Annotated in this window: 41 protein-coding genes (1 of these 41 running past the window's edge); 30 read left to right on the top strand and 11 right to left on the bottom strand. The window is 72.3% G+C overall.

Annotated elements, in window-relative coordinates:
• The first annotated feature begins 641 nt into the window (after positions 1–641).
• From BF93_RS08120 to BF93_RS08165, 10 genes are all read left to right on the top strand, one after another.
• Positions 642–914 (top strand): GlsB/YeaQ/YmgE family stress response membrane protein, encoded by a 273-nt coding sequence (locus BF93_RS08120; RefSeq protein WP_038371953.1) that lies wholly within the window; start codon positions 642–644, stop codon positions 912–914.
• Between the two features lie 183 nt (positions 915–1,097).
• On the top strand, positions 1,098–1,613 hold the full coding sequence (locus BF93_RS08125) for an Asp23/Gls24 family envelope stress response protein (RefSeq protein WP_038371954.1): 516 nt from the start codon (positions 1,098–1,100) through the stop codon (positions 1,611–1,613).
• A gap of 29 nt (positions 1,614–1,642) precedes the next feature.
• Entirely contained in the window at positions 1,643–1,819 is a 177-nt protein-coding gene (locus BF93_RS19760) for a hypothetical protein (protein WP_038371955.1), read from the top strand.
• A gap of 2 nt (positions 1,820–1,821) precedes the next feature.
• Positions 1,822–2,166: an Asp23/Gls24 family envelope stress response protein gene (locus BF93_RS08135; RefSeq protein ID WP_198025385.1), complete on the top strand. Its 345-nt coding sequence runs from the start codon at positions 1,822–1,824 to the stop codon at positions 2,164–2,166.
• The gene (locus BF93_RS08140) at positions 2,163–2,711 is read left to right on the top strand and encodes a DUF6286 domain-containing protein (RefSeq protein ID WP_038371957.1); all 549 of its coding nucleotides are present in this window, start codon (positions 2,163–2,165) and stop codon (positions 2,709–2,711) included. Before BF93_RS08135 ends, BF93_RS08140 begins: the two co-directional genes overlap by 4 nt.
• 13 nt (positions 2,712–2,724) lie before the next feature.
• On the top strand, positions 2,725–3,432 hold the full coding sequence (locus BF93_RS19555; protein ID WP_051486707.1) for a hypothetical protein: 708 nt from the start codon (positions 2,725–2,727) through the stop codon (positions 3,430–3,432).
• The gene (locus tag BF93_RS08150; RefSeq protein WP_038371959.1) at positions 3,429–4,040 is read left to right on the top strand and encodes an RNA polymerase sigma factor; all 612 of its coding nucleotides are present in this window, start codon (positions 3,429–3,431) and stop codon (positions 4,038–4,040) included. Before BF93_RS19555 ends, BF93_RS08150 begins: the two co-directional genes overlap by 4 nt.
• A complete protein-coding gene (locus BF93_RS08155; RefSeq protein ID WP_051486739.1) occupies positions 4,037–4,594 on the top strand; it encodes a hypothetical protein in 558 nt (185 codons plus the stop codon). Before BF93_RS08150 ends, BF93_RS08155 begins: the two co-directional genes overlap by 4 nt.
• A complete protein-coding gene (locus BF93_RS08160; protein ID WP_038371961.1) occupies positions 4,578–4,901 on the top strand; it encodes a hypothetical protein in 324 nt (107 codons plus the stop codon). The genes BF93_RS08155 and BF93_RS08160 overlap by 17 nt, the downstream gene beginning before the upstream one ends.
• A 9-nt stretch (positions 4,902–4,910) precedes the next feature.
• Positions 4,911–5,405: a 4'-phosphopantetheinyl transferase family protein gene (locus tag BF93_RS08165; RefSeq protein WP_051486708.1), complete on the top strand. Its 495-nt coding sequence runs from the start codon at positions 4,911–4,913 to the stop codon at positions 5,403–5,405.
• On the opposite strand, the gene BF93_RS08170 is transcribed toward BF93_RS08165, so the two are convergent.
• The 4 genes from BF93_RS08170 to BF93_RS08195 all read right to left on the bottom strand — a co-directional run bounded on the left by BF93_RS08170 (position 5,378) and on the right by BF93_RS08195 (position 13,840).
• Positions 5,378–6,751, bottom strand: coding sequence for a M1 family metallopeptidase (locus tag BF93_RS08170; protein WP_051486709.1), 1,374 nt, complete (start codon positions 6,749–6,751; stop codon positions 5,378–5,380). The genes BF93_RS08165 and BF93_RS08170 overlap by 28 nt on opposite strands.
• Positions 6,748–10,704, bottom strand: coding sequence for a Pls/PosA family non-ribosomal peptide synthetase (locus BF93_RS08175; RefSeq protein WP_038371963.1), 3,957 nt, complete (start codon positions 10,702–10,704; stop codon positions 6,748–6,750). Before BF93_RS08175 ends, BF93_RS08170 begins: the two co-directional genes overlap by 4 nt.
• 528 nt (positions 10,705–11,232) lie before the next feature.
• Positions 11,233–12,210, bottom strand: a complete 978-nt coding sequence (locus BF93_RS08185) for an endonuclease domain-containing protein (protein WP_156954096.1) — start codon at positions 12,208–12,210, stop codon at positions 11,233–11,235.
• A 307-nt stretch (positions 12,211–12,517) separates the two neighbouring features.
• Complete coding sequence (locus tag BF93_RS08195) at positions 12,518–13,840, bottom strand: UDP-glucose dehydrogenase family protein (RefSeq protein ID WP_038372067.1); 1,323 nt, start codon at positions 13,838–13,840, stop codon at positions 12,518–12,520.
• A gap of 262 nt (positions 13,841–14,102) precedes the next feature.
• Between BF93_RS08195 and rfbB the strand changes: the two genes are divergently transcribed.
• From rfbB to BF93_RS08220, 5 genes are all read left to right on the top strand, one after another.
• Positions 14,103–15,104, top strand: a complete 1,002-nt coding sequence (rfbB, locus tag BF93_RS08200; protein ID WP_038371966.1) for a dTDP-glucose 4,6-dehydratase — start codon at positions 14,103–14,105, stop codon at positions 15,102–15,104.
• Positions 15,105–15,135: 31 nt separating this feature from the next.
• Positions 15,136–16,560 (top strand): sugar nucleotide-binding protein, encoded by a 1,425-nt coding sequence (locus BF93_RS08205; protein WP_038371967.1) that lies wholly within the window; start codon positions 15,136–15,138, stop codon positions 16,558–16,560.
• Positions 16,561–16,764: 204 nt separating this feature from the next.
• Positions 16,765–17,991, top strand: coding sequence for a S1 family peptidase (locus BF93_RS08210; RefSeq protein WP_038371969.1), 1,227 nt, complete (start codon positions 16,765–16,767; stop codon positions 17,989–17,991).
• Positions 17,992–18,254: 263 nt separating this feature from the next.
• A complete protein-coding gene (locus BF93_RS08215) occupies positions 18,255–19,805 on the top strand; it encodes an alkaline phosphatase D family protein (protein ID WP_038371970.1) in 1,551 nt (516 codons plus the stop codon).
• 11 nt (positions 19,806–19,816) lie between these two features.
• Positions 19,817–20,662, top strand: coding sequence for a polysaccharide lyase family protein (locus BF93_RS08220; RefSeq protein WP_051486711.1), 846 nt, complete (start codon positions 19,817–19,819; stop codon positions 20,660–20,662).
• A gap of 51 nt (positions 20,663–20,713) precedes the next feature.
• On the opposite strand, the gene BF93_RS08225 is transcribed toward BF93_RS08220, so the two are convergent.
• A complete protein-coding gene (locus BF93_RS08225) occupies positions 20,714–22,411 on the bottom strand; it encodes an amidohydrolase (RefSeq protein ID WP_038371972.1) in 1,698 nt (565 codons plus the stop codon).
• 71 nt (positions 22,412–22,482) lie between these two features.
• Positions 22,483–23,955 carry a sodium/glutamate symporter gene (locus BF93_RS08230; protein WP_051486712.1) on the bottom strand — a complete coding sequence of 491 codons (1,473 nt, stop codon included), beginning with the start codon at positions 23,953–23,955 and terminating at the stop codon, positions 22,483–22,485.
• Positions 23,956–24,107: 152 nt separating this feature from the next.
• Between BF93_RS08230 and BF93_RS08235 the strand changes: the two genes are divergently transcribed.
• The 15 genes from BF93_RS08235 (at position 24,108) to BF93_RS19565 (ending at position 48,572) form a co-directional block, all read left to right on the top strand.
• Positions 24,108–24,983: an ABC transporter permease gene (locus BF93_RS08235; RefSeq protein WP_038371974.1), complete on the top strand. Its 876-nt coding sequence runs from the start codon at positions 24,108–24,110 to the stop codon at positions 24,981–24,983.
• A 2-nt stretch (positions 24,984–24,985) separates the two neighbouring features.
• A complete protein-coding gene (locus BF93_RS08240; protein ID WP_038371975.1) occupies positions 24,986–26,071 on the top strand; it encodes a taurine ABC transporter substrate-binding protein in 1,086 nt (361 codons plus the stop codon).
• Positions 26,068–26,859, top strand: coding sequence for an ABC transporter ATP-binding protein (locus BF93_RS08245; protein ID WP_038371977.1), 792 nt, complete (start codon positions 26,068–26,070; stop codon positions 26,857–26,859). The genes BF93_RS08240 and BF93_RS08245 overlap by 4 nt, the downstream gene beginning before the upstream one ends.
• A gap of 91 nt (positions 26,860–26,950) precedes the next feature.
• On the top strand, positions 26,951–28,702 hold the full coding sequence (locus BF93_RS08250) for an asparagine synthetase B family protein (protein WP_038371978.1): 1,752 nt from the start codon (positions 26,951–26,953) through the stop codon (positions 28,700–28,702).
• Positions 28,703–28,773: 71 nt separating this feature from the next.
• On the top strand, positions 28,774–30,636 hold the full coding sequence (locus BF93_RS08255) for a glycosyltransferase (protein WP_232226272.1): 1,863 nt from the start codon (positions 28,774–28,776) through the stop codon (positions 30,634–30,636).
• Positions 30,636–31,538 carry an ABC transporter permease gene (locus BF93_RS08260; RefSeq protein ID WP_051486713.1) on the top strand — a complete coding sequence of 301 codons (903 nt, stop codon included), beginning with the start codon at positions 30,636–30,638 and terminating at the stop codon, positions 31,536–31,538. Before BF93_RS08255 ends, BF93_RS08260 begins: the two co-directional genes overlap by 1 nt.
• Positions 31,522–32,571, top strand: coding sequence for an ABC transporter ATP-binding protein (locus tag BF93_RS08265; protein ID WP_038371981.1), 1,050 nt, complete (start codon positions 31,522–31,524; stop codon positions 32,569–32,571). The genes BF93_RS08260 and BF93_RS08265 overlap by 17 nt, the downstream gene beginning before the upstream one ends.
• A 53-nt stretch (positions 32,572–32,624) precedes the next feature.
• Positions 32,625–33,797, top strand: a complete 1,173-nt coding sequence (gene wecB / locus BF93_RS08270) for a non-hydrolyzing UDP-N-acetylglucosamine 2-epimerase (RefSeq protein ID WP_038371983.1) — start codon at positions 32,625–32,627, stop codon at positions 33,795–33,797.
• A 56-nt stretch (positions 33,798–33,853) separates the two neighbouring features.
• The gene (locus tag BF93_RS18940) at positions 33,854–37,939 is read left to right on the top strand and encodes a heparinase II/III domain-containing protein (protein WP_051486714.1); all 4,086 of its coding nucleotides are present in this window, start codon (positions 33,854–33,856) and stop codon (positions 37,937–37,939) included.
• A gap of 95 nt (positions 37,940–38,034) precedes the next feature.
• Positions 38,035–39,852 carry a heparinase II/III domain-containing protein gene (locus tag BF93_RS08280; RefSeq protein WP_038371984.1) on the top strand — a complete coding sequence of 606 codons (1,818 nt, stop codon included), beginning with the start codon at positions 38,035–38,037 and terminating at the stop codon, positions 39,850–39,852.
• Positions 39,853–39,894: 42 nt separating this feature from the next.
• Positions 39,895–41,628, top strand: coding sequence for an asparagine synthetase B family protein (locus BF93_RS08285; RefSeq protein WP_038371985.1), 1,734 nt, complete (start codon positions 39,895–39,897; stop codon positions 41,626–41,628).
• Complete coding sequence (locus BF93_RS19560; protein WP_038371987.1) at positions 41,625–44,423, top strand: heparinase II/III family protein; 2,799 nt, start codon at positions 41,625–41,627, stop codon at positions 44,421–44,423. The genes BF93_RS08285 and BF93_RS19560 overlap by 4 nt, the downstream gene beginning before the upstream one ends.
• A complete protein-coding gene (locus tag BF93_RS08295) occupies positions 44,420–45,268 on the top strand; it encodes a polysaccharide deacetylase family protein (protein ID WP_038371988.1) in 849 nt (282 codons plus the stop codon). The genes BF93_RS19560 and BF93_RS08295 overlap by 4 nt, the downstream gene beginning before the upstream one ends.
• 744 nt (positions 45,269–46,012) lie before the next feature.
• Positions 46,013–47,038, top strand: a complete 1,026-nt coding sequence (locus BF93_RS08305; RefSeq protein WP_038371990.1) for a hypothetical protein — start codon at positions 46,013–46,015, stop codon at positions 47,036–47,038.
• Between the two features lie 130 nt (positions 47,039–47,168).
• Positions 47,169–48,572: a hypothetical protein gene (locus BF93_RS19565; RefSeq protein ID WP_156954097.1), complete on the top strand. Its 1,404-nt coding sequence runs from the start codon at positions 47,169–47,171 to the stop codon at positions 48,570–48,572.
• Positions 48,573–48,605: 33 nt separating this feature from the next.
• Here BF93_RS19565 and BF93_RS19310 read toward each other — a convergent pair whose 3' ends face one another.
• The 5 genes from BF93_RS19310 to BF93_RS08335 form a co-directional block, all read right to left on the bottom strand.
• Positions 48,606–51,476 carry a heparinase II/III domain-containing protein gene (locus BF93_RS19310; RefSeq protein ID WP_198025387.1) on the bottom strand — a complete coding sequence of 957 codons (2,871 nt, stop codon included), beginning with the start codon at positions 51,474–51,476 and terminating at the stop codon, positions 48,606–48,608.
• Between the two features lie 157 nt (positions 51,477–51,633).
• Entirely contained in the window at positions 51,634–53,784 is a 2,151-nt protein-coding gene (locus tag BF93_RS18950; protein WP_156954098.1) for a glycosyltransferase, read from the bottom strand.
• Positions 53,781–55,034 (bottom strand): UDP-N-acetyl-D-mannosamine dehydrogenase, encoded by a 1,254-nt coding sequence (gene wecC / locus BF93_RS08325; protein ID WP_038371994.1) that lies wholly within the window; start codon positions 55,032–55,034, stop codon positions 53,781–53,783. Before wecC ends, BF93_RS18950 begins: the two co-directional genes overlap by 4 nt.
• A gap of 273 nt (positions 55,035–55,307) precedes the next feature.
• A complete protein-coding gene (locus BF93_RS08330) occupies positions 55,308–57,020 on the bottom strand; it encodes a hypothetical protein (RefSeq protein WP_084148388.1) in 1,713 nt (570 codons plus the stop codon).
• A gap of 2 nt (positions 57,021–57,022) precedes the next feature.
• On the bottom strand, positions 57,023–57,671 hold the end of the coding sequence (locus BF93_RS08335) for a glycosyltransferase (RefSeq protein ID WP_038371995.1). Its footprint extends 1,295 nt past the window's final position; only the last 649 of its 1,944 coding nucleotides appear in the window; its start codon lies beyond the right edge, outside the window — the gene reads right to left on this strand; it ends in the stop codon at positions 57,023–57,025.

The following is a 57,671-nucleotide window of genomic DNA, read 5'->3' on the forward strand; positions in this document are numbered from 1 at the left end:
CCCCGCCGCCCGGCCGGCGGTCCGACGGGGATAGCGCCCCCGAGGGCGGCCGCGCTCAGGGCGGTCTCCCGGCGACCGCGGTCGCCGCAGCAGGGCCGCTGCGGCGACGATGCGCTGCGCGGGCGCGCCGTCGCCGGGCCCCGGGCCCGCCCACCGGCTGCGCCGCCCCGAGCGGTCGCGTGCTGACCTGGGGTGACGCGAGGGTTCCGGGTGGTCCGCACCGGCCGCGGGCCGCTGCGCCGCGTCGTCCCGACGGGCTCCGGGCCGCCGCCGCAGCGGGCGCCGGCGGACGGGGCGGCGCGGCCCCGCGACGGGCGGGGAGGACGATGGTCCCGAGGCCGGGGATCGGGCCGCCGCATCCCGGAGCCCGGTGCGGATCCCGGTCGCCGCGGCCCGCGCCGGGAGGACCGGATGCGCGGGGGCGGCGGCGCGCCCGGCGGCCCCGTTCCGACCGTGCGGTCGACCGATCGTCCTGGTCGCAGCACTGCGCGAGGCCCTGGCGTCCTGGCGCAGAAGGCGTACCGTAGAGCGTGAGCTGCGTCCCGTCAGGGGCGTGACAGGGGTGCTCCCGCCGCACGGCGGAGCCCTCGCCGCGACCCGGCATCGCGCCGGGCGCTGAGGAAGTAGAAGGAGGAGAACCCATGGTCATCATCGGTTGGATCATCGTCGGTCTCATCGCCGGAGCACTCGCCCGGCTCATCCTCCCCGGGAAGCAGGCCGGGGGCTGGATCAGCACCATCCTGCTGGGTGTCATCGGCGCCTTCGTCGGAGGCCTCCTGTTCGGCATCTTCGGCGGCAAGGGGGTCGGGGCCGTGCTCTCGGATCCCTGGTCCTGGGGCTCCCTGTTCATCGCCGTCATCGGCGCGATCGTCTTCTCGTTCGTGTGGGGCCTGATCACCAAGGACCGCGCCTGAGGCGCACCCCGCCCGATCCCGGAGCCCCGGGTCGCCGCCAGCCGGCGGCGGCCCGGGGCTCCTCCGTTCCCGGGACGTGTGCGGCGCCACATCGCGGCGCGTGACATCCGGGGCGGTCGTGACGTCCTGGAGGTGTCCGCGAAGGGCAGCCGGCGAACGACCGGCCCGAACACAGGAGGAACCATGGCGAGCACCCCCGACCCGCAGGCAGGTCAGCAGCAGGACGCCCGGCCCGGCAGCCGCGCGGCCGCGGCGGGAGCGCGGCAGGAGGACGCGGCGCAGACGCCGCGCGGACCGCTGCAGACCAGCCGCGGCATCACCACCCTCGACGAGACCGTGGTCGCGAAGATCGCGGGCATGGCCGCCCGCGAGGTTCCCGGCGTGCACGACATGGGCAACGCCGCCCGGCGCATGTTCAGCGCCGTCACCGACCGGATCCCCAACGCGCAGACCAACGTCGCCGGGGGGATCAGCGTCGAGAAGGGCGACACGCAGACCGCGATCGACGTGACCATCGTCGTCGAGTACGGCGCCTCCATCGTCGAGGTGGGCGATGCGATCCGCCGCAGCATCATCGAGCAGATCGAGACCACCACCGGCCTCGAGGTGCTCGAGGTCAACGTCAACGTCGTGGACGTCCACCTGCCCGAGGACGACGCCGCCCGCGACGAGGGCGCCCGCGGCACCGAGCTGCAGTGACCCGCCCGCCCCGACCCGAAGGAGCTGTCATGAAGACATCGCACCTGAGCCTGCTGGTGGGCCTGCTGCTGGGGGCGGTCCTCGCCTTCGGCACGTTCTCGCAGTTCTTCCTCGTCCTGGTGTTCGCGATGGTGGGCCTGGCCGTGGGCCTGGTCATCGACGGCCGGATCGACATCCAGGGCATCTCCGAGCGCCGGAGGGGATGACCGTGACCGGCCTCGACACCCTCGTCCGGGGCAGCACGACGGTCCCGCGGCAGGTCGTCGCCCGCATCGCCGAGCAGGCCGCCGCGGAGACCGCCGCGTCGGCCGCGGGCCGCGGCGCCCGCCCCGCGGCCCGCCCCGACGCCGACTGCGAGCTGTACGGCCGCACGGCCGTGCTCCGCCTCGAGGTCGACCTCGCCCACCCCGTCCCGCTCGCCGCGACCCTCCGGTCGCTGCGCGCGCACGTCGTCCGGCGCGTCGAGGCGCTCGCCGGCGTCTCGGTGGGGCGCCTCGACGTCGAGATCCGGGCGCTGCGCCCCCAGGACCCCGCGCGAGGAGGCCCGCGATGAGCACGAGCCCCCGCCCCCTGGTGGCGCGCCCCACCCGCACCGTCCCGGCGACCCTGCTGGCGCTCGCCCTGCTGACCGCCGGCGGCCTGGCCCTGTGGGCCCTCGGCGCGCTGCTCCTCACCGGGAGCTGGCCCGCGCCGCTGCAGGAGCCGATGGCCCGCCTCGGGGCGCTGCGCCTCGCGGACCGGGCCCTGCTCGCGGCCGCCGCCGGCTGCGCGGTCCTCGGGATCGTGCTGCTGGTCGCCGCCCTGCGGCCCGGCCGGCCGCGCACCCGCGCGGTGCTGGGCGACGCCGTCCCCGGCACCACCGCGCTGCCGCACCGCGACCTCGAGCGCCGCCTCCGGGCCCGCCTCGAGCAGGTCGACGGGGTCCGGTCCGCCCGGGCCGCCGCCGGACCCCGCACCGTGCGGATCACCGTGTCGACCGTCCTGGAGGACACCGCGCCCGTCCTCGCGGCGGCGCGGCGCGCCGCCCACGGGACGATCGCCGAGATCCGCCCCGTCCACGACCCGCGCGTGCTCGTGCGAGCACGACGGACCTCCTGAGAGGAGGACAGGAATGCGCAGCATCTCCGGGGCACGCAACCGGACCGCGCTGGCCCTCGCCGGCCTCGCCGCGCTGACGGCGGCCGTCCTGCTGGCCGCCGTCCCGCTGGACCTCGGCGCCGCCTGGCCGCAGCTCGCCCCCGCCCTGCCCGAGCCGGGGACCGAGCTCGCCCGGTTCGCGCAGGCCCATCGGACCGGGCTGCTGCCGGCCGCGGTCGTCCTCGCGGCGCTCGGCGTCGCCGCCGGGATCGCGCTGCTGCGGTCCCAGATCCCCACCCGGCCCGATGCGACCCGCCGCCGGGTGCTGGACGAGGACGGCACCCTGCTGGCCTCCTTCCGGCCGCAGGTGCTCGAGCGGGCCCTGACCGAGCAGGTCGAGGCGGAGCCCGGGGTGCGCTCGGCCGTGGTCCGCCTGGGCGGGCCGCTCAGCGCACCCTGGATCCAGGCGAGCATCGGCGTGGCCGAGGACGCGGAGATCGCCGCGGCGATCGCCGGAGCCCGTGCCCTGCTGGCGCGCGAGGTCCGCACCGTCCTCGGCGCGGACCCGGACCGCGTCGACGTGCTGGTGGCGCTGCGCACCGCGGCCGCCCGCGGCCGCCGCCCCGCGCATGTCGAGGCCGCGCGGTCGGCCCCCTCGGGGCCCGCCCCCGCGGCGGACCCGGAGCCGGACCCGGACCCGGCCCCGGCGCCGGCGCCCGCGGCAGGAGCCGGGGCCGCATGAGCACCGCACCCGACGACGAGGAGCGCCAGGAGGACCGCTTCCTCGTCCTGCGCGCCCAGGACGGGGACGTGGCCGCCTTCGAGCAGCTCGTCGACCGCCACCAGGGGCGGCTGTTCCGCTCCGCCTACCTGCTGCTGGGCGATCGGCAGGAGGCCGAGGACGTCGTGCAGGACACCCTCGTGCAGGCCTGGAAGCGCATCGGCCTGCTCGAGGAGCCCGCCGCCTTCCGCGGCTGGATCTCCCGGATCTGCACGCGGCGGGCCACCGACGTGGTGCGCCGCCTCGCGCGGCGCGCCACCCGGGCGCACGCCGACGAGGACCTCGAGCTCGTCGCCGACGGCGCACCGGACGGCGACGGCCTCCGCGCAGGCATCGGCCGCACCCCCGACCCCGCCCGCAGCGCCGAGGTCAACGCGCAGCTGCGCGCCCTCACCGACGTCCTCGACCAGCTCGATCCCGACCTGCGCACCGCCTGGGTGCTGCGCGAGGTCGAGGAGCTCCCGTACCGCGAGATCGCGCACATCACCGGCGGTACCGAGGCCACGGTCCGTGGCCGGCTGGCCCGCGCCCGCAGACAGATCTTCGACCGGATGGAGGGATGGAGATGACCGACGACACGCGCACTCCGACCCCGGAACCGCCCGAGACCCCCGACGACCCCGAGGAGACCCTCTCCCACGAGGCGACCCTGCGCTATCAGGAGATGATCCGCTCCGCCCGGAGGGAATGGACGCAGCAGGAGGAGCGCGGCGACGCCTCCGTGCAGCTGTCCGCGCGGGCGATGGACCTCATCAAGGCCTCCGTGCGCGCCGAGGTCCGCCACGGCCGGCAGGTCGAGATGCCGCCCACCCCCGAGGGGCCCTACAGCCTCTCCGAGCTGGCCCTGCGCACCCTCATCCGGGAGACGGTCGACGCCGTGCCCGGGGTGCGGGCCCTGCGCTCGCGGGTGGACCACGCCGAGCCCCACGGCGAGCGGCTCTCCCGCGGCCGGCCCGTCCGCATCGCCTGCCGGATCACCGCCTCCCGGCGCTGCCGCGACCTGCCCGCGCTCGCCGAGACGGTGCGCGGCGCCGTTCTCGAGGCCTGCGAGCGCGAGCTCGACCTGTCCCTGCCCGCCGTCGACATCCACATCGAGGATCTCCATGATGACGACACCGCCTAGGATCACCGCCTCCGAGCTGGTCGAGATCGTCGGCGCCCTGCCCGGGGTGCGCGGCATCGAGCCGGGGATCGGCTCCGCGCTGCGCACCATCGACGCCCGGATCCGCCGTGCCGGCGAGGGCGCCGTCCACTACGGCGTCGTGATCGACCCCGAGGGCGGGACGATCACCCTCGAGGTCGGCCTGGAGCGGGGCGCCGGACCCGTGCGGGAGATCGTCGCGCTGCTGCAGCGCACGGTGCGCGAGGCCGTGACCGGCGACCTCCCGCCGGACACGGTGATCCGCGTGAAGGTGCAGTCCCTGACCTAGGATTCCCGGGTGGACCCCGAGGTGCAGATCCATCCGGTCGCGGCGGACGCCGAGGCGATCCTCCGCGATCAGGTCGCCGCCCTCCTCGGCGTCGGCCCGGCGACCGTGCAGGTGGGGCGGCTGTGCCCGCGCTGCGGCTCCTCCGCGCACGGACGGCCCTGGGCGCGGGCCGCCGGGCGCAGGGAGCAGGTCGGGGTGAGCATCTCCCGCTCCGGCCCGCACCTGGTGACCGCGGTGGGGCGCCAGGCGCACCTGGGCGTGGACATCGAGCAGATCGCCGCCGTCGCCGCCGGCTGGGACAGCACGCTCGTGCTGCACCCGAGCGAGCACGGCCAGGACCGCGACCCCGCCGCGCAGGCGGCCCTGTGGTGCCGCAAGGAGGCGATCCTCAAGGCCGACGGCCGCGGCCTCGCGGTGCCGATGGCCTCCCTGCGGGCGGCCGACCACCCGGTGCGGGACCTCCCCGCTCCGGAGGGCTACCGCCTGGCGCTCGCCGCCTGGTGAGGGCCGGGCATCGCCGGCAGCGGCAGGCGGTCCAGCCATGCGTCGAACAGCCCGCCCAGGTCCTCGCCGGAGCGCGCCGCGGCGTGCTCGACGAACATCTCGGTGGTGACGCTGCCGGCCGCGTGCTCGGCGACCCACGAGCGCAGGATGTCGAAGAACATCGCATCCCCCACCCGGCAGCGCAGCGCATGCAGGGTCAGGGCGCCGCGCTTGTAGACGCGGTCGTCGAACATCAGCGCGGGGCCGGGGTCGCGCAGCAGCAGGTCCTGCGGCAGCCGGGAGAGCTTGGAGTGGTGCTGCGCCGCGCGCTCGGCCGCGGACCGGCCGCCGGAGTGCTCGGACCACAGCCACTCGCTGTAGCAGGCGAACCCCTCGTGCAACCAGATGTCGCGCCAGCTGCTCGCGGTGACCGCATTGCCGAACCACTGGTGGGACAGCTCGTGGGCGACCAGGCGGACGCTGTCCCATTCGGCGGAGACGAAGTTCTGCCCGAAGGTCGACAGCCCCTGCGACTCCAGCGGGATCTCCAGGTCGTCCTGGGTGATCACCGCCGTGTAGGAGTCGAAGGGGTAGGGCCCGAAGCAGGAGGCGAAGAAGGCGAGCATCTCCGCCTGCCGCCCGAAGGAGGCGTCGAACGCGGCCCGGTCGCGCTGCGGCGGGGCGATCGTGCGCACCGGCACCGGCGGCGCCGACTCGCGCACCACCTCGTACCGGCCGATCTGCACCGTCGCCAGGTACGTCGCCATCGGCACCGGCTGCTCGTACGTCCAGGTCACCGAGCTGCCGTGGCGGCGGGTGCCCACCAGCTCGCCGGAGACGGCCACGTAGTAGTCCGCCGGCGCGCTCACGTGCAGGCGGTAGGTGGCCTTGTCGTCGGGACGGTCGTTGCAGGGGAACCAGGACGGCGCGCCGTGGGGCTGCGCGGCGACGATCGCGCCGTCGGCCAGCTCCTCCCAGCCGGCCGTGCCCAGCACCCGCGAGGGCACCGGCCGCGGCCTGCCGTCGTAGCGCACCCGCACCTCGAACTCCTCGCCGGCGCGGATCGCCCGGGCGATCACGAGCTTGCCCTGCTGGTGGCGCGACGGGCGGGCGCGGCCGTCGACGAAGACCTTCTGCGCGCGCAGGGCGTGCAGGTCCAGCCGGATCGCGGGGGCATCGGCCAGCGCCCGGCAGCGCAGTGTGGCCTCCGCATTCAGTCGGTTTCCCGCGACCTTGTAGGCCAGGGTGATCTCGTAGTGGTCCACGGCGAAGCTCGCCTCGCCGTGCCCGGGCACGTACGGGTCGGTGCCCGCTCCGCGTGGTCCTGCCGTGCTCGCTCCTGCTGCGCTCGTTCGTCCTGCGCTCATTCCTGCTCCTCCCAGGGGCCGATGGGGTTGCCGACCCAGCGCGTGGACGCGGGCACGCCCTCGCCGCGCATGACCAGCGAGACCGGGCCGACGGTGGCATGGCGGCCGATGCTCGCCGCCGGCAGGATCACGCTGTTGGGTCCCAGGGTCGCGCCGTCGGCGAGGGTCACGGCGTCCATGCTCAGCACCCTGTCATGGAACAGGTGGGTCTGGACCACGCAGCCGCGGCCCACCGTCGCCCCGTCGCCCAGGGAGACCAGGTCCGTCTCCGGCAGCCAGTAGCTCTCGCACCACACCCCGCGGCCGATGCGCGCGCCCAGCGCCCGCAGCCACCAGGTCAGGGCGAGGGTGCCCGTGGCCGTGCGGGCGAACCACGGCGCGGCGAGGACCTCCGTGAAGGTGTCGGCCAGCTCGTCGCGCCACACGAAGGAGGTCCACAGGGCATGGTCGCCCGCGCGGTGCCGTCCCACGATCAGCCACTTCGCGGCCACCGTGATCGCGGCCGCGGCGACGCTGCCGGCCAGCAGCACCGCCCCGCCCGCGAGCAGCACCAGCAGCGGGCCCCACAGCGTGCTCTCGGGGGCGCCGAGGGCGGCGGTCGCGCGGGGCGCCGGGCCCGTCGGCCGCGGATCCATCAGCCACCACAGCGCGGCAGCGACGGCCAGGTGCAGGACGATGGCCACCAGCATCGGCAGCAGGCGGCAGGTCTCGACGAGGCCGCGCAGCACCCGCAGCCGCAGCGGGGGATCGTAGGTGCGGGCCTCGTCCTGGTCGGAGCTGGTGCGGCGCAGCTTGCGCGGCGGGCTGCCCATCCAGGAGGTTCCGGCCTTGGCGGACTTGCGTCGCGGCGCCGCGGAGAGCACCGCGACCAGCGACTGCTTGGGCACCTTGCGGCCGGGGGCCAGCATGCCGGAGTTGCCGACGAAGGCGCGCTTGCCGACCTTCACCCGCTCCACGCGGATCCGCCCGCCGCCCAGCTCGTAGGAGCCGATCAGCGTGTCATCGGCGAGGAAGGCGTGGTCGCCCACCTGCACCAGCTTCGGGATCATGAGCACGGTGGAGGCCTCGACGCCCGCACCGATCCGGGCGCCCAGCAGGCGCAGCCAGATCGGCGTGAGGGCGCCGGAGTACAGGGGGAACAGCCAGGTGCGGGTCTCGTCCAGCAGTCGCAGGGTGCCCCAGATCGCGACGCCCGCCCCGGAGCGCACCGGGTAGTGGCCGGGGGTGATGCCCAGCGCGAGCACCCGGGTCAGCAGCAGCACCCCCAGGGCGAGGGTCGCGTAGCCGGCCAGGGCCGCCACCGGCAGCCAGGGCAGCGCCGCGGCGAGCGCCGCGCCCAGGGTCTCCGTCCCGCGCACGGCGGGAGCCAGCACCGCCGCGCCGACCACTACCGCGAGCGCCGGCAGCCCCGCGATCAGTGCGCCGACCAGGCCGTACAGGGCCGTCCACAGGGGGCTGCGGCGCGGGGGCGTCGCCTCCCACGGCCCGCGGGCCGTGCCCTGGCGGGAGGCGGGGGCGCCGGACCAGTACTCCGCGGCGCCGACCGTTGCGGTGACGAAGGAGCCGGGGGCGACCTCGGCATCCTTGCGGATGCGCGCGCCGGGGCCCAGGGTGCTGCGGGCCCCCACCCGGGCACGGGCGCCGATCCGGACGGTGCCGATCCGCACCCGGTCGCCGTCGATCCAGGTGCCGGCCAGGTCGACCTCCGGCTCGATCGCGGCGTGCGCGCCGACCTCGAGCATGCCGGTGACCGGCGGCAGGGTGTGCATGTCCACGTCCCGGCCGATGCGGGCGCCCAGCAGGCGGGCGTAGAACGGGAACCAGGCCGCGCCGCCGAGGGCCGCGGCCCCCAGCTCGTCCTGGATCCGCTCGGCCAGCCACAGCCGCAGGTGCACGCGGCCGCCGCGCGGGTAGGCGCCCGGCTGCAGGCCGCGCAGCAGGATCCGCGCCGCGAGCGCGGCGAGGATTATCCGGCCCGGCGGGGTGAGGAAGGCCGCGCCCGCGGCGACCAGCAGCCCCGGCGGGAACGCCGGCATCCACGGCAGGTCGGTGAGGGCCGCGCCGATGCTCGAGAGGATCATCAGCGCGGTGATCCAGCGCAGCGCCGCCAGGCCCCGCAGCGGCACCAGCGCCACCAGCTGCGCGATCTGGGAGCGGCGGCGCAGCGGCGGCACCCGCCGGTCCGAGGCGACGCTCGTGCTGCCCATCGCCTCGAGGAAGGCGGCGAGGTCGCCGAGGCGCGGGTGGGCGTACACGTCGCCGACGGCGACCTCCGGATGGCGGGTGCGCAGGCGGCTGACCACCTGCGCGGCCGTCAGCGAGCCGCCGCCGAGGTCGAAGAAGTCGTCCGCGGGGGAGGAGGCCTCGGCGCCCAGCACATCGGCCCAGATCTCCGAGATCCAGGCGGCCGTGCCCGAGAGCGCCGGGCCGCCCGGCCCGCCCGGGCCGCGGAGGCCGCGGGGGCCGGCGGCGGGCAGCGGCCAGGGCAGCGCGTCGCGGTCCACCTTGCCGGAGGTGCGGGTGGGCAGCTCGTCCACCACCGCCAGGCGCGGCACCAGGGCCGCGGGCATGCGCTCGCGCAACAGGGTCTTGGCCTCCTCCGCGTCGTAGCGGTCGTCGACGGTGAGGTAGCCGACCAGCAGCCGGTTGCCCGAGCGGGAGGAGCGCACCGCCGCGGCGGCGGAGCGCACCCCCGGCAGCCGCAGCATCTGGTCGTCGATCTCGCCCAGCTCGATGCGGCGGCCGCCCAGCTTGATCTGGTCGTCCGCCCGGCCGGCGAAGACCAGGCCCGCCGGGTCGTGGCGCACCCGGTCCCCGGAGCGGTACGCCCGCTCCCAGCCGAGGGTGGGCATCGGCGCGTACTTCTCGGCGTCCTTGTCCGGGTCGAGGTAGCGGGCCAGCCCCACCCCGCCGATGATCAGCTCGCCGGTCCCGCCCTCGGGCACCGGGCGGCCCTCCTCGTCGACGACCGCCAGGTCCCAGCCGTCCAGCGGCAGACCGATGCGCACCGGGTCCGTGCCGTCCAGCAGGGCCCCGCACGCCACGACGGTCGCCTCGGTGGGGCCGTAGGTGTTCCACACCTCGCGGCCCGGGGCCTGCAGGCGCGCGGCGAGCTCCGCCGGGCAGGCCTCCCCGCCCATGATGAGCAGGCGCACCTTCTCCAGCGCCGCGCCGGGCCACAGCGCCACCAGCGTCGGCACCGTCGAGACGATCGTGATGTCGTTGGCCACCAGCCACGGCCCCACGTCCACGCCCGAGCGCACCAGCGAGCGGGGCGCCGGCACCAGGCACGCGCCGTACGCCCAGGCCAGCCACATCTCCTCGCAGCTCGCGTCGAAGGCGACGGACAGCCCCGCCATCACCCGGTCGCCGGGGGCGATCGGCTGCTCCTGCAGGAACATCCGCGACTCGGCGTCGACGAAGGCCGCCGCATTGCGGTGCGTGACGGCCACGCCCTTCGGCTTCCCGGTCGAGCCGGAGGTGAAGATGACCCAGGCGTCGTCCTCCGGCAGCGGCGGGCGCGGCTGCGCGATGGCGGGCCGCTCCGGGCCCACCGGCGTGATCATGAGCCCGTTGCCGATGATCGCCGCGGCCCCGGACTCCTCGAACACGACCCGGGCGCGCTCGTCGGGGTCGTCGGCGTCCACCGGCACGTAGGCGGCGCCCGCGATCAGCGTCCCGATGATCGCCGCGTACAGGTCCGTGGTCCCCGAGACGATGCGCACCCCGACCTTCGCCCCGGGGCCGACGCCGATCTCGTGCAGGCGGGCGGCGATCTCCGAGGCGGCCTCGTCCAGCTCCGCATAGGTCAGCGACTCGGCGCCGCTGTCGATCGCGGGAGCGTCCGGGCTGGCCTCGACCGTGCGCCGGAAGACGTCCACGAGGGTGCGCGGGGACGGCGCCCTGTCGCGGGCGAGGAGGCTGGGCAGGAGGCCGGGCACGGGATCGGTCACCCCGGCATCCAACTATGCCTCGGTGAACACCGGGTGTCCCCGCACCCCGGACCGCCTCCCGCCGCGACGAACATCTCTCCCCGCCGGCCCCGCTTCGACCCCCTGCCCCGTCGCCGCCCCACCCTGTCCCCGCCCCACCCCGCTGCGCTCCGCAGCCGCCCCACCCCGCTGCGCCCCGCAGCCGCCCTGCTCGGTCCCGGCCGCGAACACGAAAGGCGGTCTCAGAGCCGTGAGCCAGGCGATTGCCTGGCTCGCGGACCTCAGACCGCCGTTCGTGCACGCTCCGCACCTGCCCGCGGTCGGCGGGCGCGCGCATGGGGTGCTCGTCTCCGCGAGGGTCGCTGGTTGCCTCGGCGGCCCGTCCCGTCCGGGGCCCGAACACGAACGGCGTTCCCAGAGCCGTGAGCCAGGCGATTGACTGGCTCGCGGACCTCAGACCGCCGTTCGTGCACGGCACGTACCCGCACGGCGCGTACCCGAAGGGCGCGTACCCGCCCGCGGCAGGCGGGCGCGGGCGGATCACTCCGATCAGTCGCGGCCTGCCCGGCCGGGTGCCGTCGCTGCGGAGGTTCCGAGCACACGTCTCGGGATGTCGACCCGGGCCCGGAGGGACGGCTGCGTCCGCAGTCGGGGCCGGGACTCGACCCGACCGGCCCGACGCATCCGTGGAGCGCGATGGATCTCATGGCGCACGAGGTCCGTGAGGTACGAGGACGTGCTCTCCCAATCGAGCATCACATCGCGCCAGGTCAGCCGGACGACGACGTATCCGCGCAGCACCGCCTCCCGGTCGCGGCGCCGGTCCTCGTGGTAGGTGTCGTCGCTGGTGTGGAACTGCCGGCTGTCGCACTCGATGATGAGCTTCTCCCCGACCAGCAGATCGACCCGGCCCACTCCTGCGATCCGGACTTGCACGCCGAGCTTCACCCGCAGCTTCTGCAGGTGACGACGTACTCGAGTCTCGGTACCGGATTCTGCGCGCTTCTCGATCGTGCCGATCGCCCGGCGCACCTTCTGGGGCAGACGGAGGAGGAGTTCTTCGAGGTCATCCGGGTGCGCGAGCCCCCGGTTCGCGACCGAGTCCAGCATGATGGCGAGGTCCTCGACCGGTACGCAGGCCGCGGCGTGCTCGAGCGCCACGAGCAGCGGCATGATCGGCTCGTCGTCCGGCCACGCCTCGAGGCGGCCATGCGTGTGGACCGGCGAATCGTCCGATGCGGGGACGAGCGCGGCGCTCGTCATGCGCCGACCGATCTCGTGCAGACCCGGGGAGTGCACCACCCACACGCCGTAGTGCTTCAGGGCAGGAACACACGTCAGCCGATTTCCTCGCCGCAGGGCCGCGGTGACATCCGCAGGTGCGCCCGCCTCCGCATACCAGCCCGGGGCGCAGCGGCGGAGCGTGCCGCTCTCGAGCCGCGCGGCGATCTCTCGGCGGTTCACCCCGGCGGCCCGGAGGTCCCGGTAGGTCCAGAGTCTCAGAAGTGCCCTCAGCCCTGTGCGCATCCGCCCATGCTCGCGGGTCATCGGGCTCGGCGCACGGAGGCCTCCGCGGGCTGTGGATAACCCCGGGCCGATGCGGCGGGCGGGCACGAACGGCTGGCTGAGGTCCTCGAGCCAGGCAATCGCCTGGCTCGAGGACCTGGGACAGCCGTCTGTGTCCGCCGACCTGCGGGATCGGTCCGGTGCGGAGCAGGATCAGAGGCCGGGCAATGGGAAAGCGGAGCCGGGGCAGGCGGGGCTCGGCTGGGTAGGGGCCTGATGGGCCGGGCGGGGGCCTGATGGGGCGGGTCCGGGGCCGGCCGGACCCGGGTCAGCGGCGGCCGAGGCCGAGGGCCTCCCAGCCGGCGTCGCGCCAGCTGCCGAGGTCGAGGACGCCGCGGCCGTCGATGATCACGGGGCGGGAGACGAGGACCCGGGCGCGGACGGGGTCCAGCGCGCGGTACTCGGGCCATTCGGTGAGCAGCAGCACCAGCTCGGCGCCGCGCAGCGCGTCCTCGGCGGTGTCGGCGGTGGGCAGGGACGGGTAGCGGCGGCGCACGCCGGGCAGGGCGGCAGGGTCGGCCAGGCGCACGTCGGCGCCCTCCCCGTGCAGGCGCAGGGCGATGTCCAGGGCGGGGGAGTCGCGCACGTCGTCGGTGTCGGGCTTGAAGGCGGCGCCGAGCACGGCGACGCGGCGGCCCTCGAGCCGGCCGTCCAGGGCGCGGCGGGCCAGGCGCAGCGCGTACTCGCGCCGGCCGGTGTTGATGGCGTCGATCTCGCGGAGGAAGGCGAAGGAGTCCACGGCTCCGAGCTCCCCGGCGCGGGAGATGAGGCCGCGCAGGTCCTTGGGCAGGCAGCCGCCGCCGAAGCCGATCCCGGCGCGGAGGAACTTCGGGCCGATGCGGTCGTCCATGCCGATGGCCTCGGCGACGTCGGAGACATCGGCCCCGGTGATGTCGCACAGCTCGGCGATCGCGTTGATGAAGGAGATCTTGGTGGCCAGGAAGGAGTTCGCGGAGACCTTCACCAGCTCCGCGGATTCGTAGTTGACGACCAGGCGCGGCACTCCCGCCTCGAGCAGGGGGCGGTGGACGGCGTCCAGCAGGGCGACGGCGACGGCGGCATCGGCCCCGTTCGGGTCGGCGACCCCGTAGACGAGGCGGTCGGGGCGGAGGGTGTCGGCGACGGCGAAGCCCTCGCGCAGGAACTCGGGGTTCCACACGAGGTGCACGCCGGGGAGGGGGGCGAGGCGTTGCGCGATCCTGCGGGCGGTGCCGACGGGGACCGTGGACTTGCCGACGACGAGGGTGGGGCGGCCGGCCCGGGAGCGCAGGTGCGGCTCGAGGGCGTCGAGGGCGGCGTCGATGTAGCGCAGGTCCGCGCCGAGGCCGTCCTCGCGCTGCGGGGTGCCCAGCGCCAGGAAGTGCACGTCGCAGCCGGCGAGGTCGCCGGGGTCGACGGTGAAGGAGAGCTGGCCCTCCTCGACGCCGCGGGCGAGCACCTCCGAGAAGCCGGGCTCGTGGAACGGGGCGCGGCCGGCGGCGAGGGCGCCGATGCGGTCGGCGTCGACGTCCAGGCCGGTGACGCGGTGGCCGATCTGGGCCAGGGAGGCGGCGTGCACGGCGCCGAGGTATCCGCAGCCGATGACGGACACGGCGAGCGGTCCGGGGGCCGGGGCGCGGTCCGCCGGGGCGGGGGCGGGGTCCGGGCTGGGGGCGGTGCGGGGCGGGGCCGGGGAGGGCAGGAGGTCGACCACGGGCGGGCTGCCTTTCGCGAGCGGAGCGAGGGACCGTGCCGCATCCGTAGAATGCGAGGCGGCTCGGTCGTGCGGGGACGGGCCCCGCGCCTCACCCGCGCAGTCAACGCCACCGCCGTGAACGGGACCGTCCGGCGCAGTGAACTCCAGGAGACCATCCATGACTCGTCATCTGCTCGTCACCGGTGGGGCCGGGTTCATCGGCTCCGGGTTCGTGCATCATGTGCTCGAGCACACCGATGACACGGTCACTGTGCTGGACAAGCTCACCTATGCCGGGGACAAGACGTCCCTGGAGGGGCTGCCCGATTCCCGCGTCACCCTGGTCGAGGGGGACGTGGCGGATCCGGCGGTGGTCGACGAGCTGGTCTCGGCGGCCGATGCGGTGGTGCACTACGCCGCCGAGTCGCACAACGACAATTCGCTGCGTGATCCCTCGCCGTTCCTGCAGACGAACCTGATCGGCACGTTCACGCTGCTGGAGGCGGCGCGGCGCCATGGGACGCGGCTGCACCACATCTCGACCGACGAGGTCTACGGCGACCTCGAGCTCGATGATCCGGGCCGGTTCACGGAGGCGACGCCCTACAACCCCTCCAGCCCGTACTCGGCGACGAAGGCCGGCAGCGACATGCTGGTGCGGGCGTGGGTGCGGTCCTTCGGGGTGCAGGCGACGATCTCGAACTGCTCGAACAACTACGGGCCGCGCCAGCACGTGGAGAAGTTCATCCCCCGCCAGATCACGAACCTGATGCTGGGGGTGCGGCCGCGGCTGTACGGCAGCGGGGCGAACGTGCGCGACTGGATCCACGTCGACGACCACTCCAGCGCGGTGCTGCGGGTCCTGGATGCGGGGCGGATCGGGGAGACGTACCTGATCGGCGCGGACGGCGAGAAGTCGAACCGGCAGGTCGTCGAGCTGATCCTGCAGCTGATGGGCCGCGACCCGCAGGACTACGACCTGGTCGCCGACCGGCCCGGCCACGATCTGCGCTACGCGATCGATGCCAGCAGGCTGCGCACGGAGCTGGGCTGGGAACCGGCCTACCGCGACTTCGAGGCGGGGCTGGCCGCGACGATCGACTGGTACCGCGAGCACGAGGGCTGGTGGCGCCACCAGAAGGACGTCACCGAGGCCAAGTACGCCGCCAGCGGCCAGTGACCGACCCCCGGATCCCGAAGGAGCGCACGCCATGACCGAGCTCGCCGTCCGCACCACCCCGATCCCCGGCCTGCTGGTGGTCGATCTGCCCGTGCACGGGGACGCCCGCGGCTGGTTCAAGGAGAACTGGCAGCGCGAGAAGATGATCGCTGCGGGCCTGCCGGACCTGGGGCCCGTGCAGAACAACATCTCCTTCAACCAGGCCGTCGGGGTGACCCGCGGGATCCACGCCGAGCCGTGGGACAAGTACATCTCGGTGGCGACGGGCCGCGTGTTCGGCGCCTGGGTGGACCTGCGCGAGGGCCCCACCTTCGGCACCGCGTTCTGGCACGAGATCACCCCCGAGGTCGCGATCTTCGTGCCGCGCGGGGTCGGCAACGCCTTCCAGACCTTGGAGGCCCCGGCCGCGTACACGTACCTGGTCAACGACCACTGGTCCGAGGCCGCGCAGGCGCAGTACACCTTCCTGAACCTGGCCGACGAGACCGCCGCGATCCCGTGGCCGATCCCGCTCGAGCAGGCGGAGCGCTCCGCCAAGGACCTCGCCCATCCGCGCCTGGAGGAGGTCGCCCCGGTGCCGCCGCGGCGCACGCTGGTCATCGGCGCGACCGGCCAGCTGGGCCGGGCGCTGGCCGCGCTGTGGCAGGGGCGGGCCGATGTCGACGTGGTGGGCCGGGACCGGCTGGACCTGGCCGATGCCGCGAGCGTGGACGCCGTCGACCTCGCGCCCTACGGGGTGATCGTCAACGCCGCCGCGTACACCGCGGTCGACCGTGCGGAGACGCCGGAGGGCCGCCGCGAGGCCTGGGCCGCGAACGTGACCGGCGTGGGGCGCCTGGTGGAGGCGGCGCGCCGGCATCGGGCGGTGCTCGTGCACGTCTCGAGCGACTACGTCTTCGACGGCTCGGCCGATGTCCACGGCGAGGACGAGGCCCCGAGCCCGCTGGGCGTGTACGGGCAGACCAAGGCCGCCGGGGACCAGCTGGTGGCGACCCTGCCGCGGCACTACCTGCTGCGCACGAGCTGGGTGGTGGGCGCGGGCGGCAACTTCGTGGACACCATGGCGTCCCTCGCGGCCCGGGGCGTGGACCCGAGCGTGGTGGAGGACCAGGTGGGCCGCCTGACCTTCACGGCGGATCTCGCCGCTGCGATTGACCACCTGCTGCGGGCCGATGCGCCCTTCGGCACCTACCACCTCTCCAATGCGGGGGAGCCGATGAGCTGGGCCGATGTGGCACGAGAGGTCTTCGCGGCCACGGGCCACGATCCCGCGCGGATCACCGGGGTGAGCACGGCGCAGTACTACGCCGCCCAGGGCCGCGCCGAGGGCGACGGCACGATCGCCCCGCGCCCGCGCCGCTCCGTGCTGGACCTCGCGAAGATCCGCGCCGCGGGCTTCGCGCCGCGGGACCAGCTGGAGGCGCTGCGCGAGCACCTGGGGGCGGCGGCCCGCTGAGCCGAGACCCCGGGCCCGGGCCGGGGACCGGCCCCGGGGGTCGGCCCGGGGGTCGGCCCGGAGGTGGGCGCCGACCCGCCGCCGTGACCTCTCCGTTACCTGCGCTGTTAGACGCGCCACAGAATCGTGGCTACCGTGCGGTTCTGCACGTTCCCGGAACGTGCGCATCCCTCCCCACCCCCGCACCACCGAACGGAGAGCGCCGTGAAGTTCGCTCGCATCCTCCCCCTGGCCTCCCTCGCCTCAGCCTGCCTCCTCGCCGCGAGCGCCCTGCCGGCGCTCGCCGATCCCTCCGGGGACGGCCCTCCGGCCGATCCGGACCCCAAGCTCATCGACCTCGAGCTCTCGCCCCTGGAGATCTCCCTCCTGGCCGAGGGCTCCGGGATCAGCGTCCACGAGCAGATCGACCGGCTCGAGGAGCAGGAGGCCCAGAACAACCTGTACGCCGAGCTGCACGCCCAGGGCCTCGACTTCGACGGCGCCTACTTCGACGCCGAGAACCGCCTGGTCCTGCAGGCCCCGGTCGGCTCGATCGAGGCCGAGATCGCCCTGGACATCGGCCTCGAGGTGCGTGCCCCCGAGCACGGCGAGGACGAGCTGCGGCAGATCACCTCCGAGCTGACCTCCTCCGTGCCGGTGGACACCGGGCTCGTCACGATCGCCCCCGACGTGCGGCGCGACGCGGTCGTGCTGACCGTCTCCGGCGACGCCTCCGCGGTGGAGGAGTACGCCGCGCCCTTCGGCGACGCCGTCGTCGTCGAGGAGGGCGCGCCGATGGCCGCGCACGCCACCTTCACCGGCGGCGACAAGGCCGTGATCAGCGAGACCGGCGGCTACTGCTCCGCCGGGTTCCCCGCCCGCAACAGCTCCGGGGACGAGTACATGATCTGGGCCGGGCACTGCCTCGAGGGCCGCGACGAGATCCGCGACGAGTCGGGCACGCTGCTGGCCAGGAACGCCGGCACCGAGTTCGTCTCCTACGACGGGCAGGACGACCAGGACATGGGCCTGGCGAAGATCGCCGCCGGCGTCGACATGACCAGCGAGGTCAACGACTACGGCTACGGCCAGGAGCTGGACGCGTCCCGCGGGACGTGGACGCCGCCGGTGGGCACCGACGCCTGCAAGTCCGGCGCGACCAGCGGCATCACCTGCGGAGAGATCAAGGGGTACGGCTACACCGTGGCGTACACCGACGCGCAGGGCCGCGAGCAGGCGCGGGTCACCGGGCTCGGCGCCTCGGACATCTGCACCGCGGCCGGGGACTCCGGCGGCGCCTACGTCGCCGGCGGCTACGCCATCGGCATGACCTCCGGCGGCCCGGCCGGCCAGGACTGCGGCTTCGACCAGGGCTACGTCGAGGGGACCTCGTCCTTCTTCCAGCCGGTCGAGGACGCCCTGGACCACTACGGGCTGGTGTACGCCGGCTGAGCCGGGCCGGCCGGGCCGAGGAGCCGCCGGCTCGGGGCGTCGCCGGCCCGAGCCGCCGCCGGCCCGAGCCGTCGCCGGCCCAGGTCGTCGTCGGCCGGGTGCTCGCACGATCGGCCGGATCGTCCTGACACGGAGGATCCGGTCGATCTCGCGCGTGCGGCGGCGTGCGCCGTCGGCCGATGTTCCGACGAAGGCCACCCGCAGGTCACCGGCGTCTGGGAGGCTGGGAGCGCTCCCAGCCCGTCACGACCCCAGGAGTGCGCATGCCGCCCGCCCCGCCCGTCCCGACCCTCGACCGCCGCCGTCTGCTGCAGCTGAGCGGCGCCTCGGCCGCCGTGATCGCCCTCGGCATCGACGCCCCCGCGGCGGTCGCCGACCCGCTGCCCCACCGCGAGGGGCTGTTCTCCCTGGGCGTGGCCAGCGGCGCCCCGCGCCCGGACGGCGCCGTGCTGTGGACGCGACTCGCCCCCGAGCCCCTGGCCGAGGACGGGCACGGCGGGATGCCGGCCCGGAACGTCGCGGTCCGCTGGGAGGTCGCGGCCGATGAGGGCTTCACCCGCATCGTCCGGCGCGGCCAGGCGCTGGCCCAGGCCGAGCTGGCCCATGCCGTGCATCCCCGCGTCGAGGGCCTCGACCCCGCCACGGACTACTGGTACCGCTTCGTGGTGGGGCGGCAGACGAGCCCCATCGGGCATCTGCGCACGCTGCCGGCCGAGGGGGCCGCGGTCGAGTCGTTCTCCGTCGGGGTGGTCTCCTGCCAGGCCTGGTACCACGGGCATTTCACCGCCCACAGGCATCTCGCCGCAGAGGAGGACCTCGACCTGGTCCTGTTCGTCGGCGACTACATCTACGAGTACGGCATCACGGGCAGCAACCTCTGGCGCCAGGGCGCCGAGGTCTCCGCGGCCCACGCCGTGGAGGTCGAGACGCTCGAGCAGTACCGCCTGCGCTACGCCCTGTTCAAGTCCGATCCCCATCTGCAGGCCGTGCACGCCCGCGTGCCGGCGATCGCCGTCTGGGACGACCACGAGGTCCAGAACAACTACCAGGGCGCCCGCTCCGCCTACGGACTCCCCGACGAGCTGTTCGCCCACCGCATCGCCGTCGCCTACCGCGCCTACTACGAGAACATGCCGCTGGACGCGGCGGCGCTGCCCGAAGGGCCGGCCACCGACATCACCGCCGGCATCGACGTCGGGTCGCTGGCGCGTCTCACGCTGCTCGACTCCCGGCAGTTCCGCGACCCCGAGCCCGCGAGCGCCGAGGAGCAGCAGGCCGAGGACCGCAGCATCCTCGGGGCGGAGCAGGAGGAATGGGCCGACCAGCGGCTCGTGCAGTCCCCGGCGACGTGGAACCTTCTGGCCAACGGCGTCGTGCTGACCCCGATCTCCGAGGACCGCACGGACATGTGGGACGGCTACCCGGCCGCCCGAAGCCGCCTGCTGCAGGCCATGGCCGAGGCCGGGAACGCGGTGATGCTGACCGGCGACATCCACAAGCACGTCGCCGCCGAGCTGCGCGCCGATGCCGCGGACCCGGACGCGCAGACCATCGGGGTGGAGCTGGTGTGCACGTCCGTCGCCTCCGACGGCGACGGCGCCGTGACCGACGGCTACACCGAGGACTGGACCCGTCACCCTTACGTCAAGCACTACGACGGCCGCCGCGGCTACGTCCACGTGCGCCTGACCGAGCAGGAGATGACCTCCAGCTTCTGGATCGTCCCCTGGATCGAGGCCGATGACACCGCGCCCAAGGAGCTCTCCGCCCGATTCGTCACCCCGGCGGGCGACCCCCGCCTGATCCCGGCCTGAGAGGACGCACCATGAGCCCCCGCCCCGCCACCGTCTCGGGCATCGTCGCCGAGCCCGCCCTGACCACCATCACCCTGAGCTGGGACAGCCTCGGCTTCGATCCGCTGATCGACCACTACCGCATCTACGCCGTGGCCGGCGGCGCCGCGCCCGATGCCCCGCGCGAGCAGGACCTCGTCGGCAAGACCGTCTACCCCCGCTTCGTCCACCAAGGGCTGGACCCGGCGGGGGAGGAGCGGACCTACACCGTGCTGGCGGTCTCCGACGCCGGCCGGCGAGGCCGGCCCAGCGATCCCGTCACCGCGGCCTCCCAGCCCTCGGTCACCGCGACCGGACGGGAGATCGCGAGCATCGGCGTCTTCGACGGGCGCACCCTCGAGCACCGCTTCGCCCCCTCCTCCTACGCCCGGATCCCCACCACCTACCCGGACGCCGTCATCGAGTACGTGCAGGGGACCGATCGGCCCGCAGAGGCATGGCCGTACCTGCTCCCGGGCCCGGGCGACGCCTGGGCCGGCAGGAAGGCCTACCGTGCCCGCTGGACGGTGCCGCTCCCGCAGCGGCCCGCCGGCGACCTCGACCTCGCCCTCTGGCTGGTGGACACCACGCGGCTGGGCGGGACGCTGCGGGTGAGCGTCGGCGGGAAGCACCTGGCCGATGTCACGCTGCCCCAGGGCGCCACCCGCGGCTCCCGCGAGGGCGATGCGACCGTGCCCGGATCGACCCTGCAGCGCTCCTACCATGAGCTCCCCGTGCCGGCCGCGATGCTCGACGCCGGGGAGAACGTGCTCGAGCTGCACCTGGTCGAGGGCGGCTGGGTCGCCTGGGACGCGGTGGGGCTGTTCGCGCGGGCCTGAGCGCCGCCGAGCCCTCGGGGGGCGCTGCGGCGCCCAACGGTGGACGTGCGCTCACGCCCGGTGCACGGTCCGCCCGTCCTTGATCGTGCGCAGCACGCGGATGTCGCGCAGCTGCTCCGGCGCCGTCGCCAGCGGGTCGCGGTCCAGGACCACGAGGTCCGCGCGTATTCCGGGGCGGATCGTGCCCTTGGAGTCCTCCTCGCCGTACTGGTGGGCGGCATCGGCCGTGACGGCGCGCAGCGCCTCCCAGGTCGAGATGCGCTGCTCGAGGCCGATGGGCCGGCCTTCGCGGCTGATCCGGTTCACGGCCGCCCAGATCGTGAGCATCATGTCCGGCGGGGTGACGGGCGCGTCCTGGTGCAGGGTCACGCGCAGCCCCGCGTCCAGGGCCGTGCGGGTGGGGGAGATGCGGCGCCCGCGCACGGGGCCCAGGTTGCGCAGGTGCACGTCGCCCCAGAAGTAGACGTGGACGGCGAAGATCGAGGCGATCATGTCCGCGCGCGCCATGCGGAGGATCTGGTCCGGCCGCACGGTCTGGGCGTGGATCATCACCGGGCGCATCCGGGAGGCGGCCGGGTCCCGCTCCAGCACCTGCTCCCAGGCGCGGATCCACTGCTCGGCGGCCGCGTCGCCGTTGCAGTGCACGATGAGCTGGCGGCCCTGCTCCACGGCCAGGTCGACGTATCCCGCCAGCTCCTCGTCGCGCAGCGCCGGGTAGCCGCAGGCGCAGGCGCCCGGTTCCTCGGCCGCGGCGTCGGCGCCCGCCTCCGCGGTCGCATCGGCCGGGACGGGGCCCTCCTCGAGGGGCTCGTAGGGGCTGCTCATCCATGCCGAGCGGGCCTGCGGCGACCCGTCGAGGATGATCTTGTAGCCGCCCAGGCGCAGGTTGCCGCGGTAGGCGCCGGCGAGCTCGGGATGGTCGGCGAAGCAGCCGGCCCCGCCGTGGGACATCAGCGGGTAGGCGACCACGTCCAGGTCCAGCGCCCCGGCCTGCGCGGCCGCGGCGAGGGCGTCGACCGCCGCCGGGTCGGCGGCGCCCTCCTGGGCGGTGGTGATGCCGTGGCGGAGGTAGTCCTGCTGCGCCAGGCGCAGCGCCTCGGCCGGGTCGATGGCGAGTCCCGGGATGAGGGCGGTGCCGCCGCCCTCGACGGCGAGACCGCGGCCGACCGCGGCGAGGGCGGACAGCTCCTCGATGTAGCCGTCGGGGGTGCGGCCGTCGGCCTCCCGCCCGAAGCGGCCGCCCTCGGGATCGGGGAGCTCCGCCGTGATGGCGCTGCGCCGCAGCGTCTCCGTGCTGCCCACCCCCATGTGGACGCTGCGATGCAGGACGAACACGGGCACCGTGGTGCTCACGCGGTCCAGGTCGTGGCGGGTGGGGTGGCGGTGCTCGGCGAGCAGGGCCGGGTCGTAGCGCACCCCGATGAGGGCCCGGTCCGCGTCGGCGTCCGGGCGCCGCGCCAGCTCCTCCCGGAGGGCGGCGACCATCTCGTCGATGCTGCGGACCTCGGCGAGGTCCACGCACGCCGCCATCATCCCGTGGGTGAGCAGATGCCCGTGGGGGTCGATGAAGCCCGGCAGCAGGGCGGCGCCGTCGAGGTCCACCTCCTCGTCGCCCTCGCGCAGCAGGGCGCGGCCCTCGGCGAGCGGGCCGACGTGCTCGATCAGACCGTCGCGCACGAGGACCGACTCGGGCCGCTCGTCCTGGTCGGTCATGGTGAGGATGCTGCCGTGGTGGAACAGGGTGGCCATGGGGCTCCTTCGGGTCGGGAGGGCCGCGGGCGGGCGTCCGTCGCGGACGGGGCGTCGGTCGCGGACGGGCATTAGTCGCGGGACGGGTCGACGGCTGCGGGGGAGTCCGCGGACTCCGTGGACTCGGCGGTCTCGGCGTCGGCGGCCGGGGCGGCCGCGTGCCCGCCGCGGAAGGTCCAGGTGCGCGGGCCGATGGAGCGGGTCGCCAGCATCAGCAGCACGATCCCCGCCAGCAGCGTGACGAGGATGCCGGCCGCGGGCCAGGCCCCGAGGCTGCCGGCGAAGGCCGCGGAGATCACGAGCATGGCCGGCAGGTAGGTCATCTCCGGCAGGTTCATCAGGCCCATCTCCGCCATGGTGCGGGTGCGCATGCCCGGGTCGATGATCCGCACCAGGGCCAGGCCCGTCGGGGTCGTGCCGGTGCCCGTGCCGAACATGCCCATCGCGCGCTCGAAGTCGTGGTCGGAGCCGTACCGCTGTCCCAGGAAGAACGCGATGACCAGGGACAGCGCCGTGACCACCGCGATCGTCGCGAGGATCGGCACGATCCAGGCGAGGACCACCGCCAGCTGCACGGCCATGAACGAGGCGACCACCAGGAAGTCGGAGGTGAAGCCGGTGATCCGGTTCTGCATCCCCGGGTCGAGCAGATGGTCCGCCCGCAGCAGGCCCATCGCCCAGCGCACGATGTACGCGGCCAGCAGCCCGTTGAAGAACATCAGCCCGCTCATGGTCGTGCCGAGGAACCCGGGCAGGAAGGAGAACGCCCAGGACAGGCCGTGGGCGAGGAGGTAGCACACGCCCATCACGGCCATGTGCAGCGAGAGGGTGTCGATGCTCCCGGAGAACATGGTCTGGCGGCCGATCTGCTCGGTGTCCTCCTCGGGGCCGAAATAGCCGCGCTGGACCGAGGGCGTGAACGGGGCGGCGTGGCGGGCCAGGCCCTTGCGCATGCCCCAGCGCGCGAGCGGGACGCCGAGCGCGAAGGCGGCGAAGAACCCGGCGGCGGCGAAGGCGAGACCGACGTCGACGGCGCCCTCCCAGCCCTGCTGCTCGAAGATCGCGCCGAAGGTGGCGGCCTGGCCGGGTCCCTGGGCGAAGGCGAAGGCGGCCAGCAGCCCGTACATCGGGTGCATGTCGGAGGGTCCGCCCACGGCGGCGACCACGCCGAACCCGGCGATGGCCTGCGCGGTGAACAGCACCACCCAGGTCAGGCCCATCGCCCAGGCGCCCAGCAGCAGCCCCGAGGCGCGCCGGCCCCCGGTGCGTCCCGCGGTGCCGGGGGAGTCGGTCCGCGGCGCGCGGGCCAGGCCGATCGAGATGAAGGACAGCGTGAACAGCTGCGCGGTCAGCGCCGCGAACACGGACGCGTCGACCCCGTCGACGAGGCGGGGCAGGCCGAGGTTCATGGCGATCAGGCCGAGGAACCCGGCGATCACGGTGGCGGGGACGAGGGCGCTGCGCAGCGGCGGGATCCGGCGGCGCAGGGCCACTCCGAGCAGGCAGAACGCGCCGATCAGGGACAGGGCGAGGAGAGCAGGCATGGCGGCCTCTCCGCAGGGGCGCCGTGGGGGAGTGCGTCCCCGCGCGTCGGGGGAAGAGCGGATGCCAAATGTAACGTACGGGTCACGGCGGGGCGGGGTCTGCGGTAGGGTCCTGGGCGTTTCCTGTCATTGCGCTGGACCGAGGTACCTGCATGAGCACCACTGCGTCTGCCGCCGACGCCTCCGCGGAGGTCGCCACCCGGGCTCGTCGCAGCCGTTCCCGCAGGACGCTGCGCACCCGCGCCCTGCAGGCCGCGGTGCTGCTGCTGGTCATCCTGCTGTGGTGGGCGGTCGCCGCGCTGCGGCTGATCGATCCGCTCTACCTCCCCGGCCCCGGCGCGGTGCTCTCCGCGTTCGTCGACGCCAACCGCTGCCTGGTGGTGGACGAGGCCTCCGGACGCACCGTCTGCGGCGTCCAGAACTACTACCTGTGGGAGCACCTGGTCGCCTCCCTGCAGCGCATCGGTCTGGGCGTCGCCCTGGCCGTGGTGGCCGGTGTCGTGCTGGGCTTCCTCATGAGCATGTGGGAGCCGGTGAACACGGCCCTCGCGCCCTACCTGAACTTCCTGCGGGCGCTGCCGCCGCTGGGCTACATCGGCCTGATCATCGTGTGGGTCGGGATCGGCGACACCTCCAAGTACCTGCTGCTGTTCCTGGCGGCCTTCCCGCCGATCGTCATCGCGACCATCGACGGCGTGCGCGGCGTGCGCGAGGACCAGGTGCTCGCGGCGCGGTCCATGGGCGCCGGCCCCGTCGACGTGGCCCGGTACGTGGTGCTGCCGGCGGCGGCCGCCTCGATCCTCTCCGGCGTGCGCCTGTCCGTCGGCTTCGCCTGGACCACCGTCGTCGCCGCGGAGCTCAACAACGGCATCCCGGGCATCGGCGGGCTCGCCTACATCTCGGGCACCCAGCTGAACACCCCGCTGACCATCGCCTGCATCATCGTGATCGGCCTGGTCGCGGTCGCGCTGGACGGATGCATCCGTCTGGTCGGCGACCGGCTGACCCCCTGGCACGGAAAGGTCTGAGCATGACCTCGCCCCGCACCACCGCACCCCGGCGCCTGGCCGTCGCGGCCGCCTGCCTCGCGATCGCGCTCACCGGCTGCGTGCAGTCCGGCCGCACGAGCCACCCGGACAACTTCTCCGGGGCCGTCGCCTGCCCGGTCGAGCCGGACCCGTCGATCACCACCAGCGCACGGATCGCCTGGCAGGCGATCCCCAACGGCGACCTCGTGGTCAAGGACCTCCAGCTGCTGGAGGCGTGCATGCCCAACGCCGACATCTCCTGGGTCAAGATGAACTCCGGCGGCGACGTCATCCAGGCCTTCGGCTCGAACTCGCTGGACATCGCCCAGGTCGGCTCGAGCCCCGCGGTGAAGGCCGCCTCCCCGCCGCTGGACAAGGACATCCGGGTGCTGTGGATCAGCGACGTGATCGGCCAGGCCGAATCCCTCGTCGTCAAGGATCCGGCGATCGAGGACCTCCAGGGGCTGCGCGGCAAGACCATCGCCGTGCCCTTCGGCTCCACCGCCCACTACTCCCTGCTCACCCTGCTCGAGCAGGAGGGCCTGGTCTCCGACGTGCGGGTCATCAACCTCGCGCCCGATGCCATCCTCGCCGCCTGGCAGCGCGACGAGATCGACGCCGCCTGGATCTGGGAGCCCACCCTCACCCAGCTGCTGGAGGGCGGGCACGTCATCACCTCGAGCGAGGAGTCCGCCACGGCGGGCGCCCCCACCTTCGACCTCGTCGCCGGGACCGATGACTTCATCGGCGCGAACCCCGAGTTCGTGCGGATGTGGACCGCGGCCCAGGCCGAGGGCAGCCGCCTGCTCACCGAGGAGCCCGACCGCGCCGCCGCCTCCATCGCCGTGCAGCTGGGCATCACGCCGGAGGAGGCGGGCGGGCTGCTGGACGGCTACCTCTACCCGAGCGCCGCGGAGCAGGCCGGGCCGGACTACTTCGGCACGGCCGATGCGCCCGGCGCCCTGGGCGGCGCCCTGATCGGGACCGCGGAGTTCCTCGAGGCGCAGGGGGAGATCGACGCGCAGGCCGAGCCCGCCGTCTACCAGCAGATGCCCTATCCCGACGCGATCGAGGAGGTCTCCCGATGAGCGCGACGCCTGCCGCCGCCGAGCCGCTGGTCTCCCTCGAGGGGATCTCCCAGCGCTACATCACCGACGGCGGCGAGGTCGTCCACGCGCTCGCCGAGACCGACCTGGACATCCCCCGCGGGCAGTTCGTCTGCGTCGTCGGCCCCTCGGGCTGCGGGAAGACGACGCTGCTCAAGGTCATCGCCGGCTTCCTCACGCCCACCGGCGGGTCCGCCCGCTGCGCCGGCGAGCCGATCACCGGCCCGGGCGCGGGGCGCGGCGTCGTCTTCCAGCAGCCGAACCTCTACCCGTGGTTCTCGGTGCGCGAGAACGTGGCGCTGGGCATGCGGATCCGCGGCATCTCCAAGAAGGAGCGCGCCGAGCGCGCGCAGGAGCACCTCGAGCTGGTGGGCCTCGGCGACTTCGGCGACAAGCGGCCCTACGAGCTCTCCGGCGGCATGCAGCAGCGGGCGCAGATCGCCCGGGTGCTGGCGAACGACTCCGAGGTCGTGCTCATGGACGAGCCCTTCGGCGCGCTCGACGCGATCACCCGCGCCCGGCTCCAGGCCGATCTGCTCGCCCTGCAGCGGGCCCAGAACCGCACGGTCCTGTTCATCACGCACGACGTCGACGAGGCGGTGTTCCTGGGGGACCGGGTGCTGGTCATGAGCGCCCGGCCCGGACGCATCGTCCTGGACCAGGAGATCACCCTCTCGGCCCACGCCGGGAAGCAGCTGGGCGAGGAGATGCGCCGCATGCCCGAGTTCATCGAGCTGCGCGAGAGGATCGCCGGGGCGATCGAGCACTGAGACCTCCGGACGCGACGGGCCGGCGCCCGTCGGAACCCCGGACCAGCACCATCGAGGATCGTCCCGCAGCGGGACAGGGAGCAGAACGACAGTGAACATCACCTTCGGCGCGGCGGCGATCTCCGCGCGCGGGCGCGACCTCCTGCCGGCCGTGTGGGCATCGGCCCTGAGCATCGGCACGGAGGCCTACGGGCTGGAGGACATGGCCCTCGAGCGCACCGATCGACGGGTGCTGATGAACGCCCGCGCGGTCAGCGGCACCTGGAACGCCCCCACCTGGCTCGAGGACGAGCACGGCCGCCTGTCCCTGTCGCAGCCTCCCGTCTCGGTGACCCAGGAGGTCCCGCGCCGCGAGTGGGAGCGATGGGCGCTGGGCACCCTGCGCGAGGACGCCGGGCGCCGGACCGTGCAGCCCGGCTACTTCGGCATCGCCCTGTGGCACGACGGCGGGTTCGAAGCCTGGAACGACCTGTTCGGCTTCGGCCGCGCGTACTACGTGCGCAACGACGACTTCGTCGCGGTGGGCACCCACATCGGCATGGTCTCGCAATTCGCCTCCGCCCCGCTCGAGACCGATGACTACGGGGCCGATGTCCTCTCCCAGGTCGGCTTCTGGCCGGAGGACCGCTCGCCGATCGCGTCGGTGCGGCGGCTGGGCGCCTCCGAGGTGATCACCGTCGGCCGGCACGACGAGGTCACCATCCGCCGTTACAGCGAGGACGCCGAGCACTTCGGCTACCGCGAGACCGAGCCGGATGTGCAGGCCGTGGCCGAGTCCATGGCGATCCTCACGGCCAACGGCGGCGAGATCGCCGTGCAGGACCCGATCGTCCACCTCTCCGGAGGGCAGGACTCGCGGGTGACCGCCGCGGCGTGGATCGCCGGCGGGAAGTCGGGGCGCCTGCAGACCGTCGGCACCCTGCAGGGCGAGGTCGACATCGCCGAGCAGCTGGTCGCCGCCCTCGAGGCGGAGCGGCCGATGTCCGAGCGCGGCCTCGAGCACACCGTGACCTACCCCAATCCCGGGCGCATCGCGCAGTTCTCCATCGAGGACCGCCTGGCCCAGGGGCTGCTGCAGTGGGACGGCGACTTCGCCCCCGGGAACCTCAAGGCCGCGATCCGCAGGCCCCCGGCGCGCAGCCGCCTGACGATCGGCGGGGCCAACGGCGAGGTGATGCACGGCATCTACTACGCGACCCCGGAGATCCTCGCGCTGGTGCGGAAGCTCGATCACCCCGTGGACCGGGTCGCGAAGGCCTTCGCCGGCCGGGGCAACACCGAGTCCTCGCGGCGCAGCATGCTGGAGTTCCTCGAGCACCAGAAGGAGTTCACCAGCGCTCTCGGCCATCACGACGCGACCGCCCTGAACGTGTTCCAGATGACCTCGAAGTTCCGCCGGTGGATCAACGCCCAGCTCAACTCGACCTCGCTGGTACTGCTGCTGAACCCGGTGTTCGTGCGCGCCTGCCTGGACCTCACGCCGCAGCAGCGGCTGGACAAGGTGATGCAGAAGGCCCTGTCGCGGGCCCTGATCCCCGCGTGGGAGCAGGTGGGCTATTACAAGGCCACGCTCGCCGAGGCGACCAGCACCACCAAGGCCCGGGGGATCCGGACCTGGGACACCTCTCCCGGGTCGATGGAGCGCCTGGTGCACGAGCGCACGCAGTGGCAGCAGTGGTTCACCCCGGAGTTCATGACGAGCATCGAGGAGATGGTCGCGGCAGGGGAGGGCAACTCCGCCCACGAGTCCGCCCTGAACAAGGCCTACGTCCTGGACGCCATCCCCGACCACGTGGTCGGGCTCGAGCGCCGCCGTCGCGCCGCCTGGCGGGGTGTGGCCTGAACGCGCAGCAGCCGCCGGCGCGGCCCGCCGCAGAGTCGGGGAGAGCCGGAGCGCCGGGTATCCTCGGGCGCGTGACGCACCCAGGCCCTGGAGGCACGTTGTCCCGGCCGGCGTGGTCCCGAGCTCGCGGTGTCCTCCGCAATGCCCGTCTGCTCGCGCAGGCCGCCGCCCAGCATTGCGTCGACGACCCTGCCCTGCTCGCGATCCAGGCCGGGCGCCGCCTTCCCTTCGGCCCGCGGATGCTGCTGGGCCGCGCGATCGCGCGGACGGGGCCGGTGCTGCCGGGCCTCGGCGCGCTCGGCTCGGTGATGGCCGGCCGCACCGCAGCCGCCGAGCGCACCCTCGAGCTCGCCCCGGCCCGGCCGGGGGAGCGGCTGCGCGGCGAGGTGGCGATCCTGCTGGACCGCCTGGACCTGCTGCGCACCGACGCCCCCGCCCCGACCCGCGCCCGCGCCGCCTGGTCGCGCGGCGACCTCGACGGCGCCCTCGCGATCCTGCGGGAGGCGGGTCTCGAGGACAGCCGCTACGCCCTCCGCCTGCGCAGCGAGCGCGAGCTGCTCGCCCCGGGGATGCGGGTCCCGCCGCCGGACGGCTCCCGCCGCCCGGAGGCGAGGACCGTCCCGGGACCCGCGGGCGACGAGCTGCGGGTGCTGCATCTGCTGACCAATTCGCTCCCGCACACGCAGTCGGGCTACTCGCTGCGCAGCCACCGCATCCTCACCGCGCTGCGGGACGAGGGCATCGCATCGCTGGCGCTCACGCGCACCGGGTACCCGGTGATGGTCGGGGTGCCGCTGGCCCGCGACGAGGACGTGGTCGACGGGATCCGCTACGCCAGGACCCTGCCCGGCTCCCTCCCGCAGACCCAGACCCAGCGCGTCCAGGCCGAGATCGCGCGGGCCCTCGAGCTGGTCGAGGAGTTCCGCCCCCACGTCCTGCACACCACCACCAACTACCTCAACGCCCTCGTCGCCCGGACCGTCTCGGAGATGACGGGGCTGCCGTGGGTGTTCGAGGTGCGCGGGCTCATGGAGCAGACCTGGGTCGCCTCCCATCGCGGCGACGAGGCCCGGGCCGAGGCCGCCGCCTCCCAGCGGTACCGCATGATCGCCGCCGCCGAGGCCGAGCTGGCCCGTGCCGCGGACGCCGTCGTCACCCTCTCGGGGACCATGGCGGAGCAGCTCGTGGAGCGCGGCGTGGATCCCGCCGCGATCACGCTGGTCCCCAATGCCGTCGACGCGTCGCTGCTGAGCGGCGGGATCGGTCCCGCGCGGGCGCGCGCCCTCGTCGGCCTGGACCAGCTGCCCGGGTTCGGCGCCGATGCGGTGCTGGTCGGCGCCGTGAGCGCCCTGGTGGACTACGAGGGATTCGACGTGCTGCTGCGCGCGGTCGCGGTGCTGGTGGCCGATCACCGGCTGCCGGAGGAGCTGCGGGAGCGCGTGCACGTGGTGCTGGCCGGGGAGGGCGTCTCCCGACCCGGGCTGATCGAGCTCGCCGCGCACCTCGGCATCGCCGACCGCGTGCATCTGCCCGGCCGGGTGCCGCGGGACGAGGCCCGGCGCTGGGTGGAGGCGCTCGACGTGGTCGTGGTGCCGCGGCGGGACGTGGCCGTCGCCCGGGCGGTCACCCCGCAGAAGCCCGTGGAGGCCCTGGCGCTCGGCCGGGACCTGATCGTCTCGGACCTGCCCGCGCTGCGGGAGGTCGTCACCGGTCCCGACGGGCGCCTCGCCGCGCGGCTGGTGCCGCCGGAGGACCCGCAGGCCCTCGCGGAGGCGCTGAGCGCCGCCCTCGCCGGTGCGCGAGATCACGCGCCGGACGCCGCGACGCGCCGGGTCGCGGGGGTGGAGATCGCCGCAGGCCGATCCTGGAGCGGTGCGGTGAGAAGATACCGCGAGGTCTACGAGACGGTCCTGGCCCCGAAGAAGGAGGTGTGATGCCGACGGCGAGCGAGCCCAAGGACGCCCAGCAGATCATCGCGACCCTCGAGTCGCGCGGGCTGCGGGCGGAGAACCTCTCCCCGGTGGGCGTCCGGCCCTCCCTGGACGCCTACGTCGCCCAGCTGTGGGAGCGCCGGCACTTCATCTGGATGGACGCCCGCCACCGTGTGGTCACCCAGAACAGCCGGAACCGGCTGGGCAACATCTGGCTCCTGCTGCGCCCCCTGATGGACGCCGCGTTCTACTTCCTCATCTTCGGCGTGATCCTGAAGACCACCAGAGAAGGCATCGACAACTTCGCGGCCTACCTGATCATCGGCGTGCTCATGTTCCGCGCCACCTCGACCGCGATCACCTCGGCACCGAGCTCCCTCCACAACAGCCGTGCGATGATCCGCGCCTTCTCCTTCCCGCGGGCGGCGATCCCGATCTCCGCGGTGCTGCGCCAGGGGATGCAGATGCTCTGGGCGGTCGGGGCGATGCTGGTCATGATCATGGTGCTGGGCGAGCACGAGCTGCCCAACATCATGTGGCCGATGATCCTCCCCGTCCTCGCGCTGCAGTGGATGATGAACCTCGGGCTGAGCTTCATCTTCGCGCGGCTGGGGTTCCAGATCCCGGACGTCTCGCAGCTCATGAGCTTCGTCTCGCGCGTGCTCATGTACGGCTCCGGGGTCATCTTCCCGATCGAACGGTTCCTCACCCACCCGGTCGCCGCCTCGGTCATCCAGGTCAACCCCGTGTACCAGATGCTGAGGGCCTATCGCGGGATCCTGCAGCACGGCACGATGCCGCCTCCGGACGCCTGGCTGATCCTGGGCGCCTGGTCGCTCGGCCTGCTGGTGGGCGGGTTCGTGTACTTCTGGCGAGGGGAGGCGAGCTATGGCGGAGGCCAGTGACCCGGACCGCACCGAGGCATTCACCCCGATCGAAGAGCACCCCTGGGTCTCCCCGGAGGACTCCCCGGTGACCGTCGTCGCGCACAACGTGCGCATGCGCTACAAGGTCCAGCGCACCGACCGCAAGCCGCGCAAGGGGCTCGCCGGGAAGCTCACCCGCAAGCAGATGGTGTCCGTCGCGGCGCTGCGCGGCGTCTCCTTCGCCGTGCGATCGGGGGAGTTCGTCGGTCTCATCGGCCGCAACGGCTCCGGCAAGTCCACCCTGCTGCGCACCCTGGCCGGTCTCGAGCCGCCGAGCTCCGGCACCGTGCTGACCTCGGCGAAGCCGGTGCTGCTCGGCGTGAGCGCGGCGCTCATCCCCGATCTCACCGGGGCTGAGAACGTGAAGCTCGGGGCGCTGGCGATGGGCCTGACCCCGGCGCAGGCCGATGCCGCCTTCGAGGAGGTCGTCGAGCTGTCCGCTCTGGGCGACGCCATCGATCTCCCGATGCGCACGTACTCCTCCGGCATGGCGGGGCGGCTGAAGTTCGCCATCTCCCTGGCGGCGGACCCGGCGATCCTCATGATCGACGAGGCCCTCGCCACGGGGGACGCCACCTTCGCCGAGCGCTCCAAGAAGGCCATGGACCAGATGCTCGCCAAGGCGGGCACCGTGTTCCTGGTCAACCACGCCGCCCAGACCATCGAGAACATGTGCTCGCGCGCCATCTGGATGGAGCGCGGCCAGGTGGTCCAGGACGGCGACGCCGTCGAGGTCGCCCGCAAGTACCGGTGGTTCGCCCACAACCTCGCCATGGGCGAGGAGGCGAAGGCCGCCGGCCTGCTGCGGGACGCCATCCTCGAGGGCGAGACGCAGCGCCGGGAGGCCAGGCTGTTCGAGCCCGCCTCCGCGGCGGAGACCGATGAGCCCCACGGCCGGCGCCGCGAGGCGCCCGAGCTCGAACCCGATCCCTTCACGCAGGTCTTCAACGCGCGGACGCCGTCCCCGAAGCGGACCTTCCTCAAGACGGTGCTCCCCGACGATCCCGATTGACGGGGCCCGTCCTCCTCCTTCACCCCCTCCCCTCACCGCTCAGGAAAGACTCCATGACTCTTCGCATCATGACCATCTACGGCACCCGGCCCGAGGCGATCAAGGTCGCCCCGATCATCAAGGCGATCGAGGCCGAGCCCGACCTCGAGTCGATCACCGTCGTCACCGGGCAGCACCGCGAGATGCTCGACCAGGTCAACACCATGTTCGGGATCGAGCCGGACCACGACCTCGACATCATGAGCGCCGGCCAGACCCTCAACGGGATCGTGGCCAAGGTCGTCTCGGGCGTCGACGGGATCCTCGAGCAGGAGAAGCCGGACGCCGTGATCGTCCAGGGCGACACCTCGACCGTGATGGGCGCGGCCGTGGCCTCGTTCAACCGGCAGATCCCCGTCATCCACCTCGAGGCCGGGCTGCGCTCGGGCGACATCAACTCGCCCTTCCCCGAGGAGGCGAACCGCAAGCTCACCAGCCAGATCACCACGCTCCACCTCGCCCCGACCTCCACCAGCCGGGCGAACCTCGTCCACGAGGCGATCAGCGAGAACGACATCGTCGTGACCGGCAACAGCGTCATCGACACGCTCCTGTTCGCCACCAGGACCCTCGAGGTCACCTTCGACGACGACCGTCTCGAGGCGCTGAAGAACGCCCGCAGCGCCGGCGAGGCGGGCAAGGTCCTGCTGGTCACCGCGCACCGCCGCGAGAACCTCGGCTCCGCCATGGAGGACATCGGCGGCGCGGTCGCGGACCTCGCCCGGAAGTACCCCGAGCTCACCGTCGTGTTCCCCATCCACAAGAACCCGAAGGTCCGCGAGGCGATCCGCCCGGCCGTGGAGGGGCTCGACAACGTCGTGCTCCTCGAGCCGCTCTCCTACGCGCAGTTCACGCGGGCGCTGAGCCTCGCCGACATCGTCCTGACCGACTCCGGCGGCGTCCAGGAGGAGGCCCCCAGCCTCGGCAAGCCGGTGCTCGTCATGCGCGAGAACACCGAGCGCCCGGAGGCCGTGGTCGCCGGGACCGTCAAGCTCATCGGTACGCACCGTCGCCGCCTGGTCGACGAGGTGTCCCTGCTGCTGGACTCCGAAGAGGCCTACGGCGCGATGGCCAATGCCGTGAACCCCTACGGCGACGGCCGCGCCGCCGAGCGCACCATCGCCGCCATCCGCTGGAAGTTCAGCGGCGGCCCCCGCCCGAAGGACTTCGGCGGCCACACGCAGTGACCGTGCGCCGTCGGCGCCCGTAGTACCGCAGGACAGCAGGAACGAGGCATGAAGCCATGAGACAGAACGTGCGCACGGCGATCCTCGCCGGCGGGGCCGGCTGGGCGCTGGCGGTGATCCTCCTGGCCCTCGCCGCGGCGACCGGGCAGCCCCTGCTCGCCGCGGCAGCGGGCATCCTGGGGATCGTCCTGGTCATCGGGACGTGCATCGTCGCGCACCGGGTGATCGACCAGGCCGTCACCTCGACGTACCGTCTGGCCACCCGGGCGAAGAACCTCGAGGAACGGGAGCGCTCCCTGGCGGATCGCGCGAGCGTCCTCGAGGCGGCGGAGCGCGCCCTCGAGGAGCGCGCCGCGGCGCTCGAGGACGGTGCGGGCGCCCTGGAGCGGCGCGCCGACGGCCTCGAGGGCTCGCTGCGCGAGCACGGGGACCGGCTCGAGGGCATCGATGCCGCGCTCGCGTCCGCGCGCACGGAGCTCGCCCGGACCGGCGGCGTCGTGTCCCGGATCGACGGTGCCGTCGGTGACCTCGCGGAGCGTCACCGCGCCACCGCGACCGGCGTCGCCGGGCTGACGGAGCAGGTCGTGGCGCTCGAGGAGTCCAGCCGCACGCTCAGCGGCGGGGTCCAGAACCTCCGCACTGCCCACGCCCGGGGGAAGGAGCGCCTCGAGAGCGTCCGCAAGGACGTGCGCGTCCTGCGCGAGCGCGTCCCCGCCGGCTTCCTCCAGGAGGTCGAGACCGAGGTGGCGCAGCTGTCGGGCACCTCGCGCGAGATCACGCGGGCGTCCTTCGAATCCGCCCTGATGCTCGGGCGCACGCCGACGGCGGTCATCTCCCCGGAGCTCGCCGCCCGGCTGTTCGACGACTACCTCTCCCACGGCGACTTCCTGCGCACCCGACCTCTGCTGGAGCACTTCGACCTGCTGTCCGGCCAGAGCCTCACGAACCTCCGCGCGATCTACCGCGCGTTCCGGGCCGCCGGCTACTGGGACCTCGCCGCGAGGGTCGTCGCCGAGGTCGCCCGCAAGTCCCGGCGCGAGAACGATGCGCGCGCGGTGGACAAGATCGAGCACGAGATCGAGCTGTTCGCGCACCCGACGACGGTCTCCCCGGACCTTCCCGAGGGCGACCCGCACGATCCGCAGGGGCCGATCCTCCACGTGGTCGGTCGCGTCCTGCCGGACACGCAGACCGGCTACACGCTGCGCACCCAGTACACGGCGCTCGCGCAGGCCCGCAAGGGCCTCCCCGTCGCCATCGTCGGGCAGGCCGGCATCACCGAGCACGAGGTCGAGCAGATCGAGCACTACGTCCACCAGGGCGTGGACTACTACCTGCTCCCCGGGAAGCCGCGCAAGGACCTGCTCCTGGACGAGTGGCTCGCCGAGAACATGGTGCAGCTCGCGCACCTGGTGCAGCAGGTCCGGCCCAGCGTCCTGCACGCCCAGTCCGACTTCTTCAACGCGCTGATCGCGCACGCCGTGGGGGCTCGCTACGGGATCCCCACGGTGTACGAGTCGCGGGGCTTCTGGGAGGAGTCCTGGCTCTCGCGCACCATCACCTCGCAGGGCTGGGGCCAGGAGGCCGAGAGCCTGTTCTCCATGTACGGGCTGCCGGCCGCCTACACGCTGCGCCGGCACGCCGAGGAGGTCGTCCGCGAGCTCGCCGACCACGTGTTCACGCTCGCCGAGGTCATGCGCGACCACATCCTGGAGTCCGCCCGCGGCGCCATCGAGCCCTCGGCGGTCTCGATCGTCCCCAACTCCGTCGAGCCCTCCAGCTTCCCGGTCCAGGAGCCCGACCAGGAGCTCAAGGCGCAGATCGGCCTGCCCCCGGACGCGGTCGTGGTCGGGTACATCTCCTCGATCGTGGAGTACGAGGGCATCGACACCCTGCTGGACGCCTATCACCTCGCCTCCAACGTCTCGGACGCGCCGATGTGCCTGCTGATCGTGGGCGACGGCGACTACCTCCCCACCCTCAAGAAGCATGCCGAGGCCCAGAAGATGCAGGGCGTGCACTTCACCGGGCGCGTGCCCCACGAGGAGGTGCTGCGCTACTACGGCCTCATCGACCTGTTCGTGGTGCCGCGCAAGCCGGCCGCCGTCGCCGATCTCGTCACGCCGCTCAAGCCGTTCGAGGCCTTCTCCACCGGCCGCGCCGTGATCCTCTCGGACGTGGGCGCCCTGCAGGAGATCGCGCGGCAGTCCCAGGCGGTCGAGACGTTCACCGCCGGCAGCGCCGACGACCTCTCGCGCAAGCTGCTGGCCCTGGTCGAGGACCCGGCGCGACGCGCCGACCTGAGCGCCCGCGCCGCGGCGTGGGTGCGCAACCACCGCACCTGGGACAGCAACGTCAGCGAGTACTACCGCGTGTACCGCTCTCTCGGCTACGCCGGGCCGGCCTCCGAGGCGCTCGCCGCGGAGCTCCGGCTGCGCGAGCGGGCCGTGAATGCCGGGGACGTGATCGACGCCCTGCGGGACGTCGAGACCGCGCCGCTGACCGGCTGGTTCTCCCTGGACCGCATGAAGCAGAGCGGCCAGGACATCCTCGAGCACGGATGGGTCTTCGAGGAGTTCGAGCCGATCCGCGTCGCCGAGAGCCCCGACTGGGCCTCGTACGGCCATCGCCATCGGACCTGGGGCTTCAACCTGCACACCTGGAAGTTCCTGGAGCCCCTCCTGCGCGAGCACACCGAGTCGGGGGACCGGCGCTGGCTCGAGGCGTCGCTGGACATCGCCCTCGACTGGCTGGCCACGTACCTCGGCGACGAGCCGCCGGAGGATCCGATGGCCTGGTACGACATGTCGCTCGCGCTGCGTGCCCCGATGCTGCTGAACCTGCTGATCCGCGTGAGCAGGCACGACGATCTGCGTCCGCAGGCCGCGATCCTGGTGGACGGCCTCCTGCGCCACATGGAGGAGCTCCACCGCGACGAGGCCTTCAACCCCAAGAACAACCACGGCTTCTACACCGCCGCGTCCCAGCTCCACCTGGCCCGGTTCGGCGCACCGGTTCCCGGGGCCGCACGGACCGGCGAGGTGGGCATGGACCGCATGCGGATCATGGCCGAACGGCAGTTCGCGGCCGACGGCGTGCACCTGGAGCACTCCCCGGACTACCACCGGATGCTGCTGGGCTCCTTCGAGCGCGCGATCCAGGACGGGCTGATCGAGGACGAGGAGATCCGCGAGCGGATCCGCCGGGCCGCGCACGTGCTCGGATGGATGGTCCAGCCCGACGGGCGGCTCGTCCAGCTCGGCGACACCCCGGCCACCGTTATGACGACCAAGGGCGCCACCTCGCTCGACCCGCAGACGGAGTTCATCCTGTCCGACGGCGCCCGCGGGCAGGCCCCGACCCAGGAGCTCGCCGTCTTCCACGACGGCGGCTACGCCTTCGTGCGCAGCCCCGCCCCGCGCGGGCCCGGCGAGCTCGGGACGTCCGGCTACCTGGCCTTCAGCGCAGCCTTCCACTCCCGCGCCCACAAGCACGCCGATGACCTCAACGTCGTCTGGTACGACCGGGGCGCGGAGATCCTCGTGGACGCCGGGCGCTACGGCTACGGCGACCTGCTGCCCGCCGACTCGCCGCTGCGCAAGCAGGGCTTCTACTACGGCTCCCCGGAGCGCCAGTACGTCGAGGGCACCCGGGCGCACAACACGCTGATGATGGACGGGGCCGACCAGGAGCGCCGCTCCCGGGAGCCCTACGGCAGCGCCATCCTCGACGCGACCCAGGACGGCGAGGTCTTCGACCTCTCCGCGCGCGTCCACCACGCCGACTACATCCATCGCCGCCGCGTCGTCTTCACGCCGGGCCGCGAGCTGCGCGTGCTCGACGCGGTCTTCTCCCAGGCCCCGGAGACCCGCGAGGCCGTGATCTGGTTCAACGTCGCCGGCGACTTCGAGCTCGTCCAGTCCGAGGAGACCCTCGTGCTGGAGCGCCCCTCCGAGGAGGGGCCGCTGCGGCTCGAGATCACCGGCCCCGGCCGCCTGCTCGAACCGGTGCGCGGGGCGACGGATCCGCTGCGCGGATGGCGCTCCCGCCAGGACCGCTCGCTCGAGCCCGTCTGGTCGATCGGCTTCGCCGTCCCCGTCGAGACCCGCGCGGCGGTCAGCACGATCCTCCGCCTCTCCTGACCGCCGCCGCCCCGGCAGCACGTCCCCGTCCCTGCGATCCTCCTCCGCCCGGCGCCCGCCGGGCTCTGCACCGCCGCACCACCAGGAAGTACCCCATGAGCGACAGCCTCCGCTCGGTCCCGTCAGACACCGCCGCCGACACCCCCGGGCCCGAAGGCCCCGCACCGGCCCCCGCTGATCTGGTCGCCCGCTCCCGGGACGCCCTGCGCGAGCGCGGCGTCGACCTCGACCAGGCCCTCACGGCCCTGCGCGAGGCGCCGCTGCCGGACCTCACCGGCTGGTTCACCATCAGCCGCAGCCGGCAGGACCCCCGGGCCGTCCTCGAGACCGGGTGGAGGTTCGCGAAGTTCGAGCCCGTCCCGGTCGCCGCGCTCACGGACTGGTCCCGCTACGGCCGGGAGCACCGCTCCTGGGGGTTCCACCTCCACGCCTTCGAGTTCATGGACCCGCTGCTGCGCGCCGCCGACGAGGAGGACGGCGGCCGCTGGCTGGACGAGGCGGTCCGCATCGCCCTGAGCTGGATCTCCCTGCACCGCGACGCCGACGACGAGGCCGATCCGATGGTCTGGTACGACATGTCGCAGTCGCTGCGCACCCCGCGGCTGATCGCCCTCGCCCTGCGTGCCGCGCGGCGCGAGGACCTCCGGGACCACACCGTGGTCCTGGCCGAGGCCCTCGCCTGGCACCTCGACGAGCTGCACGAGGACCGGGCCTTCAACCCCCGCAACAACCACGGCTTCTACACCGCGGTGTCCCAGGTCCATGCCGCCAAGCACCTGGGCATGCTGCCGGACGCCCCCCGCACGGCCGAGGAGGGCGAGGAGCGCCTGGCCCGCATGGCGCGCTCGCAGTTCGGCCCGGACGGCGTCCACCTCGAGCACTCCCCGGACTACCACCGGATGCTCCTGAACTCCTTCGAGCTGGCCGTGCGCGACGGGCTCATCGAGGACGAGGAGATCCGCGGCCGCATCGAGCGGGCCGCGCAGGTGCTGGGCTGGATGGTCCAGCCCGACGGGACCATGCTGCAGTTCGGGGACTCCCCGGCGACCCCGGTGGTGGCCTCGACCGCGGAGTCGATCGATCCGCAGACCCGTTTCATCCTCACCGACGGCGCGCACGGCGAGCCGGCGACGCAGGAGCTCGCCGTGTACCCCGACGGCGGCTACGCCTTCGTGCGCTCCCCGCAGCCGAGCAGACCGGGCGAGCTGTCCCAGGGCGGGTACCTCGCCTTCAGCGCCGCCTTCCACTCCCGCGCCCACAAGCACGCCGACGACCTCAACGTCGTCTGGTTCGACCGGGGCCGCCAGATCCTCACCGACGCCGGACGCTTCGGCTACGGCGAGCTGCTGGGGCGGGACTCCCCGCTGCGCGAGGAGGGCTACTACTACGCAGCCCCCGAACGCCAGTACGTCGAGAGCACCATGGCCCACAACACCCTCATGCTCGACGGCCGCAACCAGCGCCGTCACGGCCGCCAGCCCTACGGCAGCGGCCTGGGCGAATGCCTCGACAAGGGCGGGCGCTTCGACCTCAGCGGCCGGGTCCGCCACGAGGACTACGTGCACCGCCGGCGCGTGGTCTACATCCCGGGCCGGGAGCTGCGGCTCCTGGACGCCGTCCACTCCGGGGCGGATCACGTCCGCGAGGGGACCGTCTGGCTGAACGTCGACGGCGGCTTCGAGCTGGAGAGCGTGGGGGAGGAGATCGTCCTGATCGCCCCCGGTCCCGGGGAGCCCGTGCGCCTGAGCATCACCGGACCCGGAACGCCGATCGAGCCGGTGCGCGGGCAGCGCGAGCCGATGCGCGGCTGGCGCTCCCGGGTGGACCGCGACCTCGAGCCGACGTGGTCCCTCGGCTTCACCTTCCCGATCGACACCCGCGCCAGCGTCACGACGACGCTGCGTCTGTCCTGATCCCCGCCGTCCGCACCACCTGACGACAAGGAAGCACCCCCCGTGAACATCACCTTCGTCTGCTCCGCCCGGACTCGCAGGGCCCGATCGCTGCTCCCCCTGCTCTTCGACGCGGTCGTCGAGGACGCACGCACCGTCTTCGGCGAGGCGGTCGACCACCGCCATCTCGACGAGAGCACCGCGATCTTCAACGCCGACCGGATGGCGGGGGCCTGGCGGCCCTCCACCTGGCACGAGGAGGCCGGCGAGATCATCGCCGTGTCCCAGCCGCCGATCCCCGTGGACGAGGATTGCGAGGCCGACGGCTACTGGGGCACGGTCGCCCCGATCGTGCGCGGCGGGCGCCAGGGCCGGCTGCTGCCCAACCATGCCGGGATCCTGCGCCGGGCCGACGGCTCCGTGCAGGTCTGGACAGACACCTTAGGCCTGGGGCGCATGTACTACGTCATGAACGACGACTTCGTCGCCGCCTCCAACCACATCGGCATCCTCACCCACTTCCTCGACGGGCCCGTCGAGGCCGATGCCGAGGCGATCAGCCGCTACGTCCACGCCGGCTGGTTCACCGGCGACGACTCGCCGATCCGCGGGATCCGCCGCCTGCGCGAGGCCGGCACGATCGACGTGTCCCCGTCCGGCCAGGTGACCGTCGGCGAGCACACCGACCTCACCGAGCTCGTGGGCCGCCGCGACGCACGGCCCGACTACGAGGGCATGATCGACCAGACCCGGCGGATCGCCCGGAACCTCGACCGGCTCAGCGTGCGCACCTCGACGGTGTACCTCAGCGGCGGCCGCGATTCCCGCATGACCGCCGCGATCTGGCTCAGCGGCGGCGGGGACGCCCGCGTCATCACGCTGGGCACGCTGGAGGCGGAGGCGGAGATCGCCCAGCAGCTGATGGCCGAGTTCTCCGGCTTGGAGGCGCCGGGCCAGGAGGTCCGCCACGACCTCACCTATCCCAGTCCCGGCACCATCACGATGAGCCTCGAGGAGCGCTTCCACAACGCCTTCGCCATGTGGGACGGCGACGCCGCCCCCACCAACGTGCGCTCCAACGTGCGGATCCCGGGCGGGCGCGCCGGCCTCAGCATCGGCGGCGTCGGCGGGGAGATCATGCACGGGTACTACTACCACCGGCCCGGGGACCTCGAGAAGATCGAGAAGCTGCCGCACCCCGTCGCGTACGCGGCCAAGAGCTTCCAGGGCAACCTCGTCACCCCCGAGGCCGCCGCCGGGATGGACGGGTTCTTCGACCGCAGCTACGAGCGGGCCCGTCGCCACGGCCGCGAGGACCTCGCCGCGCTGGACTACCTCTACCTCACGGAGAAGTTCCGCCGCTGGGGCAACCAGGCGCTCGGCTCGATGTCCGCGATCATGCTCTCCGGCCCCGCGTACGTGCGCGCCTGCTTCGACCTCGACCCGCAGGAGAGGATCGAGAAGGTCTTCCCCGACGAGATCGTGCGCCGCGCCATGCCGGCCTGGACAAGCGTGCCCTACTACAAGGCGCAGATCGCGGATTCGAAGAAGAGCATGAAGAAGAAGCTCTCCACCTACGACACGGATCCGGACTACTTCCAGGAGGCGTTCCGCAGCCCCCGGCTGTGGCCGCAGTTCCTGCGCGAGGACCGCATCGGCGACTTCCTCGAGATCATCCGCGGGGAGGACGCCCTGCCGGTCCACGAGTCCTGGCTGAACCGTGCCATGTGGGTGGACCGCATCGGCACCCACGTCGATGCGCTGAACCGTCGCGCGGAGGAGGTGCGCGGACGATGACCCATCCCCTCCTCGCCCGTCTCGAGACGGGCTACTTCGCGTCCCGGGCCAGCGACGTGCGCGCCGCGACGTTCCTGGCCGAGGGCCGCACGAGGATCGGCGAGAGCACGGTGGCCGTGCTGGAGCCCGCCTCGTACGACGCGGGCGGCGACCTGCCGCGCGTGCACGCCCTGGCGCTGCAGTCGCTGCGGTGGATCGACCCGCTGCGCCGTGCTCGCGGCGCGGTCGAGGGCGCCGATGCGGCATGGACCCGCATCGCCCTGGCCTGGTCCCGCTCCCGCACCGCGCAGGATCCGGCCTCGGACGCCTGGCGGCCGATCCCGCTCGAGCAGCGCGCCGTCGCCCTGGCCCTCGGCGCGCCCGAGGGCAGCGAGGCGCTGGCCCTGATCCCCGCGCATCTGGAACGGCTCGCGGAGCTGGAGTCCGAGGGCGGCACCGCCGAGCGCCGCCTGCAGCTGCTGCGGATCCGCCTGGCGCTGCAGCTGCGGCAGGGCGACGGCCCCGAGCAGCTGCGTGCGAGCACGATCGCCGCCGCCGAGTCCGCGTTCACTGCGGACGGCTATGCCGTGGCGAAGGACCTCTCCGCGGTCGCCGAGGCGGCGCGCCAGTGGGAGGAGGCCCTGCGCGAGGCGGAGGTCGACCCGGGGCACGAGATCTTCGCGCGGATCCGCGCGACAGGATTCTGGCGCCATGCCCTGGCGCCGGACGGCACGCTGGTCCCGGTCGGCGGGGCGCTTCCGGAGCAGATCCCCGGCGCCGAGGATCCGCGCACCCGGTACGTCATCACCGGCGGCGAGGAAGGATCGGCGCCCGAGGAGATCTCCCGCGTGGACCCGACGGGCCTGGTGAGCCTGCGCAGCGGCTGGGGCGAGACCGAGCGGGACGCCCGCGACGAGACGCTCATGACCATGGTGCTGGGTCCTGTGCGCGACCGCGAGGCCCACCACGACCCTGCCCGCCTCACCTACCACTCCCAGGGCCGGGCCTGGCTCATCGACCCCGTGGACGAGGCGGCTTCCGGCTCCGACGCCCATTCGATCGTCGACGTCGAGGACGTGCGCTACCGCCTGCACGGCGGGGCGGAGCTGGTGCGCCACTACGCCGACGAGCGCGTCGAGGGCCTGATGGTCAAGGCCGACGTCCACCTGCGGGTGCAATGGCAGCGCCATGTGGTCCTGGCCCGGACCGGCAACTACGTCGTCGTCGACGACACCGTGCGGTCCTCGCAGGAGCACGTCGCCCACCTGCAGTGGATCGTGGCCCCCGATGTGCGCATCGAGCCGGGGGCGCGCGGCTTCCGGCTGCACGCCGACGGGCGCACCGTCGCCCTGCACGTGTCGACCGCCGGTCTGAAGGACCATCGGATCGAGGAGATCGCGGATGCGGACGGCCGCCGCATCGCCTGGCGCATCCGGGTGCCCCTGGTGGGGCGCAGCAACCGGGCCATCACCGTCGTCTCCGACGTCGTGGATCCCGCCGTCTTCGACGCCCGCCGCGTGCCGCGCGGCGGCAAGGAGTTCACCGTCGACATCCGGGACAAGCACCTGGACGAGACGCTCGTGGTCACGCCCGAGCTCTCCGCCGTGGTGCCCTCCGGTCTCGATCCCGAGGAGGCCGTCGCCCGGACCATCGCGCTCGGCGCGGCCGGGGACATGACCCCCGAGGAGGCCCTCGCCCAGCGCGTCGCCGTGCGCCGCGCCATCGAGGAGATCAAGGCCGAGGTCCGTGCCGCGGGCGGCGGCGTCCCCGCCCGCGAGCGGGGCATCGACCGGCTGCTCGCCGCCGGCGAGGAGCTGCGGGTGCACGGGCTGCGCGACCACGGCTACGGCGCCGCGCTCATCGACCTCGCCGGGACGGATCTCGCCGACCGCGTGGAGCGCCACCCCCAGGTCGGGAACCTGCGCCGCGGCCCCCTGGTCCGCTTCGCCGAGGAGGATCTCGTCCAGCCCGGATACTCCGTGCCCGTGCGCACCACCCTGGACGCAGGGACCGTCCCCACGGATGCGCGCGAGCCCTTCGTGTGGAGCGTCGACCTGGGCCAGCTGGTCCCCTCGGCCTACCTCCACGACGCCCCTGGGGACGTCCTGACCGTCTACTTCCACGGCGCCACCGACCGCACGAAGTTCACGATGCCCCGCTACGAGCGCCTGCGCTCCATGCCGACCCTCGGGCTGGGGCCCGTCATGTTCTTCTCGGACCCGTGCCTGGACCTCGACTCCCGCATGATGCTCTCCTGGTACGTCGGCACGGAGGACCAGGACCTGCACCGCGAGATCGCCCGCATGATCGATGCGTACGCCCGTCACCGCGGGATCGAGAAGGTGCTGCTGGTCGGGAACTCGGGCGGCGGCTTCGCGGCCCTGCAGCAGGGCGCGTACCTCGAGGGAGCCCGCGTGGTCTCCTTCAACCCGCAGATCCAGGTGGACCGCTACGTGCCCCGGATCGCCGAGGTCGCGCACTGGGCGCTGTTCGGCCGGGACACCGTGAGCGACGACCCGGTGCACGCCCCGCGCATGGATCTCATCGAGCGGTACCGACGGATCGGCTTCGACCAGGACGTCCTGCTCATCCAGAACCCCGGCGACGACCATCACCACCAGGAGCACTTCCTACCCTTCACCGAGGCGTTCGCCGCCTCGGAGCGGGCGGACCGGCTGCGCACCCTCACCCCGTACCTCGGGCCGGGCCACCGCGTCCCCGGGTCCGAGGAGTACCTGCAGATCGTCCGGGACGAGGCGGCCGCGCCCTCGGACCGGCCCTGGCGTCTGCGGGGGCTGCGGGACCTCGGCTCATGACGGGTGCTCTGCGGGCGCCCGATGCGGCCGAGGCCTGGATCCAGCACGAGATCCGCCGGACGGCCTTCGTGCATGCCATGGGCGGTGCGGTGGACACCGGCGGGCTCGGCGCGGTGGCGCTGCGCTTCGACCACGGCATGGTGAACTTCGCCGAGCACGTCCTGCCGCTGACCATCGCCCGGCGGATCACGGTCGCGCAGGCCCACAACCCCCGCACCGGCGACCTGCGCGAGAACCGGGGCGTCACCGCCGAGGAGATCGACGGCTGGGTGCGTGCGCGGCACGTGGAGATCTGGAACCACACGGCCTCCCATCGGGGCGTGAGCACCACCGAGGACATCCTGGACGAGGTCGTCGCCTCCCTCGCCGAGATCGAGGAGCAGCTGCCCTCGACCCGCGGCAGAGTCTGGGGCTTCAACCCGCCGGGGATCCCGGGGGAGGACTACGCCGGGTTCGCCAAGGGGTCCCGCCCCGAGGAGTGGACCACCGAGGCCGGGCGCATCATCCTCGCCCACCACGCCGTGGTCTCCGGGCACATCCCCGGGACCGCGCAGCGGGTCCTGGACGGGACCGTTCGCGACGGCCTCGCGCACGTGACCATGGACGCCCGTCCCGTGGAGGAGATCATCGCCCGGATCGACGCCGCAGCGAGGAAGCGCCGGGGCCTGCAGCTCATGCTGCATCCCTCGCGTCTGGGCCGGGACGGGAAGCTCTCCGTCGAGGGCCTCACCGCCGTGCTGGACCACCTGGTCGCGCTGCGGGACCGCGGGGAGATCATGACGCTGTCGCCGTACCAGCTGGTGCTGGCCGATGCGAGGCACCCGCGCCCCGCAGACCCGGTCTGATCCGCCCCGGTCCGCTCCCGCCCGCACGGCGGACGCGACGGATCATCCGGTGATCATGAACTCTGCGGCGGTCCCGTCCCGGAGGCACTGGTGCCCGCCGTCCCGGAACCCCGGCAGCGGCAGATAGACGGCTCCGCAGCGGGGGCAGTACTCCCCGCCCGTGTCTTCGGCTTCGGCCCGCGCCTGTGCCTCATCGCCATACAGCCGCGCATTCATCGCGCGCGCATCATCGATCGTTCGAGGCCGATCCCCGAGGCCCCACCCCATTTCCATAGGAGAACCCTATGGTCACGATCCGTCGCGATCCGGGCGAGTTATCACTCGGCAACGTCACAACACGGTCACGCAGGCCGGACCGGCCCCATCGCCCGGAGAATGCACCCGCGGCGATATTCTCGGCAGGGTCGGAGACGTGCCGACGAATCGCGCCAGCGGACGATATACCCCCTCCGCATCGGGCCGGAGACACGCGACCGGGCGACGTCTCCGGGGCCGGTCCGGTCGACGCCCCGAGCGCGGAGGACGGTCGGGATCCGGAGGACCGCGTCCGCTCGCCGGGAGCGATCCGGTGACGGAGCCGGCTCCGGACCGCCCGGCGCTCCTGCTGCCGGCCGACGCACCCAGAACCGGATCGATCACGATCCGTATAGTGTGCGGCGGACTGCTGAGACGTGCGAGACGCCTGGAGGGCCGGCGATGGTCGGAACTCCTGACCGCGGGGACGACGACGCCGAAGGAGTGGCCATGGCACGCACGCCGGACGGGGCGAGGAGACGTCGGCGACTCCGATGGGCGCTGTCTGCGTTCACCGTCGTCATCCTGCTGGTCATCGCCGTGGTCGTGCTGTGGAAGCCGGACGTCCCCGGACCCATCCCGCCGAATCCGACGGGCGAGCACGAGGGCACCCAGGTCTCCGAATCGGTGTCCCTGACGGTCCCGGAGACGGTCCGGACGACGTCCGCGTCGTTCCCCGTCTCGGCAGGGGAGACGTACCTCCTGCGGTTCAGCGTGGAGACCGTGAAGCCAGCGGGCTCTCCGGGCAGCGCCATGTACTTCGGGGTCTCCCTGGCCTGCGTCGGGCCGGACGGCGAGGACTCCCGATCCATCGGCGGGACGCAGAACCTCCTGCAGGACGAGCCGGTCACCCTGCACAACCAGTTCCTCTACGAGGTCTCCGGCGACGGCGAGCGGACCTGCCGCCTGGTGGTGAGCTCACCGAATGAGAACGCCGCGGCCAAGGGCACGACGGTGGACGTCAAGATCGATTGGTCGGCGGCGCCGGTCGGGGACGAGGCGTTCGTGCTCGATTCCGCCGCGCGCCTGCCGCGCGTGGTCGGCGCGGGGGAGCGGGTGCCGGCCTTCCTCGAGGAGGTCCCCCTCGAGGACCTCGGCACGGGGCAGATCCAGGTGCTCAGCACCGTGCACGTGACGACCTGCACCATCGTCAACGGTTCCCGCGAAGGCGGCGAGCCGATGTGCCTCGAATCGGAGACCGATGCGCGCGGCAGCGAGTACGACGTCGAGCTGAGAGCCGACGTCCTGGGCCCGGACGGACGGACGTGCGCCAGCCTGAGCATGCTCAACGACTCCCAGCACGTGGACCGGCGCACCCACCATCAGATGCTGTCGATCGACAAGTCCGGCGAGCTGCCGGACATCACCTGCGGCGACACCGTGCGGATCGTCCTGGCCGTCGACAACGCCGGGCCCGCACCGCTCGTGGTGCATGGCGCAGGCTCCTCATTCGTCGCCGTCCCCGTCGCACCCTGAGGACTATCGGCGCGTCTGAGCTGGCGTGGCCGCTTCGCGCATATCTGAGATAGAGGCACCCTGGACGTCTTGCACGAAGTACTCTTAGTTGAAGGATCGATCTAAAAGGCAATAGCGCGGATCTGGAGAGGTGAAGGCTTTGACACAGTGGGACTTCCGGCGGGGGTTCATTATTGCGCCCCTTGCACATAAGTTCGCGGACAGCTCCGCGTTCTCCAAATGGAACCGAGTTCTCGTGCATGAGTATAAGATATGGGTGCATCCGGAGGCTGACATGAAGAGGCTTGCGGACGCAGAGGGTCGCGTTGCTCTCGCGATTGGCGATATCTTCGTAGCTCACGGGGGAAAATCCCTCGACGAACTTCTCTTCGACGTGGCCGGCGGAGACCTGCGAGCACTGGATCAACTTTCGGGTCGATTCGTTCTCCTGGTCGTCGACGATGCAGGGGCAGTGGTGTACCACGATCCTTTAGGGTCTCAATCGGTGTTTTACTCACAGGGCGACGATCCAATTGTCGCTTCGCACGCTACCTTGCTCGCGGAGAGCCAGGGGTTCAAGTTGTCGAGAGATGTGACTCGGTACATGTTGACTTCGGAGTACCGAGCACGGAGGACTCGGTTTCTCCCAGGGGACCTGACGAGGTACGAGCGCATCAAGCATCTCGTGCCAAACAATCGATTCCACATGCATGAGGGAAGGACGTCGAGATACTGGCCGTGGCGTCCCTGCCCCAAGAGCACGGCAGAGGAACTCCGAGAGCTGTGGGGCAATTATTTCGCCGCGCTGGTCCGGTATCTGGATGGCCGCTATCACCCGGTCATCGGGTTGACTGGTGGGCAGGACTCGAGGACTGTGATTGCGACGACTGAAGCTCTTGGCATGGCCGCGCGCTACGTTACTTGGGATCGAATGCCTGAGCCCGAAGCGGCGCGAATTCCTGTGCTCGCCGATCATCTCGGAAGGGAGCATTCATGGATCAAAATGAGCGAGCGACCGGATCTCGAGGAACTTGATGAGATTCGCCAGGCAGCTGCCCGAGCCGCCGGACACACACGGGGGTTGCCCATGTTACCCGCGCAGATGAGGGTCGGTGCAGGCTCAAGGGACGTTTTCCTGAAAGGGCTGGGCGGAGAGGTTATGCGCGGCCCATTCAACACGAGAGAGAAGCCGTATCTCCCTGAGGATGCAGTCGAGCTTGGGTTTGCGCTTTACGCGGGCTCGATTCGTTTAAACGCGGGCGAGTTCTACTCAAACTTCACTCGTCGCGCGGTGAGAGGCTTTCTGGAGCGCGCAAACTACGGGGCGGGACTCTTCGGGTGTGACGTGGGAGACCTTATTTACTGGGAGCAGCGCATGGGCACGTGGACCGCAGTTCAACACGCTGAGATGTCCGTCGTCATGCAGTCGCTCTCTGCGATGAATGATCGTGCCCTTTTCGAGGCCGCGTGGGGGCTCCCGCGGTCCGACCGGTTCGACGATGGGCCGCTCGTCGACATTATGAAATTCTACGACCCGAAGCTCGCAGAAATCTGATCGTCGTACGTGCCGGAGTGCTGACGGAACCCGCTACGCTCTTTCTGAGCCTATCCGGTCGTAGATTCCTGTCATGATCGTGCCGTAAAGTTCATTGTTGATTCCTTGATGGCCGGCGCCGAGATCCACCGGCACGTCGATGATCTCCACGTTGGATGACTTGCTGACGGCTTTTCGGAAGGGGGCCGCGTGGTGTCGCTCGTGGTAGATGTCTCCCGAGTTCATTACAAGGGTCACGCTCATGGTTGCGTCTTTGGAGATGATGCGTTCGGCGGCATCGATTCTCGGGAGGAGCTGCGGGTCGGAACCAGCGTCTTTTATGCCGAAGGATGCGGTCATCGCTGCGCGATAGGCTCGGACATTGTATTTGCGTAGGTCGGTCTGTGGATTGGCCGCCATGACGTGGGATCCGGGAATGTGAGCTCCCACCTGCAATGCCGCGAACCCGCCGCCTGAGCCGCCCTCCAGGACGATCTTGTATGCGTCCATAGAGGAGGCTAGACGCGTCACGATCGCCCCGATGGAACGAGGGAGGTCGATGTCTTCGGTGCCGAGGTACCACCCAAGGCGGAGCTCGCGGGAAAGATCGAGGGTGGGGTCACCGAACGCGACGATCGGTCCTGCCGTCAACTCCCGCTGATAGCGCACGCGCTGGAAGAGAGGAAGATTCACGCGAGCACGGTCGACGGCTGTGTGGAACATGACCGTGAGTGTGTCGCCGGGAGCCGGGATCACGAGTGCCGGAAGTACCAGGGACCCGAGATTGTAGGTAGCGAGGAAGTCGCCCTGAAGGAGAGGCGTTTCGGCAGTGCTCCCGTAGCAGCTCACCATGGGTGCTTTGGTGAGAGTCGGTTGGAATCCTGGGTGGCTGTCCCAGTTGATGAGGCCGGGACGATCGCGCCTGACTTCCTTGCGAGATAGTCCTGAATAGGAGACCTGGGTGAGGTCGGAAATCGCCGCCTGAAGACCTAGATCGATTCCGTCGCGAACCTCGAAAGAGGACTGGAGTTCTCGGAGTGATTCTGCTTCAGATTCGCGAGTTTCGGGATCGCGCTCGTCCCAAGCCTTCTTGCGTGCCCTACGCGTCGCCGCAAGGATGCGGTGGCGGATTTTCGCGTTCAGCGGGTTCAGAGTCACCCCGGGAGTAGAATGCGCACTTCGAGCTAGCTCGTCCGGATCCTCTGAAAGTCCAAGGACCTTTACCGTGTTTGGGTCGATGACGATCTGCTCCGCAACTCTTCCTGTGTCTACTTGGAGGCGGAGCCGGCCTTTGACTGAACTTTTTATCGTCTTCATCGCAGGTGTCGAACCCCTGAACCCTGCCGCGACAAGAGTGACGAACCGGAAGTTACGGCCGGTCTTGGTGAAACGCAAGGCCGGGGCCGCCGCACGTTTCTTCCAGCCAGTCGCAACCCAGCCTGATATCGGAGACTCTTCGCCTTCGGCGAAACTGAGATCCGGTCGCGTACCTGTATAGAGTACGGCTGCGTTCCGGTCTTCTGGTCCAGAAAGCTCGAAGCCGCGCTTTGTTTGATGGGCAGTCGTGTCGGGGCCGCATTGCCAGTTTTGGACCGCGGTGACCTGAGAGTCTGCGTCGACGTTGTCGATGACAACGGCGTACTCCCCGGAAATCGAATAGACGATGCGTCGACTGAGAGTTACTCCATCGTATCCATGATCTACGAACGTTACGTCGTAGACACTGGAATCCAGGTGTCTGCGCGTGCAGACCACCTTCGAGTCGACGCGGTAGTCTTCACCTTCGATGCTCGTGAGGCTGTGAGAAGCCCGTGAAATACAGTAGTCGCGCATTGCACTGTGCCCGTACTGGTACTTTCCAGGGTCTGTGATCCATTCGTGCCCCATAGAGCTGAATGTCATCGAAGATCCATCTGGATGACCATGGACGCGATCGGCCCGTCCGAACGAGACGGACCAGAACGTTTCGTCCGCAAAATCGCGCTCTTGGTCTCCCCAGCCGCTACGGGCGAAAAGGTAGCCTGCGTCGTAGATACGGATCAGGTCTTCCGGCGGCTCGCCGTCCGCTCCCGCAGTGCTCACCCATCGCGTCGCAGGATGGTCTATGCGAGAAGGAGAGCCTCCATCGGTATCACCGATTCCGACAAAGGTGCCAGAGGGCTTGGTCGCGTGAGCGAGCTCGACCGGGACCTCGTCCAACTTCTTCAGAGCTGTCGGGACCTCTCGCCCCTCTGCTTCGAGACGTCGGCGCGCCATCGACCACCAGTTGTAGTTCGCGAGGTGGTACATGAGGGCGCCCTCGGCATTGATGCCCTGCTCGTCATATGCCGTGCTGAATAGCTCCTCAAGCCGACGTGCGGCGAGATCCTGGAGGCCAGCGTCTTCGAGGACGGCTCCGCAGACGAACAGCCCTTGATGTTGATGAAGGGCGTGATTGGAATGACCGAGATGACGCTCGTCCACGATCCAGTCCGCATGCGTGCGAATCGCGGCCGCGAGCCATTCAAGCGCGCTCGGTCGGTAGGTCGAGACGAACGGGACAGCTAGGCACAGCTCGAGAGCTCGCAGTCCGTCGACCATGTTCATCCATGCCTCGGGTGCGCTTCGTCGCCCCGGAGGGTTCTTGAGGGCCCAGTCCTCCGCGAAGCGGAGCCAGGCTTCGGCCGCCGCATCGTCGCCGCTCTCGGCACGGCGTCGCAATGGATCCATCCAGCGGAGCATGTGCAGCTGCGCTCGCCAGTTCCGGTCCTGGAACGGGTCTGCACGCCAGTCCATGTCACCGTCGAACTCCCAGACGGGGTGCGGGACAAGTTCCAGCTTGCCTTCGAGGAGCCGTTTCGCCAGCCCTGCATCCTTGCTGGTGCGATTGAACATCACGCCGAAGGACTGCCGAGTGGCGGCTTCCACGGAGACTTTGGGGGACATCAGATTCCTCTCGGTGCGACAGGGCGTCATCGCCCGCGCAAGGGTGGATCGGAGCTCAAGTGTACGAAAGGCCGGCTTCAGGAAAGTGGTACGCGCGCCGGGGTCCGGCCACAGACGTGACCGGACCCCGGCGGAACTCAGGTGTGGCAGCCCGTGTTCAGCGGCTCAGTTCGGCGTAGGTGCCGGCGATGATCTGCGCGAGCTGCTTCCAGTCCCGGTTCTCCACGACCCAGTCCCGGGCCTGGGCGCCGATGCGGCGGGTGTGCTCGGCGTCGTCGAGCAGCTTGGTGAGCTGCTCGATGAGCGACTCCGCGCTTCCCTTCTCGTGGAGGTAGCCGTTCACGCCGGGCGTGACGATCTCCTTCAGGGCGGCGACGTCCGAGGCGACCACGGCCTTGCCCATCGCCATCGCCTCGAAGGGCTTCAGCGGCGAGACCATCTCGCACACCGGCAGGGGCAGCCGCGGGAACGGGGTGATGTCGATGAGCGAGTAGTAGCGCTCGACCTCCTCGTGCGGGACGCGACCGGTGAAGGTCACGACGTGCTCGAGCTCGTTCTCCTCGACGTAGTTCTCGAAGCGCTGCAGCTCCGCGCCGTCGCCGACGATGAGGACGTGGAAGTCCTCGCGCGTGCGGGTGAGGACCCGGGCGGCCTCGAGCATGAGCTCGATGCCCTCGTAGTCCAGGACGGACCCCACGTAGCCGATCACCGTCTTGCCGGCCACGCCGAGACGCGAGGCGAGCTCCTCGTCGCGGGGGATCGGGGTGAACCGGGCGGTGTCCACCCCGTTGGGCACGACGGTGATCTTGTCGCCGTCGACGCCGCGGGAGATCATCTCCTCCCGCAGGGCCTCGGTGATCGCGAAGACCTTCGTGGCGCCCTTGGCGGCGTCCGCCTCCATGCGCGCCATGTACTTGAACATGTTGGACTGCGCCCATTCGGGGTTGCGCGAGCCGCGGGTGACCTCCCACAGGCCACGGACCTCGTAGATCGACGGCAGGCCCAGCTGGCGGGCCGTCCTCACCGCGGTCAGGCCGTTCCAGTGGTTCGAGGCGGCGTGGATGATCGCCGGCCGCTCCTGGCGGGCCAGCTCGGTCAGGGCCTTCGCGTACCGCTCCGTGTAGAAGTACAGCGGGTTCTTCTTCTCGATCTCGCGGCCGGTCAGCAGGCGCCGGTAGTCGACGTCCCCCACGACCTCCTGCATCGGCACGTCCGGGAGCTCCGCCTTGCCGGGCATGTCGTACGGGTAGCCCAGGCGGGTCACACCGTCGACGTCCCAGCCGGCACGGTTCAGCTCCGACAGCAGCCCGTGGGTACGGGTCGCATAGCCGGCGGAGTTGTACGGCAGCGAATTGTGCAGCAGGTAGAACACATGGTCCTGCCGCGCCTCGTACGCCGGGGTCTTGCGCATCTTGGGGAACGGGAAGCCGGTCTTGCCCAGCTGGTAGTTGCTGACGGCCTGCCGCTGCTGCTCCTTCTGGAGCCCGGCGGCCCACCCGTCGCCGGGCCGGAAGCGCAGGTACGCCTCCAGGTACTGCGTGAGCTGCTTGTCCTTCTTGGCCGTGCGGGCGCGGCGGATCGCGCGGCGCAGGGCGTTCATCGGCACGGCCTGCGCCGGCGCCGCATCCAGCAGCTCCTTGGCGACCTTGCGGTTGCCGCGGCCCAGCGCCACCGTCAGGTGTGCGCGCAGCCGGTCGTTCTCCCCGAGCCCCTCGGCGGCGGCGAGGATCGCCTCGTCCGTCGCGGCCTTGTCGAGGTAGAGCTGGTTGATCGCGACGATCGCCCGGCTCACCGGGTCGCCGTCGGCGCCGACGATCGCCAGCACCGCGTCCAGGCGGTGGGGGATGGCGTAGTCGAGGGCGCCGCGGTGCGCGGCGGGCACCCCGGCGATGTCCGCGGCGAGGCGGGAGAACAGCCACGTGGTGCGGTCGGCGGGCAGGTCCAGCTCGCGGGCGAGCTCCAGGTACAGCTCGATCGCATCGATCTGCGTGCCGTCCTGGGCGATCGCGAGCGCGAGGACCTCCTCGGCGGCGCTGCCGCGCGAGTGGCGCACCAGGAAGCGCGCGTACTCCAGCAGAGCGGGCGTCGAGAACCCGGAGACCGCGACGACATCGCGGTAGGCGAGCAGGGCGCGCTCGGTCGTCTCGGCCGTCGCGGCGAGGGCCCGGGCGGCCTCGAGGGCCGCCTCGGGATCAGGGCCGGGCGCGGCAGAGGGCGCGGCCGATGCCGCCCCGGCGGCGGGCGCTCGGCCCGCGGCCTGGCCGCGGAACCACGAGAACCCGGAGGACTTCGACGGCTCCGGGCTCACCGCCACAGGCCCTTGGTGTCGATGACGACCTTCTCCTGCAGCTTCTCGCGGTCGAAGGTCTTGAAGGGGTCGTGGTCCACCAGCAGCAGCACGATGTCGGCGCGCTGCACGGCGTCGTCGAGGTCGGCGAGCTCGACGTTGCCCTTGCCCTCGAACTCGCGGGGCAGCTCCTCGATGTTCGGCTCGACCACGAGGACGGTGCCGTCCGAGAGGCGGTCGCTGAGGGCCACGGCGATGTCCTTGGAGGGGGACTCGCGCAGGTCGTCGATGTTGGCCTTGAAGGCGATGCCCAGCGCCGCGACGGTCGGGTTCTTGAAGCGGTCCGCCTTCTCCATGACCTTGTCCAGCACGAGCTGCGGCTTGGAGTCGTTGACGTTGCGGGCGGTGGCGATGAGCTTGGAGTGCTCGCGCTCCGCGGAGACGATGAACCACGGATCCACCGCGATGCAGTGGCCGCCCACGCCGGGGCCCGGCTGGAGGATGTTCACGCGCGGGTGGTGGTTGGCCAGCTCGATGAGCTCCCACACGTCGATGCCCTGGCGGTCGGCGATGATCGACAGCTCGTTGGCGAAGGCGATGTTCACGTCGCGGAAGGCGTTCTCGGTGAGCTTGGCCATCTCGGCGGTGCGCGCGTCGGTCAGCAGCAGCTCGCCGGTGCAGAAGCTCGCGTACAGGTCGCGGTTCAGCTCGCCGGCCTCGCGGGTCAGGCCGCCGATGATGCGGTCGTTCTCGACCATCTCGATCATGATGCGGCCGGGCAGCACGCGCTCGGGAGCATGGGAGAAGTACAGGGAGTTGGGGAGGTTGGGCTCCTGGGTGAACTCCGGACGCAGCCCGAGGATCACGTCGGCCATGAACTCCGTGGCTCCGGGCGGGGAGGTCGACTCGAGCACGACCAGCTCGCCGCCGCTGAGCTTCGGGGCGATGCCGCGGGCGGCCGCCTCGATGTAGGAGAGGTCCGCGTCGTGGTCGCCCTTGAACGGGGTGGGGACCGAGACGATGTAGGCGTCGGCCTCCGGGGTCTCGGTCTGGGCGCTCAGCTTGCCCTGGGCGACGGTGCCCGCGACGACCGTCTCGAGCCCTTCCTCGACGAACGGCACCTTGCCGGCGTTGATCGCATCGACGTTGGCCTGCTTCACGTCGACGCCGATCACGGTCTTCCCGGCCTGGGCCAGCACGGCGGCGGTCGGCAGTCCGATGTAGCCGAGGCCGATCACGCTGACGGTGTCGAGGGGGACGTTCGGGCTCATGGGTGCTCCTGGCGTGGGGGACGAGGGATGCGTCGGGACGCTCCCGTCACCGTAACGGGTGTCGCGCGCGAAGCGTAGGGCCTTCCGCGCGGGGACGGCGGGGATCACAGAAAACTCTCGGCGGGTCCGCTCGGGGCCCGGCCCACGTGCCCGGGCGTTGGCCGGCGGGCCATCCGCTGTTCACCCTCGTCGCTGGACGGGCGGCTCGGGCCACAGGGTGGTCCGGACTGCGGGCGGAGCGCGCCACGGGCGGCCCGATCCCGCGGGACCCGCTCAGCCGCCGGCCTCGGCGGCTCCTCCCTGGTCCGAGGCCCCGCCGCCGTCGGAGGGCGCGGCCTCGGCGACGGGTGCGAACCGCAGCAGCAGCGTGCTGCCCGGGGTGCTCGCCACGCTCAGCGGCGCCCCGCGCCCCAGCGGCGCCTGCGCGAGGGCGCCGGCCGGGGCGGCGGGCGCTCCGAGCCGGGAGGACGGGGCCTCCAGGGAGTCGCCCGCCAGGAGGGAGCCGTCCGCGAGGGTCCAGGCCGTCGGCGCGGCGGCGTCGAGGCCGCCGGGGGCGCTGAGCTGCACCGGCACTGGCGCCGCGCCCTCCGGGTCGCGCAGGTCCACGATCATCACGCCCAGCGTCCCGTCGTCGCCGAGGACCGCGTGCACCATGATCCGGCCGTCGCCGCTGACCGCGGGGGCCAGCACCGTGCCCGCGGGCAGCTGGGCCAGCTGCAGCATCGCCAGGAAGCTGGTGCGGCCGCGCAGCAGCCCGCCGGGCCGGTCCAGGGAGCCCGTCGCGCAGACCGGGCTCATGGGGGCGCCGCCCTGGCAGGCCTGCAGGGTCGCGTGGAACGCCAGGCGCTCCACGCCCGACTCCGCCGCGGTGAGGGCGTAGTCCCCGGTCCACAGCGCCTGCGCGTGCGTGCGGGAGGTGGCGTTGGTGCCCGGGCAGGAGGTCGGCCCCGTCTCCTCCATCCACAGCGGCAGGTCGTGCTGCTCGGCGACCTGGGCCCCCATGCCGATGAGCTGCCGGGCGCGCTCGCGCAGCGCCGGGGAGGTGAGGTCCTCGACCGTCGGGTTCGCGATCGACGAGGCCGGGCCGGAGCAGTCCCACAGCGGATACCAGTGCATGGTCAGCGCCCGCTGGTGCGGGATCCCGGACTCGGCGAACGCCCGCCACCAGGGGGCGTCGTAGGCGCCCGGCCCGGCGATCGGCGTGCCGGGGGCGACGGCCTCGATCGCGGCCGAGTGCTCGGTGAGCGCGGCCCGGTAGGCGTCGGTGTCCCAGCTGTCGTCCCGCACGGCCAGCTGCGGCTGGTTGGCGTGGAAGAAGCCGTTGGGCTCGTTGCCGATCGACACCGCCAGCAGGCGCCGGCCGAAGGCCTCCCGGGCGTGGGCGGCCATGTCCGCGGCGCGCTGCGGGTCGTCATGGCCCAGGTCCAGGGTGATCGTCACCGAGGCGTCCGCGGCCTCCGCCGCCGCGGCGACCCGCTGCAGATCGGCCGGCGTGACGGTGGCCTCCGCCCAGTCCGGGGCGCTCTCCCCGCTCGAGGTCCACCACATACGCCGGTCCACGCTGTTGCCGCCGAAGCGCAGCACGGGGGAGTCCAGCGCCTCCAGCATCTCGTCGAGGTTGGAGGACTCCGAGCCCCACAGCGGGGAGGCCAGGTCCGTCGCCTCGAAGCTCAGGCCGATGCTCCCGTCCCAGCGCTGCGCCCCCTCGGGGACGGCGAAGGACGCGGTCACCGGCTCCGCGGTGGAGGCGGCGATGTCGGGCAGGGCCAGCGGCCCGGGGTCCGGGTCGTAGCCCGGGGCGTCGAGCTCGTCCTGCGGCCGCGGAGACGGCGCCGCCGAGGGGGACGCCGGCCCTGCGGGACCCGGGAGGAGGCCTTCGCGGGCATCGGGCAGGCCCACGACCACCGCTGTGACCAGCAGGACGGCCACGACGAGCGCGGCCGGGACGACGAGTCGGGTGCGCGAGCGCCGGCGGACATCGGCCATCGTCAGATCATCACGTGCGCGTCGTTCGTCCCGAACCAGGCGACATCGGCCGTGGCCAGCAGCTCGCGGTCGCCCGCGGTCCAGGAGTGCTGGGCGACCTGGCCGCGCTGCTGGACGAAGTTGAAGCGGTCCGCGGAGTAGATCGTCCCGCCGCCGTCGATCACGGCCTGCAGGAACGCCGTGTCCTCCCCGCGGGAGACGTCCTCGAAGGGATGCGCGGCGAAGACCTCCCGCCCGGCGGTGAGGGTCGGGCCCATCACCCGGTCGGTGTACCGGTGCTCCATCCACGGGAAGCGCAGCAGCGTGGCATCGGGCCCGGCGAGGTGCATGTAGTGCGCGTGCTTGCCCACCACGTCCGCGCCGGAGAACTCCCGGGCCTGCAGCAGGTCGTGCAGGTACCAGGGGCCGTAGAGGTCGTCGTCGTCCATCTTCGCCAGCACGGCCCCCTCCGCGCGGGCGACGGCGGCGTTCAGGCAGGCGCCCAGGGTCCAGGCCGGGTCGCCGGCGAGGACCTGCAGGTCGCGGATCCCCGCCGCCTCGGCGGCGGCCGCGTCCACGCCGCCGGCGGCGTCGAAGCCGTGCGTGACCAGGATCAGCTGCACCTCGACGTCGCGCTGGCGGCCTACCTGGCCCAGCAGGTGCGTGATCTGC

The sequence above is a fragment of the Brachybacterium phenoliresistens genome (assembly GCF_000576425.1).
GTDB classification, from domain to species: Bacteria; Actinomycetota; Actinomycetes; order Actinomycetales; family Dermabacteraceae; genus Brachybacterium; species Brachybacterium phenoliresistens.

Excerpts from the sequence above, each read along its gene's own strand:
- BF93_RS08120 (WP_038371953.1), top strand. The coding sequence starts at position 642 with ATGGTCATCATCGGTTGGATCATCGTCGGTCTCATCGCCGGAGCACTC.
- BF93_RS08125 (WP_038371954.1), top strand. The coding sequence starts at position 1,098 with ATGGCGAGCACCCCCGACCCGCAGGCAGGTCAGCAGCAGGACGCCCGG.
- BF93_RS19760 (WP_038371955.1), top strand. The coding sequence starts at position 1,643 with ATGAAGACATCGCACCTGAGCCTGCTGGTGGGCCTGCTGCTGGGGGCG.
- BF93_RS08140 (WP_038371957.1), top strand. The coding sequence starts at position 2,163 with ATGAGCACGAGCCCCCGCCCCCTGGTGGCGCGCCCCACCCGCACCGTC.
- BF93_RS19555 (WP_051486707.1), top strand. The coding sequence starts at position 2,725 with ATGCGCAGCATCTCCGGGGCACGCAACCGGACCGCGCTGGCCCTCGCC.
- BF93_RS08150 (WP_038371959.1), top strand. The coding sequence starts at position 3,429 with ATGAGCACCGCACCCGACGACGAGGAGCGCCAGGAGGACCGCTTCCTC.
- BF93_RS08155 (WP_051486739.1), top strand. The coding sequence starts at position 4,037 with ATGACCGACGACACGCGCACTCCGACCCCGGAACCGCCCGAGACCCCC.
- BF93_RS08160 (WP_038371961.1), top strand. The coding sequence starts at position 4,578 with ATGACGACACCGCCTAGGATCACCGCCTCCGAGCTGGTCGAGATCGTC.
- BF93_RS08170 (WP_051486709.1), bottom strand. The coding sequence starts at position 6,751 with ATGAGCGCAGGACGAACGAGCGCAGCAGGAGCGAGCACGGCAGGACCA.
- BF93_RS08185 (WP_156954096.1), bottom strand. The coding sequence starts at position 12,210 with ATGCGCACAGGGCTGAGGGCACTTCTGAGACTCTGGACCTACCGGGAC.
- rfbB (WP_038371966.1), top strand. The coding sequence starts at position 14,103 with ATGACTCGTCATCTGCTCGTCACCGGTGGGGCCGGGTTCATCGGCTCC.
- BF93_RS08205 (WP_038371967.1), top strand. The coding sequence starts at position 15,136 with ATGACCGAGCTCGCCGTCCGCACCACCCCGATCCCCGGCCTGCTGGTG.
- BF93_RS08215 (WP_038371970.1), top strand. The coding sequence starts at position 18,255 with ATGCCGCCCGCCCCGCCCGTCCCGACCCTCGACCGCCGCCGTCTGCTG.
- BF93_RS08220 (WP_051486711.1), top strand. The coding sequence starts at position 19,817 with ATGAGCCCCCGCCCCGCCACCGTCTCGGGCATCGTCGCCGAGCCCGCC.
- BF93_RS08225 (WP_038371972.1), bottom strand. The coding sequence starts at position 22,411 with ATGGCCACCCTGTTCCACCACGGCAGCATCCTCACCATGACCGACCAG.
- BF93_RS08230 (WP_051486712.1), bottom strand. The coding sequence starts at position 23,955 with ATGCCTGCTCTCCTCGCCCTGTCCCTGATCGGCGCGTTCTGCCTGCTC.
- BF93_RS08235 (WP_038371974.1), top strand. The coding sequence starts at position 24,108 with ATGAGCACCACTGCGTCTGCCGCCGACGCCTCCGCGGAGGTCGCCACC.
- BF93_RS08240 (WP_038371975.1), top strand. The coding sequence starts at position 24,986 with ATGACCTCGCCCCGCACCACCGCACCCCGGCGCCTGGCCGTCGCGGCC.
- BF93_RS08245 (WP_038371977.1), top strand. The coding sequence starts at position 26,068 with ATGAGCGCGACGCCTGCCGCCGCCGAGCCGCTGGTCTCCCTCGAGGGG.
- BF93_RS08260 (WP_051486713.1), top strand. The coding sequence starts at position 30,636 with ATGCCGACGGCGAGCGAGCCCAAGGACGCCCAGCAGATCATCGCGACC.
- BF93_RS08265 (WP_038371981.1), top strand. The coding sequence starts at position 31,522 with ATGGCGGAGGCCAGTGACCCGGACCGCACCGAGGCATTCACCCCGATC.
- wecB (WP_038371983.1), top strand. The coding sequence starts at position 32,625 with ATGACTCTTCGCATCATGACCATCTACGGCACCCGGCCCGAGGCGATC.
- BF93_RS18940 (WP_051486714.1), top strand. The coding sequence starts at position 33,854 with ATGAGACAGAACGTGCGCACGGCGATCCTCGCCGGCGGGGCCGGCTGG.
- BF93_RS08280 (WP_038371984.1), top strand. The coding sequence starts at position 38,035 with ATGAGCGACAGCCTCCGCTCGGTCCCGTCAGACACCGCCGCCGACACC.
- BF93_RS19560 (WP_038371987.1), top strand. The coding sequence starts at position 41,625 with ATGACCCATCCCCTCCTCGCCCGTCTCGAGACGGGCTACTTCGCGTCC.
- BF93_RS08295 (WP_038371988.1), top strand. The coding sequence starts at position 44,420 with ATGACGGGTGCTCTGCGGGCGCCCGATGCGGCCGAGGCCTGGATCCAG.
- BF93_RS08305 (WP_038371990.1), top strand. The coding sequence starts at position 46,013 with ATGGCACGCACGCCGGACGGGGCGAGGAGACGTCGGCGACTCCGATGG.
- BF93_RS19310 (WP_198025387.1), bottom strand. The coding sequence starts at position 51,476 with ATGTCCCCCAAAGTCTCCGTGGAAGCCGCCACTCGGCAGTCCTTCGGC.
- wecC (WP_038371994.1), bottom strand. The coding sequence starts at position 55,034 with ATGAGCCCGAACGTCCCCCTCGACACCGTCAGCGTGATCGGCCTCGGC.
- BF93_RS08330 (WP_084148388.1), bottom strand. The coding sequence starts at position 57,020 with ATGGCCGATGTCCGCCGGCGCTCGCGCACCCGACTCGTCGTCCCGGCC.